The 56764-nt window shown below is 68.3% G+C and carries 52 protein-coding genes and 1 pseudogene (2 of these 53 only partly in view); 25 read left to right on the top strand and 28 right to left on the bottom strand.

Annotated features, from left to right (window positions below):
- On the top strand, positions 1–401 hold the 3' portion of the coding sequence (locus tag ABN028_RS21870; RefSeq protein WP_349697915.1) for an aminotransferase-like domain-containing protein. 931 nt of this gene lie to the left of the window's left edge; 401 of the gene's 1332 nt are visible here — the last part of the coding sequence; the start codon falls outside the window, past its left edge; its stop codon occupies positions 399–401.
- Between the two features lie 107 nt (positions 402–508).
- Here ABN028_RS21870 and ABN028_RS21865 read toward each other — a convergent pair whose 3' ends face one another.
- The 4 genes from ABN028_RS21865 to ABN028_RS21850 all read right to left on the bottom strand — a co-directional run bounded on the left by ABN028_RS21865 (position 509) and on the right by ABN028_RS21850 (position 4414).
- Positions 509–1018, bottom strand: coding sequence for a DinB family protein (locus ABN028_RS21865; protein WP_349330901.1), 510 nt, complete (start codon positions 1016–1018; stop codon positions 509–511).
- Between the two features lie 153 nt (positions 1019–1171).
- On the bottom strand, positions 1172–2785 hold the full coding sequence (locus ABN028_RS21860; RefSeq protein ID WP_349697914.1) for a glucoamylase family protein: 1614 nt from the start codon (positions 2783–2785) through the stop codon (positions 1172–1174).
- A gap of 24 nt (positions 2786–2809) precedes the next feature.
- Positions 2810–4033 carry a LacI family DNA-binding transcriptional regulator gene (locus ABN028_RS21855; protein ID WP_349330903.1) on the bottom strand — a complete coding sequence of 408 codons (1224 nt, stop codon included), beginning with the start codon at positions 4031–4033 and terminating at the stop codon, positions 2810–2812.
- A gap of 48 nt (positions 4034–4081) precedes the next feature.
- Positions 4082–4414, bottom strand: coding sequence for a zinc finger domain-containing protein (locus tag ABN028_RS21850; RefSeq protein WP_349330904.1), 333 nt, complete (start codon positions 4412–4414; stop codon positions 4082–4084).
- A 200-nt stretch (positions 4415–4614) separates the two neighbouring features.
- Here ABN028_RS21850 and ABN028_RS21845 point away from each other — a divergent pair, with 200 nt between their 5' ends.
- On the top strand, positions 4615–5838 hold the full coding sequence (locus tag ABN028_RS21845) for an NsdA family TPR-like regulatory protein (protein WP_349697913.1): 1224 nt from the start codon (positions 4615–4617) through the stop codon (positions 5836–5838).
- A 194-nt stretch (positions 5839–6032) separates the two neighbouring features.
- Here the strand turns inward: ABN028_RS21845 and ABN028_RS21840 are convergent, their stop codons facing one another.
- The 5 genes from ABN028_RS21840 to ABN028_RS21820 all read right to left on the bottom strand — a co-directional run bounded on the left by ABN028_RS21840 (position 6033) and on the right by ABN028_RS21820 (position 11466).
- Positions 6033–6923 carry an FAD binding domain-containing protein gene (locus ABN028_RS21840; protein WP_349697912.1) on the bottom strand — a complete coding sequence of 297 codons (891 nt, stop codon included), beginning with the start codon at positions 6921–6923 and terminating at the stop codon, positions 6033–6035.
- Positions 6901–9210 (bottom strand): xanthine dehydrogenase family protein molybdopterin-binding subunit, encoded by a 2310-nt coding sequence (locus ABN028_RS21835; RefSeq protein ID WP_349330907.1) that lies wholly within the window; start codon positions 9208–9210, stop codon positions 6901–6903. The genes ABN028_RS21840 and ABN028_RS21835 overlap by 23 nt, the downstream gene beginning before the upstream one ends.
- Positions 9198–9746, bottom strand: coding sequence for a (2Fe-2S)-binding protein (locus ABN028_RS21830; protein ID WP_349697911.1), 549 nt, complete (start codon positions 9744–9746; stop codon positions 9198–9200). Before ABN028_RS21830 ends, ABN028_RS21835 begins: the two co-directional genes overlap by 13 nt.
- Before the next feature lie 145 nt (positions 9747–9891).
- Entirely contained in the window at positions 9892–10650 is a 759-nt protein-coding gene (locus ABN028_RS21825; protein ID WP_349697910.1) for a hypothetical protein, read from the bottom strand.
- A gap of 513 nt (positions 10651–11163) precedes the next feature.
- Positions 11164–11466 carry a hypothetical protein gene (locus tag ABN028_RS21820; protein WP_349697909.1) on the bottom strand — a complete coding sequence of 101 codons (303 nt, stop codon included), beginning with the start codon at positions 11464–11466 and terminating at the stop codon, positions 11164–11166.
- A 538-nt stretch (positions 11467–12004) separates the two neighbouring features.
- On the opposite strand from ABN028_RS21820, the gene ABN028_RS21815 reads away from it, so the two are divergent.
- Complete coding sequence (locus ABN028_RS21815; RefSeq protein WP_349697908.1) at positions 12005–12847, top strand: DUF6454 family protein; 843 nt, start codon at positions 12005–12007, stop codon at positions 12845–12847.
- On the opposite strand, the gene ABN028_RS21810 is transcribed toward ABN028_RS21815, so the two are convergent.
- Complete coding sequence (locus ABN028_RS21810; protein WP_349697907.1) at positions 12826–13617, bottom strand: SDR family NAD(P)-dependent oxidoreductase; 792 nt, start codon at positions 13615–13617, stop codon at positions 12826–12828. The genes ABN028_RS21815 and ABN028_RS21810 overlap by 22 nt on opposite strands.
- A gap of 20 nt (positions 13618–13637) precedes the next feature.
- Entirely contained in the window at positions 13638–14336 is a 699-nt protein-coding gene (locus tag ABN028_RS21805; protein ID WP_349697906.1) for a DUF998 domain-containing protein, read from the bottom strand.
- Between the two features lie 201 nt (positions 14337–14537).
- Between ABN028_RS21805 and ABN028_RS21800 the strand changes: the two genes are divergently transcribed.
- A complete protein-coding gene (locus ABN028_RS21800; RefSeq protein ID WP_349697905.1) occupies positions 14538–16523 on the top strand; it encodes an ABC transporter substrate-binding protein in 1986 nt (661 codons plus the stop codon).
- Here the strand turns inward: ABN028_RS21800 and ABN028_RS21795 are convergent.
- The 3 genes from ABN028_RS21795 to ABN028_RS21785 all read right to left on the bottom strand — a co-directional run bounded on the left by ABN028_RS21795 (position 16513) and on the right by ABN028_RS21785 (position 19260).
- A complete protein-coding gene (locus tag ABN028_RS21795; protein ID WP_349697904.1) occupies positions 16513–16785 on the bottom strand; it encodes a hypothetical protein in 273 nt (90 codons plus the stop codon). The two genes, ABN028_RS21800 and ABN028_RS21795, sit on opposite strands and share 11 nt — an antisense overlap.
- Positions 16786–16790: 5 nt before the next feature.
- Entirely contained in the window at positions 16791–17873 is a 1083-nt protein-coding gene (locus ABN028_RS21790) for a hypothetical protein (protein WP_349697903.1), read from the bottom strand.
- Between the two features lie 148 nt (positions 17874–18021).
- Positions 18022–19260, bottom strand: a complete 1239-nt coding sequence (locus ABN028_RS21785; RefSeq protein WP_349697902.1) for a cytochrome P450 family protein — start codon at positions 19258–19260, stop codon at positions 18022–18024.
- A gap of 153 nt (positions 19261–19413) precedes the next feature.
- Between ABN028_RS21785 and ABN028_RS21780 the strand changes: the two genes are divergently transcribed.
- Positions 19414–20502 (top strand): TetR/AcrR family transcriptional regulator, encoded by a 1089-nt coding sequence (locus ABN028_RS21780; protein ID WP_349697901.1) that lies wholly within the window; start codon positions 19414–19416, stop codon positions 20500–20502.
- A 98-nt stretch (positions 20503–20600) separates the two neighbouring features.
- On the opposite strand, the gene ABN028_RS21775 is transcribed toward ABN028_RS21780, so the two are convergent.
- Positions 20601–21896: a DUF222 domain-containing protein gene (locus tag ABN028_RS21775; protein ID WP_349697900.1), complete on the bottom strand. Its 1296-nt coding sequence runs from the start codon at positions 21894–21896 to the stop codon at positions 20601–20603.
- Positions 21897–22185: 289 nt separating this feature from the next.
- Between ABN028_RS21775 and ABN028_RS21770 the strand changes: the two genes are divergently transcribed.
- Together ABN028_RS21770 and ABN028_RS21765 are read left to right on the top strand one after the other, a co-directional pair.
- Positions 22186–22779 carry a GNAT family N-acetyltransferase gene (locus tag ABN028_RS21770; RefSeq protein ID WP_349697899.1) on the top strand — a complete coding sequence of 198 codons (594 nt, stop codon included), beginning with the start codon at positions 22186–22188 and terminating at the stop codon, positions 22777–22779.
- Positions 22780–23314: 535 nt separating this feature from the next.
- Complete coding sequence (locus tag ABN028_RS21765) at positions 23315–24355, top strand: Gfo/Idh/MocA family protein (RefSeq protein WP_349697898.1); 1041 nt, start codon at positions 23315–23317, stop codon at positions 24353–24355.
- A 144-nt stretch (positions 24356–24499) separates the two neighbouring features.
- Here ABN028_RS21765 and ABN028_RS21760 read toward each other — a convergent pair whose 3' ends face one another.
- Positions 24500–25462, bottom strand: coding sequence for an aldo/keto reductase (locus ABN028_RS21760; protein WP_349330921.1), 963 nt, complete (start codon positions 25460–25462; stop codon positions 24500–24502).
- A 220-nt stretch (positions 25463–25682) separates the two neighbouring features.
- Between ABN028_RS21760 and ABN028_RS21755 the strand changes: the two genes are divergently transcribed.
- Together ABN028_RS21755 and ABN028_RS21750 are read left to right on the top strand one after the other, a co-directional pair.
- A complete protein-coding gene (locus ABN028_RS21755) occupies positions 25683–26645 on the top strand; it encodes a hypothetical protein (protein ID WP_349697897.1) in 963 nt (320 codons plus the stop codon).
- A complete protein-coding gene (locus tag ABN028_RS21750) occupies positions 26605–27000 on the top strand; it encodes a DUF3140 domain-containing protein (protein ID WP_349697896.1) in 396 nt (131 codons plus the stop codon). Before ABN028_RS21755 ends, ABN028_RS21750 begins: the two co-directional genes overlap by 41 nt.
- An 11-nt stretch (positions 27001–27011) precedes the next feature.
- Here the strand turns inward: ABN028_RS21750 and ABN028_RS21745 are convergent, their stop codons facing one another.
- Both ABN028_RS21745 and ABN028_RS21740 read right to left on the bottom strand, forming a co-directional pair.
- Positions 27012–27497 (bottom strand): hypothetical protein, encoded by a 486-nt coding sequence (locus ABN028_RS21745; protein WP_349697895.1) that lies wholly within the window; start codon positions 27495–27497, stop codon positions 27012–27014.
- Positions 27498–27588: 91 nt separating this feature from the next.
- Positions 27589–28521 (bottom strand): hypothetical protein, encoded by a 933-nt coding sequence (locus ABN028_RS21740; RefSeq protein WP_349697894.1) that lies wholly within the window; start codon positions 28519–28521, stop codon positions 27589–27591.
- A gap of 188 nt (positions 28522–28709) precedes the next feature.
- On the opposite strand from ABN028_RS21740, the gene ABN028_RS21735 reads away from it, so the two are divergent.
- Positions 28710–29177 (top strand): HIT family protein, encoded by a 468-nt coding sequence (locus ABN028_RS21735; RefSeq protein ID WP_349330926.1) that lies wholly within the window; start codon positions 28710–28712, stop codon positions 29175–29177.
- A 24-nt stretch (positions 29178–29201) separates the two neighbouring features.
- On the opposite strand, the gene ABN028_RS21730 is transcribed toward ABN028_RS21735, so the two are convergent.
- Positions 29202–29837 (bottom strand): LysE family translocator, encoded by a 636-nt coding sequence (locus ABN028_RS21730; protein WP_349697893.1) that lies wholly within the window; start codon positions 29835–29837, stop codon positions 29202–29204.
- Between the two features lie 254 nt (positions 29838–30091).
- Here ABN028_RS21730 and ABN028_RS21725 point away from each other — a divergent pair, with 254 nt between their 5' ends.
- From ABN028_RS21725 to ABN028_RS21715, 3 genes are all read left to right on the top strand, one after another.
- Positions 30092–30718, top strand: coding sequence for a DUF2461 family protein (locus ABN028_RS21725; protein WP_349330928.1), 627 nt, complete (start codon positions 30092–30094; stop codon positions 30716–30718).
- 2 nt (positions 30719–30720) lie between these two features.
- Positions 30721–31713, top strand: a complete 993-nt coding sequence (locus ABN028_RS21720; protein ID WP_349697892.1) for a transglutaminase domain-containing protein — start codon at positions 30721–30723, stop codon at positions 31711–31713.
- Between the two features lie 64 nt (positions 31714–31777).
- Complete coding sequence (locus tag ABN028_RS21715; protein WP_349697891.1) at positions 31778–32515, top strand: nucleotidyltransferase domain-containing protein; 738 nt, start codon at positions 31778–31780, stop codon at positions 32513–32515.
- 19 nt (positions 32516–32534) lie between these two features.
- On the opposite strand, the gene ABN028_RS21710 is transcribed toward ABN028_RS21715, so the two are convergent.
- The 4 genes and pseudogenes from ABN028_RS21710 to ABN028_RS21700 all read right to left on the bottom strand — a co-directional run bounded on the left by ABN028_RS21710 (position 32535) and on the right by ABN028_RS21700 (position 35947).
- The gene (locus ABN028_RS21710) at positions 32535–33101 is read right to left on the bottom strand and encodes a GNAT family N-acetyltransferase (protein WP_349330931.1); all 567 of its coding nucleotides are present in this window, start codon (positions 33099–33101) and stop codon (positions 32535–32537) included.
- A 105-nt stretch (positions 33102–33206) separates the two neighbouring features.
- A complete protein-coding gene (locus tag ABN028_RS21705; protein ID WP_349697890.1) occupies positions 33207–34088 on the bottom strand; it encodes a phosphotransferase in 882 nt (293 codons plus the stop codon).
- Positions 34089–34422: 334 nt separating this feature from the next.
- A pseudogene (locus tag ABN028_RS35435) lies at positions 34423–34881 on the bottom strand (HAD family hydrolase); the annotation flags it as partial.
- Positions 34882–34996: 115 nt separating this feature from the next.
- Positions 34997–35947 (bottom strand): phosphoribosylaminoimidazolesuccinocarboxamide synthase, encoded by a 951-nt coding sequence (locus ABN028_RS21700; protein WP_349697889.1) that lies wholly within the window; start codon positions 35945–35947, stop codon positions 34997–34999.
- Between the two features lie 270 nt (positions 35948–36217).
- On the opposite strand from ABN028_RS21700, the gene ABN028_RS21695 reads away from it, so the two are divergent.
- Positions 36218–36853, top strand: coding sequence for a hypothetical protein (locus ABN028_RS21695; RefSeq protein ID WP_349330935.1), 636 nt, complete (start codon positions 36218–36220; stop codon positions 36851–36853).
- A 64-nt stretch (positions 36854–36917) separates the two neighbouring features.
- Positions 36918–37547 carry a chloramphenicol phosphotransferase CPT family protein gene (locus ABN028_RS21690; RefSeq protein ID WP_349697888.1) on the top strand — a complete coding sequence of 210 codons (630 nt, stop codon included), beginning with the start codon at positions 36918–36920 and terminating at the stop codon, positions 37545–37547.
- A gap of 75 nt (positions 37548–37622) precedes the next feature.
- On the opposite strand, the gene ABN028_RS21685 is transcribed toward ABN028_RS21690, so the two are convergent.
- The gene (locus tag ABN028_RS21685; RefSeq protein WP_349697887.1) at positions 37623–38741 is read right to left on the bottom strand and encodes a 5-methyltetrahydropteroyltriglutamate--homocysteine S-methyltransferase; all 1119 of its coding nucleotides are present in this window, start codon (positions 38739–38741) and stop codon (positions 37623–37625) included.
- Between the two features lie 672 nt (positions 38742–39413).
- Between ABN028_RS21685 and ABN028_RS21680 the strand changes: the two genes are divergently transcribed.
- Positions 39414–40229, top strand: a complete 816-nt coding sequence (locus ABN028_RS21680) for an IclR family transcriptional regulator (RefSeq protein WP_349697886.1) — start codon at positions 39414–39416, stop codon at positions 40227–40229.
- A 326-nt stretch (positions 40230–40555) separates the two neighbouring features.
- Here the strand turns inward: ABN028_RS21680 and ABN028_RS21675 are convergent, their stop codons facing one another.
- Positions 40556–41761, bottom strand: coding sequence for a DNA glycosylase AlkZ-like family protein (locus ABN028_RS21675; protein ID WP_349697885.1), 1206 nt, complete (start codon positions 41759–41761; stop codon positions 40556–40558).
- Positions 41762–42071: 310 nt separating this feature from the next.
- Here ABN028_RS21675 and ABN028_RS21670 point away from each other — a divergent pair, with 310 nt between their 5' ends.
- From ABN028_RS21670 to ABN028_RS21655, 4 genes are all read left to right on the top strand, one after another.
- Positions 42072–42464 carry a TOBE domain-containing protein gene (locus ABN028_RS21670; RefSeq protein WP_349697884.1) on the top strand — a complete coding sequence of 131 codons (393 nt, stop codon included), beginning with the start codon at positions 42072–42074 and terminating at the stop codon, positions 42462–42464.
- A gap of 79 nt (positions 42465–42543) precedes the next feature.
- Positions 42544–43371 carry a molybdate ABC transporter substrate-binding protein gene (gene modA / locus ABN028_RS21665; protein WP_349697883.1) on the top strand — a complete coding sequence of 276 codons (828 nt, stop codon included), beginning with the start codon at positions 42544–42546 and terminating at the stop codon, positions 43369–43371.
- 6 nt (positions 43372–43377) lie between these two features.
- A complete protein-coding gene (locus ABN028_RS21660; protein ID WP_349697882.1) occupies positions 43378–44181 on the top strand; it encodes an ABC transporter permease in 804 nt (267 codons plus the stop codon).
- On the top strand, positions 44178–45314 hold the full coding sequence (locus ABN028_RS21655) for an ABC transporter ATP-binding protein (protein WP_349697881.1): 1137 nt from the start codon (positions 44178–44180) through the stop codon (positions 45312–45314). Before ABN028_RS21660 ends, ABN028_RS21655 begins: the two co-directional genes overlap by 4 nt.
- Before the next feature lie 55 nt (positions 45315–45369).
- Here the strand turns inward: ABN028_RS21655 and ABN028_RS21650 are convergent, their stop codons facing one another.
- Both ABN028_RS21650 and ABN028_RS21645 read right to left on the bottom strand, forming a co-directional pair.
- On the bottom strand, positions 45370–46053 hold the full coding sequence (locus ABN028_RS21650; RefSeq protein WP_349697880.1) for a class I SAM-dependent methyltransferase: 684 nt from the start codon (positions 46051–46053) through the stop codon (positions 45370–45372).
- Positions 46054–46245: 192 nt separating this feature from the next.
- Positions 46246–46893 carry a PadR family transcriptional regulator gene (locus ABN028_RS21645; RefSeq protein WP_349697879.1) on the bottom strand — a complete coding sequence of 216 codons (648 nt, stop codon included), beginning with the start codon at positions 46891–46893 and terminating at the stop codon, positions 46246–46248.
- 29 nt (positions 46894–46922) lie between these two features.
- Here ABN028_RS21645 and ABN028_RS21640 point away from each other — a divergent pair, with 29 nt between their 5' ends.
- The 3 genes from ABN028_RS21640 to ABN028_RS21630 all read left to right on the top strand — a co-directional run bounded on the left by ABN028_RS21640 (position 46923) and on the right by ABN028_RS21630 (position 50481).
- Positions 46923–47198, top strand: coding sequence for a phosphotransferase-like protein (locus tag ABN028_RS21640; protein WP_349697878.1), 276 nt, complete (start codon positions 46923–46925; stop codon positions 47196–47198).
- A 443-nt stretch (positions 47199–47641) separates the two neighbouring features.
- Positions 47642–49378 (top strand): hypothetical protein, encoded by a 1737-nt coding sequence (locus tag ABN028_RS21635; RefSeq protein WP_349697877.1) that lies wholly within the window; start codon positions 47642–47644, stop codon positions 49376–49378.
- Positions 49378–50481, top strand: a complete 1104-nt coding sequence (locus tag ABN028_RS21630) for a hypothetical protein (RefSeq protein WP_349697876.1) — start codon at positions 49378–49380, stop codon at positions 50479–50481. The genes ABN028_RS21635 and ABN028_RS21630 overlap by 1 nt, the downstream gene beginning before the upstream one ends.
- Positions 50482–50539: 58 nt before the next feature.
- On the opposite strand, the gene ABN028_RS21625 is transcribed toward ABN028_RS21630, so the two are convergent.
- Positions 50540–51232: a L,D-transpeptidase family protein gene (locus tag ABN028_RS21625; RefSeq protein WP_349697875.1), complete on the bottom strand. Its 693-nt coding sequence runs from the start codon at positions 51230–51232 to the stop codon at positions 50540–50542.
- Here ABN028_RS21625 and ABN028_RS21620 point away from each other — a divergent pair.
- Positions 51225–51410, top strand: coding sequence for a hypothetical protein (locus ABN028_RS21620; protein WP_349697874.1), 186 nt, complete (start codon positions 51225–51227; stop codon positions 51408–51410). The two genes, ABN028_RS21625 and ABN028_RS21620, sit on opposite strands and share 8 nt — an antisense overlap.
- Positions 51411–51761: 351 nt before the next feature.
- Positions 51762–56764, top strand: the 5' portion of a protein-coding gene (locus ABN028_RS21615) for an ATP-binding cassette domain-containing protein (protein ID WP_349697873.1). Its footprint extends 64 nt past the window's final position; 5003 of the gene's 5067 nt are visible here — the first part of the coding sequence; its start codon is at positions 51762–51764; its stop codon lies off the right edge, out of view.

The raw sequence follows: 56764 nt of genomic DNA, 5'->3' as shown, positions 1-56764 counted from the left end.
CGGGGACGTGGATGGCCACCCGGTTCGCCCTCGACGCCGCGACCTGCTGGATGAACGACGGAACCGTCGCCGTGATCTGCGAAGCCAAACGCGAGGACGCGGCCGCGCGGCAGCGGATCGCAGCTGACCGGCTTGGCGCGTTCCACCTTCGTACGGATCCGCATGCGTACCACTGCTGGTGGGAGCTTCCAGAACCCTGGCGGGCGGACACGTTCGTGGCGGCGGCCGCGCGCCGGGGGATCGCGGTGACGCCGGCGGGATCGTTCACGGTGTCGGCGGGGCATGTCCCCAACGCGGTGCGGCTCGCCCTTGCCTCGCCACCGAGGGACGTGTTGGCCACGGCCCTCGACACCCTCGCGCAGCTGGCGGGCCACGCACCGGAGGACTCGGGCCTGGAGTGACTGGCGGCATGGGCCCGGGCGGCTGCTTCGGGACCGGTCAGTCGGCGTCGCCCGGTTCGACGGCAGGTTCGGCGCCGGGTTCGACGGCAGGTTCGGGCGCCCGGGTTCTATGGCAGGTTCGACGAGAGGTGGCGGTTGGCGTCGAGGAGATGGTGGCGTACCTCGTGCAAGGTGTGGACCCCGACCCAACGCAGGCTGCGTACGGTGGGTTCGGGGTAGTTGTAGACCAGCGTCCGCTCCCAGTCGCCCCGGCCGAGCCGGCTCAGCACGTGGGCGAACAGCTGCGCCGCGTCGGTGAGTTGTCTGGCCACGTCGGCGGGGTCCTGGTCGGCATAACCGTCGTGCTCGACGCGTTCGTCGCGCCCCATCGGCTCCGGTGCCGGTTGCTGGGTACGGCGAGCGTGCAGCACGCGTTCCCGCTGGACGAGCAGGACGTCCCGGAGATGGCAGCCGTACTCGAGCGGGGACCAGACCGTGGGGGCCGGCCGGGTGGTCACCGCAGGGTCGGTACGCCGGAGGAGAGTCGCGTACTCCTCCGCTCCCGCGCGGATCGAAGGACCCGCCTCCGTGGCCCCGCCCAGGTCATAGGTGAACCCGCACTCGTTGCATTGGTCCATGCCCGCACCCTAGTCAGCTGTCATCCGCCGCCGAACCACAAATGACCACGCTGCCCATGCCCGCGGTCCGTGGACAGGTGCCGACACCTGTCCCGGCTTCCGCACGCATGGGCAGCGTGGTCATTTACGGCTCCCCGGTTGCCCGCCCGGGGTTCACTGTCCCGCGCTGAACCTCTCCATCTGCATGAGCGGCTTCAGCTCACTCTTCACCTGGTCAGAGACGAAGTAGCCACGGAGCGAGTCGTCGTCCATGAAGTTGCCGAGCGCGCCCATGATCATGCCCTGGTCGAGGGACAGGTACCGCGTGGCGACCGTTCCCGACCTCACCGCGACGGCGTCGTAGAAGCCGCCAGGCCCGTACGCGTCGAAGTCGGCCCTCAGGTTGGCGAGGTTCTCGAGCGATGCCTTCGGGTCGTACTCCAGAGCGAGGAACACCGCGTGCGGCGTCACCACACCGTCGCCGTAGGCCGTCGGCTCCGGCTCGGCCGCCCGACAGTCGAGGTACGCCGGCGTGACCGTCGTACGCTCTTGGTCCGAGGTGTACCCGCCCGCGGTGGACGAGCCGCCGTCGATGCCCAACTGGTCGACGCCGTACTCGCGGTAGCCGCCGGCCGGGTTGCTGGAGGGCGAGAAGCCCCAGTAGCCGTACTTCGCCTCGTCCATGCCGTGCTCGATCTGCGCCTGTACGTACAACGGGTGGTTCAGCCGCCAGGAGTGCGTACCCCAGTCGGACTCGGGCACGAACAGCCCAGGCATGAACGCCTCGAACATGTCGCCGCCCCACGACGGCACGATCCGCTTGCCGCGGTACTCGAAGGCGCCCTCGAAGACCTCTACGCCGAGATAGGTCCGCCACTCACCGACCGGCACCTGCTCGGTCCACGACCAGTCGCAGGTCGGCGGGAACGTCCGCCACGGTCCGAAGTAGTGCTCGCGCGGAATCTGCCCGGTGGCGATGCCGATGTAGGAGGCGATCCGCGGCTCGGAGTTGAACGCGCCGTAGTGGTGGCACGTGTACCAGACGTCCGGCCCGCGGTCGCGGTAGTTGCCCACGATCGAACACTCCGGCGTCGGGTCCGCGTCCCAGAACCCGCCCCGGATCAGGCCGGCTTTGACGTCCTCGCCCTTGGCCTTCGGGTCGTAGTAGAAGCCGAAGTCCATGGACTTGCGCAGCGTACGGGCTTTCGACGTCAGCTGCGGCTCCGCCCGCTCGACCACCATCAGCGCGGCCGCCAGCCAGCCGTTGTCGACGCTGGACAGAAACGGCTTGATCGGATCGCCGCTATCCGGCCACGACCGCAGCACGTCCAGCGTCTTCGGGTCGTACCAGTTGTAGAACATGCCGGAGTCGTCGTGCCGGTCCAGCCGCGCAACGGTGTCGAGGGTCGTAGCGAGCCGTTTCCGCGCGTCGGACCTGCCGACCATGCCGAGGTCGCGCGCGACGATGGTCGACCACATGTACGCACCGATGTTGGTGGGCGAGGTGTAGCCGCCGCGGCCCTGCGGGTCGAGATCGCCGGTGATGTTGTCGTCCGGGAGGCCGGTCTCCGGGTACACCATGGCGTCCATCGAAGCCCAGGTGTCCTCGGCATACGTTCTGAGCGTGGTGTGGTCCGCCGCCGTCAGTTTCTCGCCGGATCTCGAGGCTGTTGCCGAAGATCCGGACGAGGAGCCTGCCGGGGCAGCGGCCGCCGCCGAAAAGGCGGGTAACGCGAGGGCAAGCGCCCCCGCGGCCGCGGCCGCGACCACGCGTCGAGTGGTGGGCATGAACGTACCTCCTGGCGAAGTCGGTCAGCCGGTGCGGCCGACGTGGAGAGGAGCGGTGCCTTGGGTACTTCGGGTGCTGCCTGGTGCGCTTCGTGATGCGCTTCCTGATGTGTCGGTCCCCGCATGTGACCCACAGCTCGTACGGACGACAAGCTGAGTGGGAAGTACGTCGTGAAACGGTGCCGCGGCGGTGCCTTCGACGCGGGCGTGGAGCAGCCGCGCCGCCCGCTCACCGAGCTCGCGCATCGGCTGCCGCACCGTCGTCAGCGCGGGACGGGCGTGCCGGGCGGCCATGATGTCGTCCCAACCGGTGACGGCGATGTCGTCCGGTACGGCGAGACCACGCTCCTCTGCGGCCAGCAGCGCGCCCAGCGCGATCTCGTCGTTGGCGCAGACGAGGACATCCGGCAGCGTCCGGCCCTTGCGGTCGAGCACTCCGCCCGCCGCTTCGTAGCCGGCTTCCTCGTCGAGCGGGCAGCGCACCGGACGACTCGGCGGCCGGACTCCGACCTCGCGGAGCTTCTCCCGGAGTGCGACCCACCGCGCGTGCGTGTCGGGGGAGGACGCCTCGTCGCCGAGGAACGTGAACCGGCGATGGCCGTGGCTGACCAGGTGCTCGACGAGGGCGCGGGCGCCGCCGTCGTTGTCGGCCGTGATGGAGTCGATGCCGGCGACGGCAGGGCGGGCCAGGAGGACGAGCCGGCGACCAGTCGCGGCGATGTGGCGTACGGCGTCGTCGTCGACGGTCCGCCCGAGGACGACCATCCCGTCGACGCGCGAGGCGAGGTCGAGCACCATGTCGCGAGCGGCCGGCCGCTCGTGCGTGGCGAGGATGAGGACGGAGCGGCCGAGTTCGGCGGCCACCTCCTCGTAGCCAAGGACGACCTCCGCGAAGTACGGACCGGACAGGTCGGGGAAGACGATGCCGTGCGCAGCGTGCCGGCGTTCCGCGAGCGACCGGCCGAGTCGGCTGGGCGTGTACCGCAGGTCGTCCACGGCGTCGAGAACCCGGCGGCGGGTGGCGGGGGCGACGCTGGAACTTCCGCGGAGGACGCGCGAGACCGTCGCGATGGACACGTCCGCGCGGGCCGCGACCTCGTAGATCGTGACGCCGGTGCCAGCGTCCGCGTTGTCGTCGGTCGTCGCGGTGTCCCCGGCGTCCGTGGTGCTTGGAGCGCTCGCGCTGTCGTCGGACGGCTGGGCGCTGCGGTCGCCGCCATCCAGGATGCGCCGTGTAAGCGCTTTCATGGTCCGGAGTATGGCAGCACGCAAGCGGCAGCACACCTGCCGTACCGATCACGGCCAACGGCGGGGTTCACGACACCGGCTACTTAGCTCAGTAGTCCTCTGGATCAGGCCCCGCCGGGCGACGTGTTGCAGGTCGAGGTGGGCGAGGATGTTGCCGGCGGCGGTGTGGCACCACTCGCCGATGTCGGCGCTGCACGTCGGGCACACCAGGGACAGGACGCGGGCGGTCGTGTTGAGGTCCACGTCGGTGTAGCCCTGGTCCTTGAGCCGGCCCGACCAGATCCAGTCGAGCAGCCCAGAGTCGAGTGGGTCTACCGGGAAACAACCATCACCGACACGATCCCGAAAAGCATGCACACCAGGAACTTGGCGATCCGCCATCGCACCGCTACCACCTTTGCTCGTCGGGAAAGGAGGGTGCGGCGCGGCGACTGGGATGAGACCCGGGGGTGAGATGTGCAGGGAGGCCAGCCGACCTGCCGCCACGCCACGGTTTGACCTTGGTGTGACCACACGGAAGGGGGAAGGTGCCAGCTGGGTGACATGCCTCTGTCACCGATCATTCGTGCCACACTCGACGCATGGCCGTGAATCTTCCTGCATGGGCCGAACGGATCCGCCGGGAACGTGTGCTGCGTGGCTGGTCGCAGGCCGATGCGGTTCGGGCGCTGCTGACCCATGGAGGAGACTCGCTACCTGGCCGGGAGCATGTGCTGCGCCGCTGGAAGTCATGGGAAGCCGGTGAGCACAAGCCGGATGACCGGTACCAAGGGCTGATCGCCGCCACTTTTGGAACAGCCCGCCACGCCATGTTCCCCGTTGGCCGGCGCGACGCAAGTGGTGAGCTGGTCGCCGCTACCGGCATGGACACTCTGGAGGTTATCGCCAGGGTGCGTAGATCCGACCTCGACGGGACGACCCTCGATGCCTTGCGGCTCACGGTCGACCGGCTGTGTACCGAGTATGCGTACGTGCCGGCCGAGCAGCTGGTGGTCGACGGACGGGAGTGGCTGGGCCGGGTCGCGGACTTGCGGGACGGTCGGCTCACTCTCGCCCAGCACCGGGAGGTTCTGTCGCTGGCCGGCTGGCTGGCTCTGCTGGTTGGCTGCCTCGAGTTCGACGCCGGGCATGAACCGGCGGCCGAGGCAACGAGGCGGGCTGCACTGTCTCACGGTCAGGAGTCGGGCGACAGGGAGATCGAGGGCTGGGCACAGGAGATGCGGGCCTGGTTCGCGCTCACATCCGGCGACTACCGAGGTGTGGTAGCGGCTGCCCGTGCCGGTACGGAGGCCGCCAAGGACCACTCCGTATCTGTCCAACTCGCGGCGCAGAAGGCGAAGGCGTGGGCGCGGATTGGCGACCGCCGGCAGGTGGAGGTGGCGCTGGACCGTGGCCGGCAGATTCTGGACGCTCTCCCGTACCCCGACAACGTTGCACACCATTTCGTCGTCGACCCCAGCAAGTTCGACTTCTATGCCATGGACTGCTACCGCACTCTTGGCGACGACGCGATGGCGGAAAACCTCGCGGAGGAGGTACTCCGTACCACCGGCGACCGTTCACCGATGCGTCGCGCCGAGGCCAGGTTCACCTTGGGTGTCGTCGCGGCACGGACCGGGAACCTGGAAGGTGCCGTCGACTCTGGCCGGGCCGCTATCGCCAACGCGCGGACGTCCCTACCGCATTTCGTCATGCTCGGCCAGGAGCTGGCCAGGCATCTCCAGCGGCGGTACCCCGGAGAGAAGGACACCCACGCGTTCCTCGAACAGCTTCGGGCGTTGTCTCGCGCCCCGAAGGCGAGCTGACGCATTTCCTGGACGTGTGAGGGGGCCGTACCGACCATGACAACGACCCGAACGCACCGCGAGCGAACAGCGTCGTTCCCGCCGTTCGCGAAACCCGGGAGGAGACGGCTCAGCGGCTGCGTATGAGCCACGTGATCGCGTGGCGGCGCGGGGATCCCGCGTACGTCGGATAAGGGTTCGCGGTGGTAGCCCTTCTACGAGATCGGCACGATCGCGTCGCGGGCGCGCCGGACGAGCGCTTCGCCCAGCTCGATCTTGAACGCCGAACCCGGCAGCGGGGTCGCACCGCTGAGCCCGCCGTCGGGAGACCCCAGCAGCCAGGGGATCGGCGCGACGCCGGCGAGGGCGATGCGTACGTCGTCGCCTCGCCGTACCGCCGCCACACCCACGAGCGGGAACGCATACCGCGCCCGGTCCATCGCCTTGAGGTAGGTGCTGGCGTCCGGCCGGGGCACGTCGAGCTCGAGGATCAGTTCGCCCCGCCGGAGCGTGGTGTTGCTGCGGTTGTCGTCGGTCGGGAGCCGATACAGGTCGGCGAGAGGGAGTTCCCGTTGGGTGGTACGGACCGTCGCCCCCAGAGCGACCAGCGCGGCCGCCGGGTCGGACGGATGTGCCGACGAGCAGTGGCTGTTGCCGAACACGGCGTGCTCGTCGCCGCGGCCGGCGCGGGCGAGGCACCGGTCGCCGCCGGCCAGCCAGCAGCTCTGGCCGAGCCGCCAGTACCAGCAGCGGGTCGCCTGCAGCAGGTTGCCGGCGATCGACCCCATGCCGCGGATCTGCGGGGACGCGGACAGCCGGCAGGCCTCCCGCAGCGCATCCGGGACGCTTTCGGGGGCGTGTTCCAGCTCGGCGAGCGTGGTGCCCGCGCCGATCCGCACACCCCCGCCCTGCCCGTCTGCACCGTCGTACGACTCGATTCCGCGTGGCACGACCGCACGCACGTCGACGAGGGTGTCGGCCGAGAGCAGCCCGTCGCGGAGGAGCGGTACGACGTCGGTGCCGCCGGCGAGGGGCACCGAACCGTTGTCGAACCCGGCCCCGCCCAGCTCGGCCGCGTCGAGGCTAGACAGTCGCTGGAGCTTCATGGCGTTCCCTCGCTGCCTTGTTGTCGGCCCGGTCGGCCCGGTCGGCTCTGTTGGCTCGGTCGGCCGCGTCGCGGAGCGCCCGGAGCATCTCCTCGCGGTCGATCGGGAGCTCGTGGACGTCGGCTCCGGTCGCGTCCCGAATGGCGTTGGCGATGGCGGCGGCGGTCGGGATGATCGGCGGCTCGCCCAGTCCCTTCGCGCCGAGGCTGGTGAGGTTCGGATCGGGGACGTCGACGAGCTCGGTGATGATCTCGGGGACGTCGGCGATCGTCGGCATCCGGTAGCTGTCGAGCGTCTGGGTGAGGACGACACCGGTGGCGGGGTCGAGCAGCCGTTCCTCGGACAGGGTGTGCCCGATGCCCTGGATCACACCGCCCTCGAGCTGGCTCGACGCGCCCAGGGGGTTGATGACCCGGCCGACGTCGTGGATCGCGGCCAGCCGCTCCACCCGGATCTCGCCGGTCTCGATGTCGACCGCCACCTCGGCGACCTGCACCCCGAAGGTGTGGACACCCATGCCGGTGGGGTTGGGGCCACGCGCGCCGGTGCCGAGGATCTGCGCGTTGCCGAGCAGGCCGAGAAGCTCCTCGACCGGCCACGACTCGGCGCCGTCGGCCGTCTCGATCCGACCGGCCCGCAGGCTCAGCTCCTCCGGCGTGCGTTCGTACCGCTGGGCCGCGATGTCGAGGATCTGCCGCCGCGCGTCGCCGGCGGCAGCGCGCACCGCCGGGCCCATCGACGGGGTCGTCGACGAGCCGGCCGCGGCAACCGCGTACGGCCCCCGATCGGTGTTGCCGAGCACCAGGTCGACGCTCTCCAAGGGGAAACCGAGCTCCTCGGCCGCGATCTGCGACATGGCTGTGCGTGAGCCGGTGCCGATGTCCTGCATGGCCGTCACCACGGTGGCGCGGGCATCGGAACCGACCCGCACCCACGCATACGACGGGGGGCCGCCGCCGCCGTACCAGATCTGGCTCGCCAGACCGACGCCCCGCCGCCACGGTCCCTCGCTGCGGGCGCGTACGTCGTGTCGGCGGTCCCAGTGCTTGTCGGCGAGGTCGTAGCAGTCCAGCAGGTGGTTGGCGGAGTACGTCACACCGGACGCCGGGTCCGAGCTGGAGTAGTTGCGGCGGCGCACCTCCAGCGGGTCCATCTTCAGCTTCACCGCAAGCTCGTCGACCAAGCACTCCAGGCCGAACGTCCCCTCGACGAACCCGGGTGCGCGGAACGCCGCCATCGGTGGGGTGTTGAGCTTGGCGGCGTACTCGACGGTACGCACGTTCGGGCAGGCGTACAGCGTCTGCATCGGGCCGGCGGTCGAGGCCATCCAGCCGTTCCACCCGAGGGCCGCCACAAAGTCGCCGCCGAGCGCGACGATCGTGCCGTCGCGCTTGGCGCCGATCGTGAGGCGTTGGATGGTGGCGTTGCGGTTGCCGGCGGCGAGGTTCTCCTCCCGGCGGGTGAGCGCGCAACGAACGGGACGGCCGGTGCGTCTGGCGAGCTCGGCCGCGATGAACGTGTAGTGGCCGGCGTCGTTCTTGGCGCCGAAGCCGCCGCCCATGTACTCGCAGATCACCCGCACCTTGTCGGCGGGAACCTTCAGCGCGCGGGCGACGCCGCTGCGGACGCCCCAGATGTCCTGGGTGGACGTGTGGACGACGAGCGTGTCGCCCTCCCATGCACACACGGACTGGTGGGTCTCGAGCGAGTTGTGCAGCACGGTCTGGGTGCGGTACTCCGACTCGACCACGACGTCGGCCTCGGCGAGCGCGGTGTCGAAGTCGCCGCGGGCATAGTGGCGGGGGTCGGAGGTGAAGTGCTTTTGCCGTACGGCTTCGTCCGGGTCGAGGACCGGCTCCAGGACCTCCCAGTCGACCTCGACCAGGTCCAGCGCGGCCCGGGCCTGGGCGAAGCTGTCCGCGGCGAGGGCGGCGACGGGCGCGCCGTGGTAGCCGGCCAGCTCGTCGACCTCGGGCGCGTCGCCGGGCCCGATCGCGCCGCGGACGCCGGGTGCGTCGAGCGCGCGGGTGAGGTCGATCGCGCGTACCCGGGCATGGGCGTGGGGCGAACGCAGAACGGCCGCGTGCAGCATGCCGGGCAGGCGTACGTCGGCGGTGTAGATCGCCTCACCCCTGGCGCGGGCCGGCGCGGACTTGCGCAGCGCCGGGCGTCCGACGACGTCGCGCGGACCGGCCGGCCACTGGTCGAGCGAGTCCTCGTCGACCACCAGCCAGATCGTTTCGTACCGGCCTTCGACTTCCTTCTCGGTCTTGATCAGGCGCGCCACGAGAGGATCGCCTCCTCGATCTTGGGGTAGGCGCCGCACCGGCAGATGTTCCCGGCCATCGCGTGCCGGATCTCCTCCCGGGTCGGCTCGGGGTTGCCCTCCACGAGGGCGGCGGCGGACACGATCTGTCCGGGCGTACAGAATCCACACTGCAGGGCGTCACAGCGGACGAACGCGTCGACCATCGGGTGCTCACGGAGGCCCTCGATCGTGGTGATCTCGGCGCCATCGACGCTGTGGGCGAGGGTGAGGCACGACAAGGTAGGCCTGCCGTCGACGAGGACCGTGCAGGCGCCGCAGTGGCCTTCGCCGCAGGCGACCTTGGTGCCGGTGAAGCCGAGGTCCTCGCGGAGGACCTCCGCGAGGGTCTGGCCCACCGGCGCGTCGACGTCGTGGCGCTGGCCGTTGAGGCTGAACCTGGTAGTTCCAGGGCTGCCGGCGGCGCGGTTGGCGCCGTCGTCGGCGTGGCTGGCGGAACCGGTTACGGCGTCGGGAGGCGACGCGGCGTCGGGAGGCGACGCGGCGTCGGCCGTCACCGCATGCTCCGGCGACGCATCCGCGGGGAAAGCTGGCGGTCGGTGTCCATGGCGGCCCCTTTGTCGAACGTCTGACGCAGCCCCCCGCCTGCCCCATCGTCCCGGATGCGTCCTCAGGACACAACGCCCTAGACCTGGGGCCGTGTCAGTGACGTCCTCGCCCGCGGTGTTGCCTCGGCACGGTCCGACCCTCGTCCACCTCGTCGTAGTCGGCGTCGTAGGCGGTCTCGACCTGCGGCGAATCGTCAGCCGGCAGCGGGGTCTTCCCGGCGACGTCGCGGACGCCTTCCCCCGCGCTCCTGCCCGCGTCCCCGACACCCTGGCCGACCTCGCTGGCGCCCTTCCCGGCTCCTCGGCCGACCTCCCGCACGCCTTCGCCGGCGCCTCGGCCGACCTCGCCTACACCTTCGCCGGCGCCTCGGCCGACCTCCCGCACGCCTTCGCCCGCACCCTGGGCGACCTCCCGGACCCCTTCACCAGCGCCACGGCCGACCTCCCGGACCCCTTCACCAGCACCCTGGCCGACCTTCTCCACACCTCGGCCGATGGGTCTCGTCAGGGACGTCAGGATCTCGGGGTTGTTGTCGATGGTCCGCATCACCCGGTCGACGATCTGTGCCACCTTGTCGAGCTTCACCTTGAGCATGGCCTGGGCGCTGACGTTCTCGATGTTCAGCTCCACCTTGCCGAGGGTGGCGTCCGCGCCGACATGAATCTCCACGATGTCCAGCACTTTCGCGTGCAGGTCCACGTGTGCCTCGAGGTCTTCCACGTTGAGGGTGATCTTCTCGACTCCGAGGTCGGGAATGCTCAGGAAGACGTCGGGGTCCTGGTTGGAACCCAGCCAATCCTGCGCACTCGCATCCTCGAGACTGTGGGCGCGGTCGGCGTCGCTGTCAGTCACTCTGGAACCCCCATGACTTTCCCGGCCTAGGAGTACCTACCCTCCGCTCCTGCTGATGAACAGATGAGTAGGCCGGCAACGACGAGAAGGACGCCGGACGCAAGGAATCCACGGTCGTACGCAAACCCCACGTTGTCTGCGAGCAAAGGAATTCCGTGCCACGGGAGCACGAGATCAGTACCGCCTTTGCCGCCGGCCCGCACTCACCGGATCGTCGTCCGATCCCACAGGTGGCCGCAGGGCGAGGACCGCCATGGCGGGCGGCGACCGGCGGATGCAGCGTGCCCGGAACCGATGCCTGTTTCCAGGTGCGGCGATGAAGCGGATGCCGGGCTACACACCCTGGCGAGGGCGACGGCGTCATCGTCTGCGACACGGCAAGGCCTACATATTGTGTCTGCCGGTGTGCGAGATGTAACGAATGGCCCTGCCCACCGCGTTCACCGGCGAGCAGGGCTGTCGACGATGAGGGTTGATCTTTGCCATTTGTCGAACACGCATGGTTCAGCGCCATCAAGCAGGAGGACCTGCACAGTTGTGGCAGCGCCCCCGACGTTTGGAACAGTCGGCATGCTCGTCGGTCCTGTCGCCGCTTGAGCGTTCGTTGGCGCATTCGCCGTCGCCGCACGACCGTACCCGCATTTCGATCACGTACTCGTTGCCGCGTGCCAGCCCTTTGAAGATAAGTCGATCTGCTTGCCACTCGCTGGCTGTTCCGACGACCTGACCGGAGGCGGTGCGAAGGGCGGCTTCGGCGAAGAACTCGTCGGCGTGACTGCCAGTCGTTTGGTCGTTGGCCGCCGCCACTGCGAGCATAGAGTCACCGGATGGGATTGGCTTCTGGCTGTTGTCCGCTGCAACAGTCCGGTCCGCGGTCTCAGGGCGGCAGGTTGGCAATGCGGTGAGGGCGAGAAGTAGGAGAACTGCTGTGGCTCGGCTCCGCATACCCCTCTGACGCCTCAGTGGCGTCGGCCGGTTGCCTGGCCGACGCCCCTATTTGCGCCGCGCATCCGTCACCTTCTTGGGCGGTGGCTCTAGCTGGTGGCCCAGTACAGGAACCCGAACGCGTTCCAGTCTCCCAGGGCCAACGTGCGCATCTTCTCGGAACAGTAGGAGCCGACTCCGTACATCGTCAGATTCGCGTGTTTCTCGTAATAAGTAGAATCCGGAGCCTCTGGAAAGACATCGTCCAGTCCATATACAGGCCCAGCCTCATGTGTCGCAATCGACGTCAGGTCCACCCCGCCGGAGCAGGGATCGGGCGTCGGTAGGTTGTACCAGGACCAGGCGTTGGTATCCAGTGGAGAGCGACGTGGCCTCAGACAATGCGCAGGCTGTACCCGCGGATGATCCGGTGACGGTGGCTTTTGCCAGAACAACCGCTGCGACCCGCTGGCGGCTCAACCGCAGCATCCCCCTGCGGTTCCCGACCCATCATCCGCAGGGTCTCGCCCTGATCGGCGACACGATTGCGCTGTCCACGGTCGAGGTGGTCGAGTGGCCAGTGCGGCGCCCGCAGCTCGCCGACGGCCACGATCGTACGCCTGGCAAGGGAATCGGCCATCTCCTCCTCATGGATCGCGACGGAAATCTGCGAGCCGACATCGAGATCGGAGACGGCACGGTCTACCACCCGGGTGGCATCGACTTCGACGGTGAGTCGGTGTGGGTGCCGGTCGCGGAGTATCGCCCGGACAGCAGGGCCATCATCTATCGGTTCGATCCGTCGACGGCGCAGGTCTCGCCGGCATTCGAGATCGATGACCACATCAGTGCGGTGGTGCGCGACCGGATCACCGGAAACCTGCACGGGATGAGCTGGGACGCCCGCGCGATGTACCAGTGGACGCCCAACGGCACAACTCTTGCACGCCAGGCGAACGAGGATCACCTGGTCGCCGTGCAGGACGCCAACTATGTCGGCTGGCGCAAGCAGATCTGCACCGGTGTGGCATCCCTACCGACCTCTGACGGCGGCCGCTACGAACTGGGCTCCGTCGTGCTGCGCGACCTGCGGGACAACCGGATCCTCCACCAGATCCCGTTCCCGTACTTCTCGAGCGCCGGCCACGTGATGACGCGCAACCCCGTGGCACTCGAGGTTGTCAATGAGACCTTGCGCCTGTTGGCCGCTCCCGATGACGGGGATGAAGGATCAGGAACCGAGCTGTTCGTCTACGAGGCACTCATGTCATAAGCGGTCCGCGGCCGCTGGGTGGCGAGCTTGCCGCCGCTCACGTCGATGAGCGTGCCGGTGATGTACTCCGCCTGGTCGGACGCGAGGAAACACACCAGGTGGGCGATGTCCTCAGGCGAGCCCCATCGGCGGATGGTCAGCAGATCCAGAAGCCGGTCCTGGACCTCGTCGGGGCGTTCGGCGAAGTGGTTCATGTCGGTGGGGATCATTCCGGGGGCGTAGGCGTTCGCGGTGATGTTCCACGGGCCGAGCTCACCGGCGATGGCGCGCGTGAAGTGTGCGACGGCGGCCTTGGCGGATGCGTACGCCGCGCCTCCCACGCTGGGGACGATCGCGGCGAACGACGACGCGTTGATGATCCGCCCCGAGCGCTGCTTCTTCATCACCGGGATGACCGCCTTGCACATGTGGAACGTGCCGGTCAGGTTGACGTCGTGGCAGGAGTGCCACCGCTCCACCGGGAGGGTGTCGACCGGACCTCCCGCGGCGACGCCGGCATTGTTGACGAGGATGTCGATTCGCCCGTGGCGGCGTACGACCTCGTCGACCACCTCCTGAATGCGGTCGAGGTCGGTGACGTCGCCGACGAACTGGCTGGAGGGTACGCCGATGTCGGCGAGTTCGGCACCGAGAGCGTCGAGATCTTCCTGGTTGACGTCGATGGCGACCGTGGTGACGCCTTCGTTCGCCAACCGCAGCACGAGCGCGCGTCCGATACCGCGTCCGCCACCGGTCACGATGGCGACGCGTCCTCCGAGATCGATGTGCATGCACGCCCTTCCTTTCGTGATCAGGATCGCAACGAACGGTCCCTCGGCAGGAGAACGGCCAACAGCAGCAGCCACGTCCACCCGACGGTGATGGTGAGGCGCTGGAGCAGTCCACCGATCTCGAGCAGACCGGCAACCTGGCCAAAAGCCAGACTGGCAAGAACGAACCCGATTGTGAAGACGACGCCGGTCAGTGCCGAGTAGATCGCCCACCCGCGCTCTCCCCACCGGTTGAATCGGCGTACGAACACGAAACAGGCGATCGGCAGACCCACGAACACCGGGATCGAGAACAGATCATGAAGGAGGGCAGGCACGCTGGTGTACTCGACGAGCTGGTCAGGGGTGCCGGGTGGATAGCCGCTCACGGGATCGGTGGGGAAGATTCCCGCGCCCATCAGGCCGATGCCGTACGCACCTATCAGCACAGGTCCCCACGTCGAACCGCCCCAAGGTCGCAGTGCGCGCCACAGTCCGACCGCAAAGGCCACCGACAGGATGCCGGCGACGAGAAAGTTGGCGACCTGCGTCCATCCGTACGCTCCGAGTGCCAGGGAACTGACCGGATGGCGCACCGGGTTGTAGTCGGCCCGGGTGGCACCCTCGACGACCCACGCCAACGTGAACAGTGGGCCCGCGATCACGCCGCAAACGAGCAGCGCTCGGGTGATCGCCGGGGGGCGAGCGGGCCGGGTGGCCGTCGGTCCCGAAGTCGACATGATGACATCGAGCATAGGACGTCCCGTGTCTCCCGCGGGTGTCGTGGCGGACTGGCCCGAACCGGCCAGGACGCGTGGCCAGATTGGTGCAGCTCGATTGACGTCGGATCGCAGGATCATCAGACTTCGGGACTCCAACGTTGTAAACAGCGTGGCGTACTACCACGCGACGTGAACGGGTGGAACCTGGAGGGGGACCGGATGTCGATCGGAGACCTGGGGGCGCACAGACCGACCCGGCGGGATGTTCTCCGCTCCGCAGGCGGCGCCGTGCTCGCCACGACGTCCTTGGTCGGATGCGACCTGTTGAGCACGGATCCGGCGAGCGACAGGAACGGGGGCCCGCGCGGCAAGAAGGGCAAGGAGGCGCCCGAACTCGCCGCCCAGGTGAAGGCCGGCGCACTGCCACCGGTCAAGAACCGTCTGCCGGAGGAGCCGCTCGTGGTCGAGCCAGCGCAGGAGGTCGGCGTCTACGGCGGGACGTGGAACACCTTCATCCAGGGCATCGACGGTGCGTCGGTCTACGAGAACATCGGCTACGACGGCCTCGTGCGCTGGGCACCCGACTTCACCGGCATCATCCCGAACGTGGTGTCCTGGGATGTGGCGGCCGAGGGCAAGGAATACACGCTCCACCTGCGCAAGGGAATGAAATGGTCGGACGGCAAGCCGTTCACCACCGACGACATCGCATTCGCATACGTTGACGTCTTCAGCAACAAGGAACTCTCGCCAGTCTTTCCCCAGTGGCTCGCCCCCGGAGGCACGCCGGCGAAGTTCGAGAAGGTGGATGACGTCACGTGCAGGTTCACCTTCGCCGAGCCGCACGCGTTCTTTCTGGAGCACCTGGCAAGTCCGGAGGGCAACCTTCTCGCGGCGACGCCCAAGCACTACCTGCGACAGTTCCACAAGACCTACACGCCCGATGTCGACGCGCTCGTGAAGGAGGCGAAGCTCACCAAGTGGAGCGAGCTCTACTTCGGCAAGGGGGGAGACGGCACCTCTGGTCTTGCGATCTGGCAGAACCCCGACCTGCCCGTCCTTCTCCCATGGGTCGTCTCCACCGCGCTGACGAAGAATCGCCTGGTGGCCAAGCGAAACCCGTACTACTGGAAGACCGACCCCGACGGTAGCCAGCTGCCATATCTCGATCAGGTGGTCATCGAGGTGGTGACGAGTCCCGAAACCGCGACCCTGCGGGCGAGCAACGGGGAGTTCAGCCTTCCCTCGACCGACGTCCTGACGCCGGCCAACAAGCCGGTCTTCGCACAGAACGCCGAGAAGGGCGGCTACCACCTCATCGACCAGTTGACCTCGGACATCAACGGAGGTGTGATCTGCCTCAACCTCACCCACCAGAACCGGCAGCTGCGCGAGGTGTTTCAGAACAAGGACTTTCGGATCGGGCTTTCCTACGCCATCAACCGATCCGAACTCATCAAGGCCGTGCACCAGCGTCAGGGCGAGCCCTATCAGTCGGCGCCCCGACCGGAGTCGGACTTCTACGACGAGCAGTTGGCCAGGCAGTACACCGAGTACGACGTGGCGAAAGCCAATGACCATCTCGACCGAGCCGGCTACACGGAGCGGGACGACAGCGGATTCCGGCTGCGTCCGGACGGCGAGCGGATCACTTTCACTGTCGAACTTCCGACCGGTTTCGACCCGAGCTACCCGTCCACAGCCGAGCTGATCCAGGGATACTGGAAGGCTGTCGGCGTCGAGATGAAGGTGAAGTCGCAGGGTGGGCCGCTGTACTGGGAACGACTTTTCGCCAATCAGCACGATGCCGTCATCTACAGCGCCGAGAACGGGCTGCGGGACGCGATTCTTGATCCTGGTTGGTTCTTCCCGGTGGGTGGCCGCTGCTACTACGCCCGGCAATGGGCGGACTGGTACGCCACCGATGGTGAGGCGGGCGAGAAGCCACCGGCCGCACCGCTCGAACAGATGGAGTTGTACGACACGATCAAGACGACCGCCGACGATGCCGAGCGGCGTCGGCTCTTTGGCGAGATCCTGCGCATTTCCGCCGACGAGTTCTACACCATCGGAACGGTACTGATCGCAGGTCGCTATTCGATCGTGCAGGACACGTTTCGCAACGTCCCCGAGCCGATTCCGGAAGGTTCGCTCTATCCTGACCCCGCGCCCGTGGGACCCGAGCAGTTCTACGTCAGGGACTGAGTTCCGGGTCACCGGCAGTGGTGTCCTCGGCGGGTGGGCGGAGCGAGTCTGTTGTCTCCATCGCGTCTTGGAAGATCTCATTGTAGGCCGAGTTGGACAGCATCTCGACCGAGGACTGGCGACCCGATGCGAGCTCGTCGGCCATTTCGCGTACTCGTGGGTCGCTCGACGTCAGCGCGGCCTCGATCGCTTCCTGGCGGGCGGCTCGGGCTCGACTTGTCAGTTCGTGGGCCTTCACCCGGATCGCATCGAGCTCTGACATCGTGGTCACCACTTCTTCTCTGGATGGTCGTAGACGACGATCGACTCCATGCGGCAGGGCGGCTCCTCCTTGAAGAGTGGCCTGGCCCGCTCTTCAAGGCCCTCTTTCGCCCACCCCAGTGTCTGGGCAATGAGGTTCAAGGCGTGCTCGATCAGTTCGAGAGCCTCGCCGCCCTTGATGAACAACCGGGTCAGACCGGCCCAGCCAAGGGGAATCGCGAGGTCGAGGATGATATTGATGCACTGGCTCACGATCTGGTGTACCTCGAAGAGATGCTCGGCGATGCTCCGATAGCCGTCGAACAGATACGACTTGTAGTAGTCGATTTCCGCTTCAGTGGCGGCGGCGAAGCTCGCGAAGTGGTCTTCCGCGGCTCCTTGCGCACGTCCCCGCCAGTAGTCGGCGAGATGAGTGTATTCCCTGGCTTGGAACGCCCACATGTGATGGACGGCAGTGCCGCATCGGCGCCATGCCTTGGCAGCGTCTCGCCAGGCCTCCCAGTTGCCGACGTAGAACTCCATCACCTCTTCGACCGGATCGATGCCGTAGCCGGCCTTGAGGATCTTCCGGACCCAGTGACTCGGACTCAGGAGGTTCGACCAGAAGTCCAGTTCCTTCTGAACGGAGTTGAGGTCTATCCCGAGATCGTCGTCGGCGTCCTTGCGCTCGGCTTCGGTGACAAGATCGACGACGCCGTCTTCGTCGACTTCGAAGACCACGTGTGGATCCTTGGCGCTGCCATCCGGGACACCGTAGTGATTGACGGTATCCGGATAATATTGCTCGAGCTTCTCGGCCGACTCGCGATCTGTGTAGACGTAGAAGTGGCCTGCGCTGTTCAATGCTTCCGCACTACCGTTGGCGACTCTCCTCATGTGGCCGAGGCGGACGTCTGCGCGAACGAGGAGGTAGGCGTGGAGCGTGCCGACGAGGTTTGCGGCGTAGGAGTTCGGCACATGAACGGCCAGCTGCCAGGCGCCGAGGTCGCCGCTGGTCAGATATCGCTGCAGGTACTCGGCGTCCTTCGCGTACTGGCCAAGAAGCGCGCTGTAGCCATACAACCCGTCGGGGTCGACGTAGAACGCCACCAGTCCTCCGTCTCGAAGACGCTTTGAAAGGACGAGCGTTCCAGACCCGCACTTACAGCGGACTTACATCGGACCGGCCGACACACGGGCGACGTCTCAGTCGGCGCCGAGCCGCTGGCGGTCGTGGGGTGCCGGCGGCAGGCCTGTATCAGAGGGTGACCGGCAGTGACGCCAGCCGCCAGGTGCCCGGGTCTGGGACGTGGTCCACGTCCTCCGGCGGTACGGCCAACGCGAGATCCGGAAAGCGCCGCAGCAGCCCGGCGAGTGCGACCTCGGTCTCCACGCGAGCCACGGCCGACCCGAGGCAGAAGTGCGGACCGTGACCGAGGCCCAGGTGCCCCGGTGGTGTGACGGTCCGGCGGATGTCCAGCTGGTCCGGCTGGGCCCCGGTGCCGGCGAACGCCCGCGGATCCCGGTTGGCGGCGGCGACGGAAGTTGTGACCGGTGCGCCTTTGGCGACGAGGACCCCGCCGAGCTCGACATCCTCGCGTGCGTACCGGGGAATCGTCAGGAGAGTCGGACCGCACCAGCGGATCAGCTCCTCCACAGCGCGAGGGATGAGAGCCGAATCCGCACGTAGCGCGGTGAGCTGGTCGGGGTGGGCGAGGAGTGCGCGTACGGAATTGGCGATGAGGTTCGTCGGCGTCTGTCCCGCGAGGACGAGGTGCCAGACCAGGGTGACCAGCTCGGTGTCGCTGAGGCGGTCGCCGTCCTCGGCCTGCGCTCGGATGAGGTCGGAGAGCAGGTCGTCCGCGATCTCGTCGCGTCGGCGGGCGATCGCGGCTTTGGCGCCGTTGATGATTCCTGGGACTGCCTCGGCGAACCCCTGACCTACGCCTGCCGCGACCAGGGCGCCGTAGTCCCGCCACCGCGGACGGTCGGGCTCGGCGATGCCGACCAGCTCGCAGATCACCTCGACCGGCAGCGGCCGGGCGAAATGCCGCAGCAGGTCAACCGAGCCATCGCCGGCTGCCTCGCCGTTGCCGGGCAGGCCGTCGAGCAGGATTTCGACGATCCGCTCGATCCGTGGACGGAACTCCGCGGCCCGGCGTACGGAGAATGCCGGCGCGACCAGCCTCCGCAGCCGCATGTGCTCGGGCCCGTTCATCTCGGCCATGGTCCGCATGTACGGCAGACATTCGGCGGGGATGCCGGGCGGCGGTGTGAAGCTGTCGGCGTTGATCTCGAACCGCGGATCGCTCAGCATCGCCTTCGCGTCTGCATGCCGGGTGACGACCCAGACCGGGCCGATGCCGGGGATCTGGATCCGCGCCATCGGCGACCGCTCGCGCGCCGCGCCGTAGGCGGTGAACGGATCGCGCAGGACCTCGATGTCGGTCAGATCAATCTCCGGCACGCCGTCCACAGCTAGCTCGAGATCGGTCATGTGCACTCCTTGCGATCTGTCAGATGGTCATGGCAGATGTTCACATCATTTCAATGGTGACGGTATCTTGGCTCGAGCCGCATGGCAACGACCGGAAAGTCGACGTTTGCACCGGGGCCCCGGACCGGCCACCGCAGGAAGCAGGGGAACTCAATGGCCCGGCTCACCAGGGCGGAGATGCAGGGGCGCAACCGCGCGAAGGTGCTGGCCGCTGCTCGCGACGAGTTCATCGAGCGCGGATTTCGCGCGGCCAAGGTCGACAGCATCGCCGAGCGCGCGGAGCTCACCCGCGGTGCTGTCTACTCCAACTTTCCTGGCAAGCGGGCGCTCTACTTCGCGGTCCTTGCCGAGGACGCCGAACGTGTGCCCGAGGAGGCACTCCCGCCCGCCGGCGAGACCGTCCAGGAGGCGCTCGAGGCGTTCAGCCGTGCGTGGCTCGCCCGTCTTCCCCTCGCCACGGACACCCAGCGCAGCGCTGGCCTGCTCGGCATGGACCTGATGCCTGAGGTCGCGGCCGACGAGCGGACGCGCCATCCGTACGCACAACTGATGAGGCTCGACGCACTCGTGCTCGGGCTCGCGCTGGAGCGGCTACGCCCACCGTCCCGTGGCGCCGGCCGCCTGGTCGGGGTCGCCGAAGCCGTCCTCACGACGTTGCAGGGCGCCAGCCAGCTGGCCGCCACGGCACCCGGGTTCGTCGAGCCGTTCAACGTCATCCGGGCCTGCGGACAGCTGGCCGCTCTCGAACTCGACGAGCGGTGGCAGCCCACGCACCTTCCCTACGTTCCTCCTGCGCGAGCGGCCGATGACGGCTGGTCGCCGCTGCCCGCGACCGATGCGATCCACGGAGAGCCTGCGCGCCTCCGCGGCGACGGCGTGGTCGCGGTCCTCGGCCTGCACCGGCTCGCGGCCATCGAGGAAGCCGTGCGCGCCGCACCGTCCGGTGCCGACGTCACGGCGGTCCTCGTCTCCAGCGCGCCGCGCGAACTGATTCCCCTTGCCCGCTTGACCATCGCCGACTTCCGCGTCTGCCTCCGCCAGGCGTTCCCGCCGTCGACGTGGCCACGGTTGCAGATCGTGTACGACGAAACCGGTGCCCTTGCCGCCGCTGCCGGTGTCCCTGCGGTCAGCGACGCCACCGAAGCGGCCGTACGCATCGAGGCGGGCAGGATCGTCGCCCGCGCGGAAGGCTACGGTGCCTGCCACGCCGCTGCGACTGCGGGCGGCCGCGCCAGCCCGTGATGATGAAGGGGAAGGCGCCTATGCGGCGCAGAACCTCACGACACGATCACGTGTCTATGTGCGGAGTCTGTTGTTGCGTAACGGGTCGCGGTTCTTGTCTATCCAGTCGGGCGGAATGAACTCCGGCATGCCGTCGTCGGCGATACGAACCTGCCAGGCTCCTTGGTGGATGAGCCGGTGGTGGTATCCGCACAACAAGACGCCGTTTCCGACGGTGGTCGGTCCGCCATGGAGCCAGGCTGTGACATGGTGTCCGTCGCACCACGACGGCGGTCGGTCGCAACCGGGGAATGCGCAGCCGCCGTCTCGTAGCTCCAACAGTCGACGGGTCTTGCCGGTGAAGAGGCGGGTGCCGTCGGTGAGGACCGGTTCGCTGTTGATGGTGCCCCAGAGGCTGATCTTGGCATCGCACGCCACGCGTTGGGCGGTACGAGCGGAGATCGGGGTGCCGGTGTGGAGCAGGGATGCGTAGCCGGTGCGTTGATCAGGTTGGCGTCGGTGACCGTGATGACGAGGTGTGGCTTCTCTCCGGCGTGAGTGGGTGACTGTCGTGAGCCAAGGTAGCGACGGAGCAGTTCGTGGAACCCGTCGCCCATCCGTTGCGCGCTGGTCCGCATGTCGGGTCCGTCTGCGGTCGTCGGTCGGGGCTTGGCAAGTGGTTCGAGGGCGACGCGAAGGAGCTCGGTGGTCTCGGCGTCGAGCTTGCCGCGGAGGAAACTGCTCGTGCTGTAGGGATCGTCACTGATGGACAGTTCCCGCCGGCGGAGTTCTCTGGCTTCATGATCAGCGAGTTTCTTGGCCAACACCCGGTCGGCCAGCTCTGGGTCGACGATCTCGAGGATGGTGGCGCCGATCTTCGCGAGATCCTTGGGGTGGAAGACCCGCGCGTGGTCCAGCATGGCTTGTTCGACCTCGTACCGCACGTCCGGGCCCGCCTCGGATGGTAGGTCGCGGAGGGTCTGGGCGATGACATCGGCATGCTCGACACTGATCTCGCCGGTGTTCACCATCGACTGCGTGAGGATCAGGGTGGTGTCGAGGTCGCGGGCGAGTTTCACCTTCCGGCTGGCGTGGCCGGGTCGGATCCTCAGCAGTCCGGAGACCCAGCTCGCGGTGGAGGTGGCGCCAGCGGTCCTGCCCAGGTCGCGGCGGTCAGCTTCGCGGACTGCGGCGAGCAGAGCTGCGTCGACCTGAGCAGCAAGCCCCTGCAGGTCGACGAGAAGTTTAGCCACGTCGTCGTCGGACATCGACCACAGCACCGGCGGCAACTCCGCACCGAACCGGGCACGCACCCGCTCCACCAGGACCGGCAGCGGGTGTCGAGACGCTTCGCCGACGCCGGCGTCACGGGCTCCCGTGCCGGGGTGCGAAGCGGTCGTCGTCGCCGTTTCCATGATCTCAAACATAGACCCGACCACCGACAACCGAACGCCCGAAAGCCCTGCAAAACAAGGGCTGATCCATGATCAGGAAAGAAAAAGTCGGCTATCCGCCGCCGAACTTTCATGATCACGATCATGATCACTGGTAGGGGAGTGCGCACACGCTCTTGCCGACCTGGCGACCGCTCGTGCAGGATCTGGGGGATGCGCTCGAAGTGAGTCTGGCCGTCGTGACCTTCGGCCCCGCTGCGATCCGTCGCGTGGGACCCGACTCGTTCTCGCTTCCCTCTGGAGTTCTTCCGTGTGCGCTTCGTACGTCATTCGTGAGTATCAGGACCGAGATGCCGACAGCTGGCTTCGCTGTCGGCTGCAGAGCTTCTTCCACACCAACTACTACGACGATGTCGTGACCGAACGTCCGGCATATGCCCACCCGACCGTCCGCCACGTGGCGGCGGCCGACAAGTCGGTCGTGGGCATCCTGGACGCCCAGGTCGATGGGGCAAACGCGACGATCGAGGTGCTCGCCGTGCATCCGGATCATGCGCGACGCGGCATCGCGACCGCGCTTCTGCGTAAGACGGAAGCCGCACTGGCACGCTACGCGGTGAGCACGCTCGACGCGTGGACCCGGGAGGACGTGCCCGCGAACCGGTGGTACCAGCGTGCCGGATTCGTCGAAAGCTTCTCGTATCTCCATGTCCACAAGGTCGACGCTGACGACGCGACCGGCTTCGAAACCCCAACAGGGTTGAGCAGGCCGCTGACGGCGTTCATGCACGCGTCTCGAGATCACGAAGCGTCGCTGCGGCAGCAGTTCCGGCGGGTCTACGTCTGCCGGCGGTACGTCAAGACATTGAATGCTCCTCCCGACTCGATGAGTGACGGGGCGTAGCCGATGCACGTCACCTTGAACTCCGGGGCGCGTCCGCGCGGACGGACTGCCGTACGACCCATGGCTGCGTACGCATGTACGCGCCGGTGGCCAACTCGTCGGAGTCGCGCCGACGTCCTGGGTAATCGCGGCCTCGCTCAGCCGGTGGCGAGGGTGGACCGGCCTGCCCGTCGACGAGGACGGTCCGGTCGATGTCCCGCACGCGTTGGTGCCGGTGCAGTGCGACACGCAAGCCGGGCACGCGGTCTACGTCGAACCCAACGTCTGGGTGCGCCACGCCGTCGGCGACCTGTCGCCCAGGCCCGGGATCTGGACGGCGGCGGCTACCGGTGGCCGATGGCCTGGAGCTCGTCCAGATCGGGACAAGATCGGGACGAGCTCCAGACCTGGGACAAGTCACCCGCCACGTGTCGGGTGCCGCCGCCGTTGATCGTTTCTCCCGGTCCGCTGGCCGTGACTGGTCGGTCCGCTTGGCCCGGAACCAACCAAGCCGGCAGGCTGGCAAGCGACGAACCTCGACCGAAAGGACCACGCGATGCCCGACGCACCGCTCCGGGTCGGCATTCTCGGCCTCGGCAGAAGTGGATGGAACATCCACGCCGACGCCATCGCCGAGCACGACGGCTTCGACGTGACGGCCGTGGCCGATCCGGTCGAGGACCGGCGGGGGGAGGCGCGGGAACGCTTCGGCTGCGCGACGTACACCGAGCCCGAAGAGCTGCTCGCGAACGCCGACGTCGATGTCGTCGTGGTGGCCTCCCCGTCGCACACCCATGTTCCGTTGACGATCACCGCCCTCGAGGCGGGGCGCCACGTCGTCGTCGAGAAGCCGTTCGCCGGGACCGCCGCCGAGGTCGACCAGATGATCGCCGCAGCCAAGGCCGCCGACCGGGTGCTGACCTGCTACCAGCCGCGCCGGCTCGACGCCGACTTCGAGTACGTCCAGGAGGTCCTCGCGTCCGGGCGCCTGGGCGATCTCGTGATGGTCCGTCGTACGTCCCATCGGTTCCAACGGCGCGCGGACTGGCAGATGCTGCGGAAGTACGGCGGCGGCGAACTCTCCAACACGGTGCCGCACCTGATGGACCAGGTGCTCCTGCTTCTCGGCGACGGACCGATCGAGGTGTACGCCGACCTGCGGCACACGGTCGGTCTCGGCGACGCCGAGGATCACGTCAAGCTCTGCTTGCGCGGCGGGAGTGGCCCGTTGGCCGACATCGAGTCGAGCTTCTGCGTGGCGCTGCCGCAACCCGCGTGGCAGCTCTCCGGCACGACCGGAGCGCTCGTCGGCGACGGTACGACGTTCACGCTGCGGTGGTTCGATCCGGACTCGCTGGGCGCGCTGGAACTCAACGAGGGTCCGGCAGCGGGACGGCGGTACGGCACGGGTGAGCAGATCAGCTGGGAGGAGGAGGTCCGCACGCTCGGCCGCAGGACCCGCTCCGCGGCGCTGCGGTACTACGACAAGCTCGAGTCGACGCTTCGCGAGGGGGCCGAGGTGTTCGTGACGGCTGCGAGCGTACGGCGCCAGATCCAGATCATCGAGGACGCCCGCCGGCAGACCGGGTTCGCGTAGGCGGGCCACGGTGGGCGAGGGAGCCGCCCCTCGCGTTCAGCGACGGTACCGGTCGGCGGCACGTGGTGTGTCGCCGACCCGCTGGCGTGGTCGGTTGGTCGCGCCGTTCTGCCGTACGACGCGACCAACCCCTTCGTACGGGTCCTACCAGGCGTAGTCCTCCGGCGCGGTCTTGTGACCGGGGAAGATCTCGTCCAGGCGACCCAGTGCCTTGTCGTCCAGCTTGATCTCGAGTGCGCGCTCCGCGGCGTCGAGTTGGTCCATGGTGCGGGGCCCGATGATCGGCGCCGTGACCGCGGGCTGCGCGAGGATCCAGGCGAGTGCGACGTCGCCGGGCTGGTGACCGAGCTCGGCGGCGAGGCTCTCGAACTGCTCGAGCTGCGGCCGGTGGCGTTCGATCGCCTCGGCCTGCTGCCGGCGCTTTCCTTCGACCTTGCCGAGGACGCCCCCGAGCAGTCCGCCGGCGAGCGGCGACCACGGAATGATGCCGAGGCCGTAGTGCTCCGCGGCGGGGATGACCTCGAGCTCGATGGCACGGGTGAGGAGGCTGTACTTCGACTGCTCGCTGACCAGGCCGAGGTAGTTGCGCTTCTCCGCCGCGGCCTGCGCCTGGGCGATGTGCCAGCCGGCGAAGTTGCTGCTGCCGACGTAGAGGACCTTGCCCTGGGTGACGGCGACCTCGAGGGCCTGCCAGATCTCGTCCCACGGCGTGTACCGGTCGATGTGGTGGAACTGGTACAGGTCTACGTAGTCGGTCTGCAGCCGCTTGAGGCTCGCGTCGAGGTTCCGGCGGATGCTCAGGGCGGAGAGGCGCCCGGAGTTCGGCCAGTTGTTGGCCATGTCGCCGTAGACCTTGGTGGCGAGGACGGTCTTCTCCCGCCGCCCGCCGCCCTGGGCGAACCACCGGCCGATGATCTCCTCGGTGCGGCCACGATGACCCTCGCCCCCGTAGCCGTTGGCGGTGTCGTAGAAGTTGATGCCCTTGTCGTGGCCCGCGTCCATGATCGCGTGCGCGTCGGCTTCGGAGGTGTGCGGTCCGAAGTTCATGGTGCCGAGGCAGAGGCGGCTGACCTTGAGGCCGGTGCGACCGAGTTGAGTGAAGTCCATGGTGCCCATCTTGCGCGCCTTCCCGGTGAGACGTCCAACAGAAGAATCCGCTCGGTTTCAGCAGTCCCACTGCTCAGTCACCCGACGGATGGTCACAAGCCACCACGTCCGGGTCATAACCTCCCAATCGCCGCTGAACGCCCAGCAGCGTGGCCGCACGTGGACGTGCCGGCAGGGAAGCGCACCGGCACGCCGGGCTCGCCGTGAGATTCTGGCGGGCATGACTGTCCGCGACATGTTGGCGGGCGTGCTTGTGCTGGTGGGGAGCCTGGCTGTTCTCGCCGCCGTCCCCGTGATCTGGGCGGGCCAGGAGCTGCGCACCGAGGGGTACGCCGAGACCGCCGGACCGCTGATCAAGGATCCTGAGATCCAGGCGGCCATCGCGACCCGGGTGACCGACGACATCCGACGACAGGCCGACCTGCCGAAGATCGTCGACGGCACCGTCGATGCCCTTGCCGGCCTGGGGATTCCGCGCTCTCTGGTCCGCCGGCACCTGGGCAGCGTCCTCGATCCGACCGAGGCGGCACTTGCGGCGCTCATCGAGAAGGACGTCCGCGAGACGCTCGACAGTCCGGTCGCGACGCAGGTCTGGACGACCGCGCTGAGGGACGCCCGGGACGCCATCGCCACCGGCTCACCGCGCAACACCCCGATCATCGTCGAGCTGACTCCGCTGGTGGAGGAGGCGAAGCGGCGACTGGTCGACGACGGGTTCGACGCCGTCCGGGACGTACGCTCGCCGTCTCTTCGGTTCGTGGTCGTCGAGTCCGCGCCTCTCGCCGAGGCTCAGAGGTGGTACGACGTGGTGGCGATTCTCGGGGTGATCCTTCCCGTGATCGGGGCCGGAAGTTTCCTGGTGGCGCTTGCCGCGTCGCCAAGCCGGCGTACGCTCCTGGCGGTCTTGGCCGGGACCACGGTCGCGATGGCCGTCCTCGTCCTCGGAATCGCCATGGCCCGCGAGCCGACCCTGACCTCGCTCGCCCCCGACCAGCGGGTGCTCGGCGAGGCGGCCTACGACGCTTTCGCGGCGTCGCTGCGCGCTCTTGTCTGGTGGGTGTTCGGGATCGCTCTCGGCCTCGCGTTCATCGTCCGGTCCCTGCCCGACCGCCGAGACAGCAGGAGCGGCGTGCGGCCGGCTGGTGGACGAGTCGCATCCACGACCGCGTTTAGCCGCCGCTGATAGCGGAAGACCTGACATGGTGAAGTCCTCGTCTGTCGATGCCATCTGGAACGACTGGAAGGCAGCCGTCAACATGACGGCAAAGGAACTCGAGCGGTGGCTCGCCACCGAGAAGTCCCAGTCGGTCGGCCAGCGCCGCGACGGCGGCGAATCGACGGGCCACGAGTCCGGCCGAAAAATCGTCACGCTGCTGGGCAAGAACAAGAACGAACTGACTGATGAGGACGTCGACCACATGCGCAAAGTCGTCGGCTACGTGAAGCGTCATCTCGCGCAGCGTCCGGCCAAGGACGTGACGGAGAGCCGGTGGCGGTACTCGTTGATGAACTGGGGCCACGACCCGCTGAAGCACTGACCAGGAGGGCCCTACAGCCGCGTTCTCGCCACGCGCCAGAGAGCCTGCACGCTTGCGTACCATCCGAGGACGTACGCTCCTCGAAGCTCGGGTGGTTGCCGCCGAAGATCGTTGGACTGGAAGGCCTCGGGCAGTTCGTCCTCCCAGCCTTCCAGGTCTTCCGGGTCGAAGTCCGCGACGCGAACCTGGTCGAGTTCGGACCAACTCTCCTCGAACGCCCGCAGGTCCTGGAGCGTTGCCGTTTCCTGCGCCCAGGTTTCGCCGTCTCTGCGTCCGCGCTGGTACCAGCGATCCTTCCAGCCCTGTTGTGCCTGCAGCCGCTCGACGAGCCGCGCGACCTTCGCCTCGTCCACGTCCGGGGCCAGCGTCTGGCCTTCGATCATGCCCAGCTCCTTTTCCAGCGCGATGGCGCACACCTTTGACGCGTTCACCCGATCGCGAAGGCGCTCCAGGCGCTCGTTCAGTTCGTCGGGAATGCTGATGTTGCGTCGAGCCATGACCCCTCATCCACTCGCGAGCGACCCCCAGGCTAACTGTAGTGTGTATGATGCGCAACTGGCCACCTGATACACACTCACCAGGCGTGAGCTACGGGGCTGCTCGCGGCTCATCGGCCGGGACCGCATGGTCTGGCGCGGTGATGCGGCGATCGGCGGCGCGCAGTGCCTCGTGGTCGGCGGGCGTTCGTTCGACCTCGGCCGTGCAGCCGAGCCGATCGCACTCACAGGCGAACGGCAACAGCAGCGGGTCCGGTGGACCGGTTGGTCCGATGTCGGCGAGCCATGCCCTGACATTGGTGATCATGGAGTCGTTCTCCGACCGTCGGAGAGCCCGACGCTGCCGCCCAGTTCGCGCCCGCGGAGCGTTCGCGAGCGGGTGTGCCAGGAGGTCCGCCGCATGGTCGATCATGGTCGGCAGGTCTCGTGCGCCGTCGACCTCCACGACGCGTAGGCCGTGGGCGGTCGCCTCCGAACGGACCCGAGCGTCGAGAAGATCGTTGCGGGCCAGCAGCTTCTCCTGGACGCGCTCGGCGTCGGACGTGGAGCGCGAGGCATTCCAGCGCGATGCCAGCGCGGCGCGCCGAAACTCCGGGGTCGGCAGAAGCCAGAGCCCCCAACCCGGGTCCGGCAAATATGGTGCAACGAGCTCGGGGAACAACTGTGGCCCTTCGACGATCACCGCAATGTCGGTCGGCATGGCGCGCAGGTCCTCGAGGATCAGCGGAAAGCCATGCACAGAGCCCTCCGCGAACCTGTCCACGAGATTCTCTACGCTTGGTGTGAGCCAGCGTTGGTCATGGGTCTCCGCCGCGGCATCGGCATGGAGCTTGCCTTTGGCGATGAGGCGGTCGCGGTGTGCGTACCCCCATGCGTCGATGCGATACCACGCCAGGTCAAAGCGGTAGGCGAGGGCCCGGGAGACGGTCGACTTGCCTGCACCGCTGCCACCGCCGATCCAGATCACGGGCGGAAGGTCGCGGAATTCCGGTGCTGGCCTATCCGTCGTCTGCTGGAACACCATGCCGGCAACTGTGGCTCCTCCTCCGGAAAATGTGAAGTCTTGTTATCCGCGGGTCGTTCATGGTGTATTTGAGGAGAGGGACCACCGCGCTCGTAGTGGTCGGCGAATTCCGTCGCTCATCCGGCGGCCCCGGTGGGCTAGCTCTCGCAGGGGTCCGGTGAAACCCCGGACCGATATGGTCCCCGATCATGCGTCGCCATGAACCGAACGACTACGTCTGCCCGTTCTGCCGGCTGCTGTGTGGCGAGGACACCGACATCAGTACGCCCGGCGGGATCGTGCATCAGGATGAGCACGTCGGCGTGATTGTCAATCCAGCAAGCTGGAACGGCCGGCCGGGCCATCTCATGGTCGTCCCCGCACGGCACGTCGAGAACCTCTACGTGCTCCCGGACGACCTTGGCGCACACCTGCTACCGGCCGCGCGGCGAGCCGCGTCCGCGTTGCTGACGGTCGACCGATGCGACGGCATTGCCGTACGCCAACACAATGAACCCGCGGGCGGTCAGGACGTGTGGCACCTGCACATCCACGTGATCTCCTGCTGGGATGGCGAGGAGTTCGGCGCGGCCGGGGCGACGAGGCGCACCGCGAGCCTGGTTGAGCAACACGAGCGGGCCGCCGCGCTCCGGCCTGCTTACGCCGCTGCGACGTAGCGACGCAGACCGCTCATGCGTACGTCATCTGGTGTCGACGGCGAGCCGAATGCCCAACGCAACAAGGACTCCACCGGTCACGCGTTCCATCCACTGGTGGACGCGCGGCCGGAGCAGGATCCGCATCCGGTGTACGGCGTAGATGAGTGTCGAATACCAGAACATGTCCAGCGTCACGATGACGAGCGCCATTGCCAACGCGGCGGGAAGGACTGCGGTCCCTGGCTCCAGGAACTGTGGGAAGAGCGCCACGAAGAACACCGCCAGCTTTGGATTGCACACGCTCGTGACGAGACCGATCCGACCGCCCGCCAAGGCCGCCCGTATCCGGCCCACCGGCTGGCGGGTACGCGGGTCGACACCGATCGGCTCGCCCTCCCGCCTGCGGGCGAGCAGCGACCGGAGGCCCAGGACGACGAGGACAACGGCTCCGGTGATCCGCAGCACGTCGTATGCGATCTGTGAGGCGAGGATCAGGGCTGAGACGCCGACGGCCGACAGTCCACCCCACAGAAGGACACCAATGCTGTTGCCGGCCACAGTGCCCTGCGCCGCTGCCCGACCGTCCTTCGCGGCCGTACGCACGATGGCCGCAGTGGCGGGTCCCGGCGTGACGGTGAGGAGGATCGCGACGAGCAGGAACTCAGGAATCGACCGCATCGGGGCAGGCTACCCGCGGCCGCTCACTCGCCGCACCGCGATAACGGCCGTCGGCAACCGCGCGCGTTACCGACCGACTCAGGCCCTTGTGCGCGGGTTGCCGCCCATCCCGCTTGCTCGAGAATGATCCGCGCGACCTCGGAAACCTCGCGCGCGACCGGATGCAGGTTCTGACTGATTGATACGAGGTGAGCAGGTCACGGGCCTCGGAGCCTGACAGCGCCTGTCGGTGGTGGGCACCACAATGGCGCGGCATGGGTAGACGATTCACGGGATGGCCCGAGGAGGCCTTCGACGTCCTGCTCCGGCTCGAAGGTGACCCGGCGGTGGTCGTCCGCGAGAGGCATCGCAAGGACCGCGACCGCCTGGTGCGGGAGCCGATGATCGCGTTGCTCCAGGACCTCGCCGACATCGAGCCGGTGTACGACGACTTCTCGGTCTGGGGTTACGGTTCGCATCCTTGGCCCTGGCAGCACCAAAGTGGCGTGATCCGGCTGGAGGGGCGCATGGAGTTGGGCATGCGCTTCGACCTCGACGGCCTGGGGATCCACGGCGGCTGGGTGATGGCGAGGCCAGGTCAGGCCGAGCTGTTTCGCGCCGCGGTCGCCGACGACGCCAGTGGCAAGGAGCTCACCGACATCGTGGAAGTCCTTCGGGAGCAGGGATTCGAGGTGTCCGGCGATGTCATGAAACGGACCCCGCGCGGCTATCCCGCCGATCATCCGCGAGCCGGGTTGCTGCGACATCGCACGCTGGTTGCGGCGCGCGAGCTGGGCTGCGACGAGTGGCTGCACACTCCTGAGGTGCTCGAGCGGGTCCGGGAGGTCTACGACGGGATGCGCCCGCTGACGGCCTGGCTCGCCACCCACGTCGGCAGGTAACGGTGGGTGAGCGCTGGCGGGAACTCTTCCAGTTGACCGGTGGCGTGCCCCCGCCGCCGGTGGAGTTGCTGGAGTGGCCAGATCCCGAGCCCGTCCTGGCCGTGACGCTTTACCGACTTCCGCCCGAGCGCGAACGTCTGCTGTCCCCGCTGCTCCCTGCGCCGGGCGCGACCGGGTGGGAGACGGCACGCGCGCTGACGGAGTGGGTGAGCGGGCGGTGGCAGCACGCCAACGACCACGTGGAGCGGTACGACGCCGTCGAGATCCTCGCACGCGTCGACGCGGGGGCGCGGTTCGCCTGCGACGAATACTCCGTCGTGCTGTGCCATGCACTCAACGCGTACCGGATTCCGGCCCGCTGGTTGGGGCTTTTCCGCCGCAATCACCACGCCGGCGTGGCGGCGGCGCATTCAGTGGCGGAAGCGTGGATCGACGAACCGTGCCGGTGGGTCGTTCTCGACGGTCAGAACGGCGCCCACTGGGTCGACGACGCGGGCGAACCCCTTGGCGTGATCGAGTTGCAGGAGGCATTCCATCGCGGCGGCGCGCGACCACGGTTCCTCAACGCGGCGGGGTCGGTTGACGACGCCGACTTCTGGTGGCAGTACTTCGCCAGTGCGCAGACGACCGGGCTGACGTCACCGCCGTCGTCCGATCTGTCCTGGGCAAGCGACTCGTACTCCCCGATCTTCCAACAGCACTTCCTGCTGGGCACCGAGCGACTGCTCAGGAGTGCGCGGCCCGCCTACCCCGACCTGTCGTCGGTCTGGATCGGTGTCGCCGGATCTGCGGAGCGGCCGGCGCTGACGTTCGGGACCGATCACCCTTACCCACGGGGGTTCGCGGTGGCCGACGGCCGCGGTCTTGCCGACCTGCCGGCTCGGGAGCCGATGTGGCCACTCGACATGAGTCCCGGCGACCATGTAGCTGAGGTCAGCCTGCTCAGCCCGTACGCCCGGATGCCGGCTGGTCCCGTGCGCTACCGGGTCGGATGACGCCCCTTCGCTCGCAGGGTCAATTGGTTTGCGCCGAGTCACGAAAGCTTGCCACGCTGGCGAGATGAGCCACGATGGCCGAGACGGCCGAGGTGATCCGATCGTCGACGCGCGGGATGTTGTCGTCGAGACCTTTCCCCATGCGCGTTGGGCGCTCCTGTCCGGCAGTGTCATCACGACGCCCCGCACGGCCGGTTCCGACCTCGACATCGTGGTGTTGCTGCCCGATGGCGACCCGGAGGCACCGCACCGTGCCTCTCGGCACTTTCGTGGCTGGCCGGTCGAGTTGTTCGTCCACGACGAGGAGACGCTTGCCCACTACCTGACCAAGGAACTGCCAGATCGGCGCCCGGCCCTGAACCGGATGGTCGCCACCGGTGTGCACCTGGTCGGCGATCGCACACATTCCGGTGAGATCCAGACTCTGTGTACGAACGTCCTCGCGGGCGGTCCGGCTCCGTTGACCGATACCGAACGCAACCGAATCCGTTACCAGCTCACCGATCTGCTCGATGATCTGACCCACGCCACCGATCCGGCGGAACGAACGGTGGTCGCCGCCGCGGCCTGGGCCGCTGCTGGCGAACGGGTCCTCGCCCTCAACGGGCGCTGGACCGGTACCGGGAAGTGGCTGCTGCGCGAGCTCATTGCCTACGATCCCGAGCTTGCCGAACGCTGGCTCGCGGCTCACGCCGACCCCACCGCGATCGCCCGCTTCCTCACCGGTGTACTCGACCGGTCCGGCGGGCCGCTGTTCGCGGGTTACAAGGAGCCGGGCGAACGCCCCTCGCTGCGGCCCTGAAACGGTGGGGTGCCTCGCCTTATCGAGGGATGTCGCGGAGGTGGTGCCGGAACGACACCTGGTGACCGTTGTCACGCGTACCGCCATCGGGCGTCCAGCCGGCCGAAAGGTAGAAGCGCTGCCCGCGGTCATAGTCGGCGAGAGTCCACAGGATCGCCTCGCGGTAGCCGTCGTCGCGAAGTGCGTCGAGGGCGGTACGCATGAGCACGGTGCCGACGCCGCTGCGCCAAAGGGCCGGATCGACCGCGATGGTGTCGACCTCGCCGAGGTCGGGGTCCACCGGGTCGCGGCTGGGCCCGATGCCGACGAAGCCGGCGACCACACCGGACCGAGCGGCGACCCACCATCGGGGTGCACGCGGGGTCGTCGCGATGCACGGTCCTGTCTGGGCTCGGACCGACGTGGCGGCAGGCTGCGGATCCACGGAAGCCGCCGTGGTGAGGGTCGCGGTCCAGCGGTCGATCCGGTCGTCGTCGAGCGCCTGAGGCGGCATCAGGTCACCGAATCCTGCGTTCCACGAGTCGACGTAGATCTGCGCCACGCGCGCGGCGTCGGCGCCCGTCGCGGTTCGGATCGCGATGTTCACAGCGGACAAGTCTGCCCGAGGCAGGAGTCTCGGGGCACCTCTGCGGAGAGGGGTTCCCTCGCCGTCGCCGCGTTGCGCAACCACCACCTCCGCCAAACCCGACGGTCACAGGAGGCGGCTCTCACCCAACCGGAGGTGGAGATCGATGACACTTCGGATGCCGGAGCGGATCACCCAGTGGAGCTTGTACAGAGTCCAGTACGCCCAGTACATGCGTAGCAGCTGCGGGGTCATCGTGGTCTCGAGGGCCTCATCCACCCGGTCGATGGCCTTTCGTTCAACACCGTTGTATCCGCCATCCGGAGCCGCCGCGGCCCAGGTGAGGTCGAAGCGGAGCCCGACGAGTGCGAAGTGGCGGTCCCCACGTGCCACGCCGAAGTTCCAGTCGACGACGCCGGTGACCTGGCCGGAGTCGTCGAAAAGGACGTTCGGAACCGTGAAATCGGTGTGGACGAGATCATCGCCGGCCATCTCGTGCCGCTCGGCGTTGCCGACTTCGCGGATCAACCGGAGCAACCGTCGGCTGCGGTCACTGTAGCCCGCCAGTGTCTCGTGCCGGGGGAACACCGGACCACTCTTCCGCAGGTACAGGGGCGGGATCACGACGTCGGGCCGATCGGCCAACAGGCGGGCGAAGCGTTCGTTGATCGCCAGCATCGCCTCGATCGCATGGACGTCCGTACGCCTCGGCGGTGACCCAGGCAGGCGTTCCTGCACAACTGCCGCGGTGCCGTCCGCGAGTTCCAGAACGAGGTCGTGACGGGGAACCGGCAGACCCGCGGCGCGGACCGTGGCGAGGACCTCGGCGGTCTGCCGCGCCTGCCGCGGCGGAATGGGCGCGTGGGTGACCACGCCGTCGCGGCCGTCTGGCCAGCGTACGAAGGCCGCGCCTCCGCTCTCGCCCTGTGCCGCGACCTCGACGAAGGACAGGCCACTGCCCGTCCGGTGGTTGATCTCCGCGATCCACTCTCGTGGGCCGTCGCCCATGTACCCGCCTCCAGCTTCGTCGTGTCCTGTCACGTCGCGCGACCCGCCGGTCCGCTCGATCAGCCGATCGCTGACCGGCTGGCCAAACCTCGGCAGAACCTGGCTCAGCGGGTCGGGCAGTCGAGGCCGATGTGTGGGCGGACGCGTGGACGGAGTCGACCCTGCCAGAGCGCTCCTGACACCTGGTGTCAGGAGTGCGTGGCGTTCGAAGGAACGACAGTCGGACACGTGGGGACCATGAGGCACGCTCCGAGCGTGCCGGAGCCGCGCTTAACCCGGCGGGGCGAGCCGTGATGATGGAAGCAGCCTCGACGAGGTCTTTTGCCCGGCGTTGTGCTTGGGGGTGTTCGCTTCGGACGAGGATCGCCGGGATGCCGGCGTGCTCGGCGCCGACGACATCCGCCTGAAAGTTGTCACCGACCATCCACCGCGTGCGGGGATGGCCGGCGGCGCGGAGAGCGCACCGGTATGCCTCAGGGTGCGGCTTCTCGTAGCCGATTGCCGCTGAGCACACGACAACCTCGACGACCTGGTTCAGTCCGAGCAGACCGAGGTTGGTCTCGAGCTGCGGGACGTTGTTCGAGAACACGGCATGCCGCCAGCCGTCGTCCCGCAGCTGTTGGAGAACGGGAATGGTGTCCTCGAAGAGACCCCACCGCGAGCCATCGGCGTAGAACCTGCCCGCCGAGTGCGCCAGCTCGGCGGCCGTCTCGACGTATCCAACACCTTTGAACGCCTCGGCAAATACCGCTTCCAACTCGGCCCACCACTCGGCGGCCGACACCCGGCCCATGCGGGCCGTAGCCTAGCGTTCCGTCGAAGTCCCAGAAGATGACGCCAGCGCAGGTCACAACCGCCATCCCGAGTTGTCGCGCAGCAGCCACAGGCAGCGCACGGAAGGCGGGTCCCTAATCGGCGAGGACAGAGTTCACGCGGTCGACGGCAGTGTCAGGCGTTGGTTCGAACGGCCGCTGAGTGATCTCCTCGGCAAGAGCGATGTACCTGGCAGCTGTTGCCACCCGCACATCGTCTGGAAGCGCCGGTGGCGTGCCATCGCCATCGAACCCACGCTCCACGAACCACTCTCTCAGGGGCTCTTTGTCGAGCGAGCGTTGGTCCTTGCCGTCCTCGAACAAGGACTCGTACGTGTCGGCATACCAGTAGCGCGAGCTGTCCGGCGTGTGCACCTCGTCGATGAGGAAGACGTCCCCGCCGAGGACACCGAATTCGTACTTGGTGTCAACGAGGATGAGCCCCCGTTGGGAGGCCACATCGGTTCCCCGAGCGAACAGGGCGAAGCTGAGATCGGCAATGCGGTCGAACAGGGAGGCAGTGATCAGTCCCTCGCCGATGGCATCCGCCCGACTGATATTGCGGTCGTGCTCGTCGAGCTTGGTCGCGGGCGTAAGGATCGGCTGTTGCAGCCGTTCGTTCCTGCGCAACCCCTCCGGCAAGCGATTGCCGGCAACCTCGCGCTGACCGGAGTCGTAGTTGAACCACAACGACGTCCTCGTCACTCCGGTGATGTACGCCCGGACGACGAACTCGAGCGTGACGAGCTCGCACTCACGAACGCGGATGACATTGGGATCAGACACCTCGAGCAGGTGGTTCGGAACGATGTCCGCCGTGGCGTCGAACCAGAAGTTTGCGATCGCGTTCAGTGTCTGGCCCTTGAAGGGGATGGTGCCCAAGATCCGGTCGAACGCGGACTGCCGATCGGTCGTGACGATCGTGCGAACTCCGCCGCTGACGTAGCTGTCGCGAACCTTGCCCGCATGGGCGACACCCAGGTGTGTGAAGGACGTCCGCTCAAGTGTCCCAGACAGCTCCTTGGCCATCCGCTCGTCAGATACCACTCTCTCCCCTTGTGGGCCGCGCTCGGTCGGAGCGTAGTTACGCGCTACTCCGGACGCCTGAACATAACAGAGCCGCCGAGTCCGGTGGCTTCTACCGTCGTTGGTGCTCGACCCGGCCCGCCTCGACCAGCTGTTCGGCCCGGTGGAACCCCGGGCAGCTTCCCCCTACCTCTTCAATCAATCATCGTCGACGGCCGAATACAAGACTTGAATTCTGCCGACGTACGGACGGAACATCGACGTGCCTGTTTCCCGAGAATGGAGGACCATGTGCGGGTCACCGCCGATGATCTGGACGCCGTGATCACCTGCGTGGACGACAGTCTTCGCCCGGCAGTGGACAGGAACTGGACGGTTCGTGCGGGGACGCTGGACTGGACGTGCTGGTCGACCGCTGAGCACCTCGGTCAGTGTCTCGCGCACTACGCGTCCCAGTTGGCGATCCGGGCTCGTACGCGATACGTGCGGTGGGCCGCCGGGGCGATGAACGACGCGCCTCCTGATGGCGTCCTTGACTTCGTGACGGCGACCGGGCGGATTCTCGCAATGGTGGTTCGCGCCTCGCCGCCGCAGGTACGCACCTACCATCCGTACGGAATGGCGGATCCGGCAGCATCCGCAGGCGGGGGATGCGTGGAAGCGCTCGTTCATGCACACGACATCGCCACCGGGCTCGGCGTGGACTTCGCACCACCTCCTGATGTGTGCGGACGTGTCGTCGCCCGGATGTTTCCCCATCACGAATCGAGGCTGGCCCAGGCCGACGTGGACCCATGGACGGCGCTGCGGTGGTTGACGGGGCGGGTTGATGCACCCGGTCTGCCCGAACTCAGCGTCTGGAGGTGGCGATCCACTCCACTGAACGAGCCGTGGATCATCGCACCGCCTGCGCCTCGCGCCTTCTGACCTCGCGTGTGCGTACGCGGCGTTCTTGCCTCGTGTGACAAAGGCCAACGGCACAAGGAGATACATGTCCAGAGGAGACGCGCCCGGCACCATTGTCATCCTGAACGGAACCCCACGCTCGGGTAAGAGCAGCATTGCTGCGGCGATCCAGGAGCGGTTCGCGGGCGTGTGGATGAACCTCGGAGTCGACACGTTCAAGCGAATGACCCCAGCGCGCTTCCAGCCCGGATTAGGGCAGCGGCCGGGTGGCGAACGACCCGATCTCGAGTCACTCGTGGTGACGCTGTATCGCGGCATGTACGAAGCAATTGCCACGCACAGCCGGCTGGGCGTCAACGTGGTGGTCGATGCGGCGCACCACGACGCGTACTCCGTCCCGCGCGGCATTCTCCGCACGAGTGCGCAACAGTTGAAGGGTCTGCCTGCGTTGTTCGTCGGCGTACGGTGTCCGATCGAGGTGGTCCTGGAACGCCGGCGCGCCACGTGGGGTGGCGTCGGCTACGCGCAGGGCACCGTCCGCGACCCGGTGAAGCTGTGGGAACAGGCAGTGCACGAACCCGGGGTGTACGACCTCGAGGTCGACACGTCGGTACTCAGCCCCGAGGGATCAGCCGACCAGATTCGCCAGCGCCTGGACAACGGCCCACCGCCGTCGGCGCTCGATCGCCTCAGGGCGCAGGCGAGCTCCATGTGAGAGCAGGGAACACGTCCATGACCATGAAGGGAAAGTCGCGTATACGCCGCAAGACTTTCATGATCACGATCATGATCACCCCCAGACCTCGCGGGCGGTCTCGACGGTGAGCCGCAGCTTCGCGACCTCCTCGTCATAGGTCAGCACGTTGCCTTCCACCGTCGAAGAGAACCCACACTGCGGCGACAGGCACAACTGGTCGAGCGGCACGTAACGGGCGGCCTCGTCGATCCGACGCTTGAGCGTGTCCTTGTCCTCCAGCGCGCCCTTCTTGGTGGTGACGAGGCCGAGCACGACCTGCTTGCCGGGCGGTACGAACCGTAGCGGCGCGAAGCCGCCCGAGCGGTCGTCGTCGTACTCCAGGAAGAATCCGTCGACGTCCAGTTCGGAGAACAACGCCTCGGCGACGAAGTCGTACCCACCCTCGGCCGCCCACGACGAGCGGAAGTTGCCGCGGCACATGTGCGTGGTCACCCGCAGGCCGTCGGGCCGGTTGGCCAGCGCGGCGTTGATGGTGCGGATGTACTGCTCGTGCTGGTGCTCGGCGTCCCCGCCCATGCTGGCGATCAGTTCCCGCTGCTTCGGGTCGTTCAGGTAGGCCAGGCTGGTGTCGTCGAGTTGGAGGTACGTACATCCGAGGTCGGCGACGCGCCGCACCTGCTCGGCGTACGCGCTCGTCAGGTCCGCCCAGAAACCGTCGAGCTCCGGATAGACGCATCGGTCGATGGCGGCCCGCCCGCCGCGATAGTGGACCATGCTGGGCGACGGGATCGTCAGCTTCGGCGTCTGGGCGGAGCTGGCGTTGTCGCGCAGGAAAGTGAACGCGTCGGCGAAGATCGTGTCGGCCAGCGTGATCCGGTCGTGGACCTTCAGCGCTGCGGACTCGAAGTCCAGCTCGCCCTGCTCGTTGCGGAAGTGCACCATGAGCTTCTCGTCGGTGGGGTCGATCCCGCCGAGCTGGTAGATGAAGTCCATGTGCCACGACGTACGCCGGAACTCCCCGTCGGTCACGGTCTGCAGGCCGACTTCTTCCTGCATGCGTACGACATCGCGGATCGCGGTGTCCTCGGCGGCGCGCAGGGTGTCGCCGTCGATCTCGCCGGCCTTGTGCCGTCGGCGCGCATCGAGGAGCGCGGCGGGCCGCAGCAGGCTGCCCACGTGGTCGGCGCGGAAGGGCGGCGAGATACGAGTCATCGTGGTGACCTCCGGGCTCGAACGTACAGACGGGCGCCGCGCCGGTCGGCGCGACGAGCGACCCCGATCAACTGGCCCGATCAACTGGCCCGATCAACTGGGCCGATCAGCTGGGCCGATCAGCTGGGCCGATCAGCTGGCCCGATCAGCTGGGCCGGCCGACTTGCCCCGCCGACTGACCTGGCCGACCGACCTGGCCGACCGACCTGACCGTCCTGGTCGACTGCCTGACAGGTGACGCGGCAGGCTGGGACCACGAACGCCGCGCGGACTGACGCGGCCGCCAGCTTAGGACGGGCTCGCGCCGCCGACAGTGGCCCTTCCGTCTGACGGAAGCCGGCCTGGCGCCTTCGCGTCCGACAACGACGGCGGCGAACGCGCGGAGGCGACGGGCGCGCAACTGACCCGGCTCGCCAATCGCCCGGGGGCCTGGCTGTCCATCTCCGCCTGCCGCGGCGTGCGGGCCGCCCCGGGTCCTGGAAGTCTGAGCGAATGATCGCCAAGCCCACAGTGGAACCTGCACAGCCTGCGGGTGGATCCGCCACGCCTGCGGGTGGATCCGCCACGCCTGCGGGTGGATCCGCCACGCCTGCGGGTGGATCGGCCATGGCTGCTGGCGGAGCAGGTGTGCCGTCGGAGAGACCAGCCGCGAGGATTGGTGGCCAGGGAGGCGTGCCGGCCCGCCGGCACGCCGCACCTACGGCGGCCGGCAAGGTGCTCGGTGTGATCGGAGCATTCACCACGGACGCCGACGCGCTCACCCTTTCCGCGATCGCGCGCAAGGCCGGGCTGGCCCTGAGCACGGCCCACCGGGTCGTCGCCGAGGCGGTCGCCTGGGGCGCGCTCGAACGAGGGAGCGACGGCCGGTACCGGATCGGCCTCCGGCTCTACGAGGTCGGCGCCCTGGCACCCCGCGGCGTTGCGTTGCGCGACGCCGCGATGCCGTTCATGGAAGACCTGTACGAAGTCACTCACGAGGTGGTTCAGCTGGCGGTCCGCGAGGGCACGGAGCTGGTCTTCATCGAACGGCTCGCCGGCCGTACCTCTGTAGGCGTCCACACCCGGGTGGGCATGCGGTTTCCCTTGCCGGCCAGCGGTGCGGGACTCGTGCTGTTGGCGTTCGCGCCGAACGACGTGCAGGAGACCGTCCTCGCCGGCCCGTTCGAGCGGTTCACGGACAAGACCCTCACCGATCCGGTACGCCTGCGCGCGATCCTGGCAGAGGCCCGCCGCCAGGAGATCGCCGTCAGCGACGGACAGGTGACCCTCGACAGCCTGTCCGTCGGCGCTCCAGTACGTGACGCGTCCGGGACGGTGGTCGCCGCCGTGTCCGTGGTGGTACACGCCGGCTCGGTGGATCCGGCGTTCCTCGCGCCGTTGGTCCGAACGGCCGCGCGCGGCATCTCCCGCTCTCTCGCCGGGCCCTCGGCTCTGCGCGAGGCGACCGCGTACCAGACCTCGTCACGGGCGCGCCGCGAGTCCAGCTGACCTCAGCCCGCCGTCCGCGCTGATCGGACCCGCCTGGCCCGCGTGTCGAGCCGCCGCGCCAGACCTCGCCCCACCGGCCCGACGGCGAATGACCACGCTGAGCAGGCCTGTGGAACCCAGCAAGGTGTCGAGACATGTGCGGCACTCCACAGGCCTGCTCAGCGTGGTCATTTGGGCTCTCCTGACACATGTGTCAGGGGAGCCTCATTTGCCGGCGAGGACGTGGCGCCGTCGCCGCGGTACGACGCTCGGCCAGCTCGGGCCGCACCCGCAGGACCAGCTGTGCTGGGCGGCCGAGCAGGGTTTCGCCGCACGCGTACGACTGCTCACCTCCGGCGGGTGGTGGCGGCGTCGATGGTGGAGCACCAGGCGCGGAACCGCTCGAACTCGGTCGCCTCGTCCGTGTCGAGGTCCCTCCAGGGGGTCAGCGTGACGGTGCCCGCGCCGACGGTCCACTTCCACTGGGCGCACACCTCTCCGGCGGAGACCAGCGAGCCGGTCATGTGGCCTACGGGTCCGACCAGTCGCTTCTTGGCGGAGACAAGCGGCGACTCCGACCCCTTGCGGCAGAAGTACACGTTGTCGTACTCGGGCAGGACGTAACACCGCCGCGGTTCCTCGTCGATGTGCTGGGTGGCGTCGTACCAGGTCCCCCGCGCAGGACCCGTACTCTCGGCTGGGCGCCCGACCGATGGCGTCCCGACCGACGTCAGGACTGGTGCCAGCCGGGAGACCCCTGACCAGTAGCTGGCATCCGCGTTCGATGCGGGACCGAACGCCCGGAGGAAGCTTCGCACCAAGTCGGGCAGGCCCTGCGGCGCGGGAAGCAGTTCACCGGACTGTCCCGGGGTTTCTGGTTCATGATCAAGAGGCGAAAAACGGGCATTTGCGGGCCTCACTTCCCCGTTTTCTGCCTCTTGATCATGAACGGCGGCGCCGGACGTGGTCGACCCACTCGCCCGGGCCGGCGACTCCGGGCGCGAGCCGGCTACGTCGTCGAACGCCTGCTCCGCGAGGATGTAGCGGCTCCGCGCGGGTCGCCAGGACACGTCGTCAGCGACCTGCACGACCGGAAGCAGCATGCGTACGGCGAAGCCCAACTGCCGCGGCTCGGACAGGGGAAACTCCTGGCCCAGCTCCGCGCTGATCTCGGCGCGTGTGAGGCCGTCGTGCTCCCGGAGAAGCCGCGCGCCACGTCGGAGCAGCTTGTCGTGGTCGACGGTGCGCCACAGGCCAGGACAGAACCCGTTGACCGTACGTTCGAGCATCGGTTGCAGGCTGAGCCGCCAGGTGACGTACTGCCGGCGGGTCACCATGTGCACGGTGCCACGCATGAGGTTGGCCTTCACCAGCAGGTAGCTCCTGAGCGCGCGGTCGAGGTCGTCCTGGTCGAAGCTGGCCAGCCTCGTCCACAGACCGGCCGACGGCGCCCGCGGTGTCTGGGCGTTGAGGCCGGCGACGGCCTCCACCACCTCGACTGGCGTGCCGGTGAACGTCTGCCCCAGGAGCTGCCTGCGCAAGTACGCCGCCATCGCTTGACCTCCGACGCTCGCGAAGGCCTGACGTTACCGAGGCCGGCCCTCGGCCTGCGCACCACGGCGTCGGGGTCACGAGTCGGGGTCACGAGTCGGGGTCAGGAGGTCGGGGTCAGGAGGTCGGGTCAGGACGTGGGGTCACGAGGTCGGGTCAGGAGGTGGGGTCACGAGGTCGGGGTCGAAGGTGCCGGCGAGGTTCCGGACCACAGCGCGCTGCCGCAAGTGCGATGCTCGCAGAGGTCTACGGCAGAGTTTGCCATGGATATCGGCTGTACGGGCCCGCAGATGCGGCGCTAGGATCGCCCGCGTGACAGCGTTCCGGATCAGCGAGGCAGCCGAGCTGCTGGGCGTCAGCGCCGACACCGTACGCCGGTGGGTCGACGCTGGTCGGCTCGCCGCGGTTCGCGACGGGTACGGGCACCGGGTGATCGAAGGTGTCGACCTCGCCGGCTTCGCACGATCCCAGGCCGGCGAGCAGGAGGAACGCTCGGAGCACTCCTCCGCCCGCAACCGGCTTCGCGGCATCGTCACCGCCGTGGCCAAGGACACGGTGATGGCGCAGGTCGACATCCAGGCAGGGCCGTTCCGGATGGTGTCGCTGATGAGTCGCGAAGCGGTCGACGAGCTGGATCTCCAGGTCGGCTCGATCGCTGTCGCGGTGATCAAGTCGACGACGGTCGTAGTGGAGAAGCCCCGATGACGGCCGGGCGCCGACGGGCGGCCGGCGGGGTGCCGACCGGTGACTTCGCCGCCGGGGGCAGCAGACGGAGGTCCCGCCCGTGAGATCCGGTGGGATACGTACGACGGTGGTCGGGCTCGCGGCGGTGACCGCGCTGGCATTGGTGGGGCTGCCCGGGTGTGGCGGGGATCGACCCGACGCCGCCAGCACGACCAGTCCGGAACCCGAGAGCGGAGCCTCGACGCTCACCGGCACGGTCACGGTGTTCGCGGCGGCGTCGCTGACGGAGGCGTTCACGACGATCGGCAAGGACTTCGAGGCTGCCCATCCCGGGGTGACGGTGACGTTCAACTTCGCCGGCAGTTCGGCGCTGGCGACGCAGATCAACCAGGGCGCGCCGGCCGACGTGTTCGCCTCGGCCGCGCCGGCCTCGATGGAGGCGGTCGCCGACGCGGGCAACGGCACCGGCGAGCCGGCCGTGTTCGTCAGGAACCAGCTCGTCATCGCTGTTCCCCAGGGCAACCCGGGCGGCATCAAGCGGCTTGCCGACCTGGCGAAACCCGCCGTGAAGGTCGCGCTGTGCGCCGAGCAGGTGCCGTGTGGCGCCGCCGCCTTGACGGCGCTCGACGCCGGCGAGGTCGACCTCACTCCGGTGACCCTCGAGCAGGACGTCAAGGGCGCACTGTCCAAGCTGACCCTCGGCGAGGTCGACGCCGCGCTGGTCTACCGCACGGACGTGAACGCGGCCGCGGGCGAGGTGGACGGAGTCGCCTTCGAGGAGGCTGCAAGCGCGATCAACGACTACCCGATCGTCGTACTGAAGGACGCACCCAACGCCGTCGCGGCCATGGCGTTCGTCTCGTACGTACGTTCCGGCGAGGGTGCGGCCGTGCTCGGCGAGGCCGGCTTCCAGTCGCCGGACGAGTAGCCGCCCATGACCACCGGAGCACCTCGGCGGGCCGCCCGGGTTCCTCTCGCCCTGCTGGTCCCGGCCGGGCTGGGCCTGCTCTTCCTGGTGCTGCCGTTGGTCGGTCTCGTCGTGCGTACGCCCTGGACCACGCTCCCGCAGCGGCTCGCCGGGCCAGGAGTCCTCACCGCGCTCCGGCTGTCCCTGCAGTCCGCCACCCTGGCGACTCTGCTCTGCCTCGTACTCGGCGTACCCCTCGCGTGGCTGCTCGCCCGCGCGCCGTTTCCCGGCCGGCGGCTGGTGCGGGCCCTGGTCACGGTGCCGCTCGTCCTTCCGCCGGTGGTGGGCGGGGTGGCGCTGCTGCTCGTGTTCGGCCGTCAGGGCCTGGTCGGCACGTGGCTCGACGCCGCGTTCGGTCTCACGCTGCCGTTCACCATGGCGGGTGTGGTGCTCGCGGAGGCGTTCGTCGCGATGCCGTTCCTCGTCATCGCCGTGGAGGGCGCATTGCGCGGCGCGGACGCCCGCTACGAGGAAGCGGCGGCGACGCTCGGAGCCGGGCGGTGGACCACGTTCACGCACGTGACGTTGCCGCTCGTCGCTCCCGGCGTCGCCGCCGGTGCGGTGCTGTGCTGGGCGCGAGCGCTCGGTGAGTTCGGCGCGACGATCACGTTCGCCGGCAACTTCCCAGGCCGTACGCAGACCATGCCGCTCGCGGTCTATCTCGCACTGGAGACCGACCTGGAGGCGGCGATCGTCCTCAGCCTGGTGCTGCTTCTCGTGTCCGTCGCGATCCTCGTCAGCCTCCGTGACCGCTGGATGACCACCCCATGACCGGCACGGATCGCGACCGTACGTACGAACGACGGCAGGGGCGCGGGCAGCCAGCGACCGGGGAGCCGTTGCTGGACGCTCATGTCGTGGTGGAGCGGGAGACGTTCCGGCTCGACCTGGAGCTGCGGATCGACGCCGGCGAGGTCGTCGCGCTGCTCGGGCCCAATGGCGCCGGCAAGACGACCGCCCTTCGCGCGCTCGCCGGTCTGCACCCGCTGACGGCCGGGCACGTCACCCTCGGCGGGCACGACCTCGACCGGCCAGCCGGCCGCGTGTGGACGCCGCCGGAGCTCCGCTCGATCGGCGTCGTCTTCCAGGACTACCTGCTGTTTCCGCACCTGAGCGCCCTTGACAACATCGCGTTCGGACCTCGCCGGCACGGGGTAGAGCGGCGGCAGGCCCGCGCGCAGGCTGCGGGTTGGCTCGACCGGATCGGTCTTTCGGAGTACGCACGGCGCAAGCCGCGGCAGCTCTCCGGCGGACAGGCGCAGCGAGTGGCGCTGGCGAGGGCGCTCGCGGTCGACCCGAGCCTGTTGTTGCTCGACGAGCCGCTCGCGGCCCTCGACGCCCGGACCCGGCTCGACACGCGTGCGGACCTGCACCGCCACCTCCGCGCGCACAACGGCGCCACCCTGCTCGTCACCCACGACCCGCTCGACGCATTGGTCCTCGCGGACCGGCTGGTCATCCTCGAGGACGGCCGGGTCGTGCAGGTCGGTGACGCCGCCACGGTGACCGCCCAGCCGCGGACGGACTATGTGGCCCGCCTCGTCGGCCTCAACCTCTACCGCGGCCGTGCCGAAGGGCTGACCGTCGTCGTCGGCTCGGACCTTGCGCTCGCGGTGGCGGACCGCGTCGACGGCGATGCGTTCGTCGCCTTCCCGCCGTCCGCCGTCGCGTTGCACCGGTCCCGCCCGGACGGCAGCCCGCGCAACACCTGGCCGGCCACCGTCACCGGTGTCCAGCGGCACGGGGACAACCTGCGGATCGGGCTGGACGGGCCGATCGTCGTGGCCGCCGATGTCACGCCGGCCGGTGCGGCCGCCCTCGATCTCGTAATCGGCCAGCGGGTCTGGGCCGCCGTCAAGGCCGCCGAGACCCGCGCCTATCCCGCCACTCCCGACACGGTGTGACGAGCCCGCCGGACTCGCCGAACTCGCCGGACCCGCCGCCGGATGGGCCGGCGCCTCACTGCTTCCGTAGCCGGATCGCCATCCCGATCCCTTCCGTCGTGACGGTGCACTCCTTGAAGGCGGACTGCTCCGCGAGGCGGTGGAACTGGTCCGGTGCGTACGCCCGTCTCCGCAGCATCCCCAACGTCCGCCTGACCATGAAGGCGTTCACTCGGCTGAGCCGCATCCTCGCGACCTCCTGGTCGATCTCGGCCGCCGAGGCGTTGCTGCGCAGGTCCTGGATCACGGCTGTCCCTCCACCGCGCAGCACCCGGTGCATCTCGTCGAGCGCGTCGATGGGGCGGGCGAAGTTCTTGAACGCCGCCTGACAGACCACCAGGTCGAACGACTCCGCCGCGAACGGCATGTCCGCGACATCGCCATGGCGGAAGTCGACGGTCACACCCTCCTGCCGAGCGCGGTCGCTCGCGAGGTCCACGAACGTGTGACTGACGTCCAGGCCGGTCACGCGGAGATGGCCCGTTCGGGCCAGTTCGATCGAGTGAAACCCAGGGCCCGGCGCCACCTCGAGCACGGCGGTGCCGTCGGGGAACTCGCCGGCGAGCTTGGCGGCACCCGTGCGGTAAGACTCCAGCTGGTCACCCGAACTGCGTTGCCGGGCGTACCACCGGGCCGTCATTCCCTCCATCTCCGGCACCAGCTTGAACCGCTTCTGCCGGACGTTCGTCGTGTCGTTCATGGTCTGCTCCTTCGGGTGTCGTGACGATGCGTGTCGTACGAACCGTTCAGGGAGCGAAGGCCCAGCTACTGTTGCGGTTGCCACCTTGTGGCCGGGTTCCGTTCCGCGGGTCCGGTTCGAGGTCGAGGACCCCGGCGTGGTGTTCCCGCACCCGCCGGGGTCCGTTCTGTCGTGGATCCGTTCTCTTGTGGGTCAGTCGTTGGTGCTGCCCCTCTCGGCGAGTGCTTCGAACTCGGGCGGCATCCGGCCGGTCTCGTGCCAGTCCCGCCATTCCGCGAGGCCGGGCAGCGATCCGGTCGTGAACTCGTCCAGCAGCGACCGGATCCAGCTGGCTTCCGCCTCGCGAATCGCCAGGTCGTACTCCGACTCGACGAGGAACAGCCGTGGAACCTCGCGACCCGCTTCGGCCAGGGCGTCGCGTTGGGCGGCGATCTGCTGCTCCAGCCTGGTGAGCCGGTCGCGGAGCAGCTGGGTCGCCTCGTCCGGGTGCAGAACGCCGATCACGGAGAGGCCGGCCTCGAACCTCGGCTGCTCGCGTTCGGGGACGGCGACCAGCTCGCGAACCCAGTCCTCGAGCTCTTCGCGTCCTGCATCGGTGATCCGGTAGAGGGTGCGCTCGGGGCGTCCGCCCCGGCGCTGGCTCCCGGTCGCCTCGAGCAGGCCGTGCTTCTCGAGATTCTGGACGACGGTGTAGAGGGAGCCCCACTTGATCTTCATGTCCTGGTCCTTGCCGCGGGCGCGAAGGACCGAGGCCATTTCGTACGGGTGCATCGGCCTGGACATCACCACCGAGAGGACGGCGAGGGCGAGCAGGTTTCCGACCTTGCGTCGCTTGGCCACGGTGCTCGCCCCTCCTCGACGGGATCCTCGTGCGCGATTACTCGTCCGCGAGCATACGGCTGCGAGTAGAGGCTGGCAACCCCTCACTCTGGCTGGTCGCGGTGCGTTGCGCTGTGGGGATGCTCAACGAGCTTGAGGTGCGACGCCCCGAGGCTCGCCCCGCCGGTTGGGCAGCCACGCAGGCGGTCGACATCCATGACGGGCTGAGGTTCGCTGCCGAGGTCGACACGTCCACGCGGTCGCCGGACGCCTGCGCTGACGACGTGATCGCCCAGCTCGACCTCGACGTTGCTCGCCCGTCCTGAGGCTCGGGGAAAGCCGCCACCGGCTCGTTTCGACTGAGGTCGAAAGATCTTGGCACACCACAGCCTGCCCGTGATCATGGTTGCCGTTGTCCGCGTCCAGCGAGCGTGCGACACCGGATCTCACGGGGGTGACGTTCGTGTCCGATCGGGAGACTGTCCGAAGGCGTCCGAGCTTCGAATATGCGAGAACCAGGCCAGCTGGGCGTACTCGCGTCGGTGTTCCGGACGGGAGAACCCCAACACGTTGTCGTAGCCGTACGGCAGCGCGGGTGCTGGTGGCCCTCCTGTGCCTGTGCACCTGCCTACTTGTGGCACCACCGTCGCAGGCTCGAGGCGCCGCGGACGAGGTTCCAGCACCCACCGGGCCACCCCCGCCGGGAGTCGATCCAAAACACTGGGAACGGCTGAAAGCAGTATGGGGTAAGAACAAAGCGATCGATCAGGTGTACCAGCAGCGCTATTACCTCACCCACCCCGAACGCTTCGGCGACCTGGTACTTCACCATGCCATCCCACAAAAGTACTGGAAACCAACGAACCCGTGCCACGGTGTCCTACCGCCGGGCCTTCTTCATTCGCTGGACAACTTGCGCGGCGTCATCAAGGGCGGCGCGAGAGGCGCGCCGCGAAGAAACTGGGTCATCAACAACAGATTCCATCTGTCCCTGATCGAGATGATGTGGAACGCATTCGATGCGGAGTTCATCGTCGGGGGCAGGTGTCGCGCCACGCCGGAAGACTTCTACCGTCAGCGAAACCTCATTGATCAGGCCTGGAGCTGGTTCTTCATCGAGACCTCCTACAAGCTTCCTCCCGAAGAGCGCGAGGTGCGGTTCCAGTCACTGAAGACGATTGGCGAGGGTGCATTCGGACAACCTCACCAGGTTCCCGGCGAGAGAGCGACAGCAGTAGCGGCCAATCACGCAAAGGCGTTCTTTGACAGCGCCAAGGCCGGTGGAATCGACTTCTCGACACTCGAGCTCCGTTACCTCGCTTTAGATCAGAAGAGCGGTGACGTCGGTATCGACTACGCCTTCCGGGTGAGCCCGGGTCGCGGCAGCGCGGGTCTTGCGGACGGGCTCGAGAACGCGGCGGAGGCGTCGGACGCCTTCTTCGTGTGGTTGGCGTTGCCGCGCACGGCGTTCTGGGTGAACCTCAAGCCGAACGAGCCGGACAAGATCATGGACGCCCAGCTCGCACGCACGAAGGTCGGTCAGGTGATGCTCGAGGCTGACCTCACTCTCAAGCAGCAGGCATCCTGGGCTCTCCATCCGAAGCGGAAGCTCGGTGCGCGGTTCTGGCGCGAGGCCGGTCGAGACTGCGTCCCGGGAACGCGCTTGTGGATCACGCCGGACATCGCGCAGGTCTACGAGAAGGGCAACGAGCTCTACATCCTGGAGGCACCTCTCGACGTGAAGGTCGAACAGTGGAACTACCAGCCCACCGCAGGTGATCCACAGATCCCTGGAGGCGGCACGTCGTGTCCAGGCATGTCGGAGGCGGAAAAGAAGACAGTGTTCGACGTCTACGGGCAAGTGGTTCTGCCGCACCTGAAGAAGGAGGTGAACACTGCTCCGGAGTTCGCGGCTCTCCGTCGGATCTACCTGAGCCGGATCGCGGCCGAGTGGTATCGCGAACGTGCCGCAGATGGCGACACGTCATTTGCAGGGTTGGTGGAGAGTGGCAACATCGACCGCTGGGCCGATGCGGGTCGGTGGCGTCCAGAGCAGACGTTCAAGCGCTACGTCAAGTCGTTTACCAAGGGCGAGTTCCGCGCCACCGAGTCATGGACCGAGGGCAACGTCGAGAAGACGTGGACGATCCAGGCGGGCGGCGTCGACTTCGCACTGGTGCCGACCAAGTCCGTCGGGAGCCGAGCATTCGAGGATCGTTGGCCCGGGCTGGATGCACTGGCCAGGCAGGGAGTCGCGGGCAGTGCGGTGGACAAGAGCACCGGGAACCGGTGGCTGGGTGGCCACTCCGCGGTCGATCGGGCCGCGTTGGCGCGCGAGTTTCCGCTCGACGACGAGCCCGCGGCCCGCCCTGAGAACCAGACACTCAGCGACAGAGCAAGATCCGCAGCGCCATACCTGGTTGCGGTTCTGGTACTGGCCAGCCTGAGCCTCGTGGCACTGGCAGTCCTTCACGCCCGTCGTTCGCGACAGGGGGGTACGCACTGATGACCGAGGAACTGCCGCCAGAGCCCCGGGAGCCGCGACGGCGTGCCACGACGTGGCTGGTCATCGCCGCTGTGATGTTGCTCGTGGCAGGAGTCGGGATCGGACTGTGGGCGCTCTACGGCGGCGGCAACGGGCCTGACTACGCCGCGGACTGCCGGATGATCGAGAACGAGGCCCCCGAGTTTGGTCAGGACATGATGGCTCTGCAGCAGATGGGCGCCGACAAGGTGGCGCGGCGGGAGTGGCTCACCAGGCAGGCGAAGCACCTGCGTGAGCTGGCCGACAAGCTGACGGATCGCGAGTTTGCCCGTGACATCTACGCAGGTGTGGACGCTGTCGAGGCGATGCAGGAGGACCTCGAGAACGGCGACATGGCCTCTCTCAACAAGGGTATGCAGTCGCTGAAGACGCTGTTCGAGAGCGCGGTGACGTTCCTCGACACCCACTGCGAGCGGTGGCTCGGGCCTGGCCAGTGGGGTACTCCAGGCACCAAGCCCACGGGGCCGACGGACTTTCCGACGGCAGATCTGCCGACGGATTTCCCAACGGACCTGCCGAGCGACCTCCCGACGGATTTCCCAACGGACCTGCGGAGCGTGCCGCCGCTGCCGTCTCTCTCGCCGACGGAGGACCGTGCGGGCGTCCCGTTGCCCAACCCCTCCTCACCTCGGGTAGGTCAACCCTTCACCGCAGTCGTGGCCAAGAACGAGCGCGTATGGATTCCTGTTCGGGTCACGCTGCTGGCCGTCGACGTACGTCGGTCCGGATTGTCCGCAGAATTCGACGGCATGACGGTGACACTGCTGCGGTACAAGGCGACCCATATCGGTGACCGCACAGTCACGTTCCCCGAGGACCCACTCCAGTTCAGCTTCTCGGTCAACGCCGGTGTCGTACCTGCGGGCCCGATGCGGTTCGCACACAATGCACCGAACGCACCGGCACACTGCACGGCGAACGTCGAACCATTCGCATGGGCACCGGGAAGGACAGTGAAGGGTTGCACAGTCGCCATGCTTGACGACTCCCTCACACCTGACGAGGTCAGCTTCTCCAGTGGGCTTCCTGACCGGTGGGATTTCGTCGATTTTCAGTACCCCTGACCGGTGAGGGCAACGCGTCGCCGAATCCCCCGAATGGTCGCGACGGCAGTTTTGCAGCTCAGGACCAGTAGACGATGACCTTGTCGCCGACGCGGGCTTCGTTGAACAGCTGCGAGAGCGTGTCCCAGCTGCGGACGTTCACACAGCCGTGGGAGCAACCGTTGTAGCCGCGGGCCGCGAAGTCGTCGGAGTAGTGGACCGCCTGGTGGCCGCTGAAGAACAGCGAGAACGGCATCCGGGTGTCGTAGAAGTTGGAGTACCCGTCGAGGACCTTCGCGCGGACCGTGAACGCGCCCTCCCTGGTAGGGCTGGACGGGCAGCCGAACCGGACGTCCATACTCAGGCGTACGGAGCCGTCGACCACCCAGCGGAGAGTACGCGTCGACTTGTCGACACAGATCGCGCGACCGGTGGTGCAGCGCGAGTCGAGGGCCGACGCGTTCGGCGCCGGCGTGGGCTTCGGCGGGTACAGCTCGGCGCGCGTCGGCGTGCGGGTCATGGCCACGAGCCGGTCCCAGGTGGCGGCGTCGACGTATCCCAGCCGCGGCATCCCACGACGGGCCTGGAAGCCGTTGACGCCCTCGCGGGTGGTGGTGCCGTAGTAGCCGTCGACCCACTCGGCGGCGAGCCAGTCGAGCTGGTGCAGCCGCGCCTCGAGCTCACGTACGTCGTCGCTGCGGTCCTCGAGTTCCATCAGCGCCTGCGGCTTCGGCTTCGGCGTGGGAGTGGAGGTCGCCGTCGGCGTGGCCATCGGAGTGGACGTCGGCGTGGGAGTCGCCGCGGCGGTCGGCGAGGTGCTGGGCGAGGCCGTCGGAGTGGGCCGCGCCGACGTCGACTTCGACGGCGTCGGGCTGGGCGTGCGTACCTGCGAAGGCACGTTCTCCCCGGCGGCTCCCCGGTCGGCGAACGACGCGAAACCGGTCCCGTAGGCCACTCCGCCAAGGGCAGCAACGGCAAGAACTGAAGAGGCGATCACGATGGTGAGCGGACGGCGGCGCATGGGCTCCCCCTGAAGTGGTGCGACATCAACAAGATGCCGGGGACCGGTGAAATGTTGCTCGTGACGATCACCAAATTGGTCACGATCTGGCCAACGCCTGGCAGTGAAGGGACGGATCGTTCCCGTGACGATGAAGGGGGCCGTACGCCGGACGGTCAGAAGCGCGTTCTACAGCAGGTCGGCCAACCAGCTGGTGCCGTCCGCGTGGCGTTCAGGTGCTGGGCGCGGCAACGGGATTGACCTGAAGGGCTGTCGGTGGTGGCGGCCTACCATGGCCGCCATGCCGGGCCGGGCGGTGGACATTCGCGGGGCGACGGAGAACACGCTCCGCGACGTGGACGTGTCGTTCGGCGCTGGCATCACCGCCGTCGTCGGGGTCTCGGGATCGGGCAAGTCCTCGCTGATCTCCGACACGCTGTTCCACGAGGCGCGGCGGCGGTTCCTGGAGACGCTGACCCTGGGTTCGCCGTGGGCGCAGCTTCGGCCGGCAAGGGTGCGCTCGATCGACGGGCTCGGACCGGCGGTCGCGGTCGCGCAGAACGTCGTCAACCGCAACCCGAACTCCACCGTCGCCACGGCGACCGGGATCCATCCGGTGCTTCGAGTCCTGTACGCGGGTTTCGCCACGCGGACCTGCTCCCGTTGCGGCAGCGATCCCGGCTTCGTCGCCACCAGTCACGAACAGCAACTCGCGTGGGTCCGCGACGCCGTCGACGGCCTGACAGCCGGCGACGAGGACCGCGACGCCACCGTTGGGCAGAGGCAGGGGCAGGGGCAGGGGCTTCACGTCGGGGGTGCTGGTGAGCAGGTGCCCGATGTCGAGGGCTCTGGTGAGCGGCGGCTCGAGGTGGTCGTTCCGCTGGTACGCGGGACAGAAGGAACCCATCGCCGGCTGCTCGACTTCCTGGCCGAACAGTTCGGGTCGGATGCACTCGACGTGGACGGCAAGGCGCTGACGACCCAGCCGGACCGCGGCCTGTCCGCCCGCCAGCCGCACGACATCGACCTCCGCCTGAAGCCGCTCCGGACCGGCGCCACCACCGACGAACTGCGGGCGATCCTCGCCTCTGTCCGAGGGCTCGGCGCCACCCAGCTGATCCTTCGTACGCCGGAGGGCGCCGCCCGGTCGATGTGCTGCGCGCCGGTGTGCCCGACCTGCGGGGAGCTCCTGCCTTCATTGCGGGCGCCCGACTTCGCCCACAGCGGCGGCGGGATGGTGCAGGCCTACCGGCTGGGCGCCCGGACCCTCGAGGACTATCTCGCTCTGTCGGTGTCCGAGGCGGCGGCCGCGCTCGGCGACTTCGGCCTGCCGCCCACGGCGTCCCGGGCGCTCGACCAGGTCCGCGTCCGCCTGGAGGCCCTTGCCGCGATGGAGCTGGGCTATCTGCCTCTCGACCGTCCGTCGCCGTCGCTCTCGCGGGGGGAGGCGCAGCGGCTTCGGCTGGCTGTCATCCTCGCGACACAGGTGGAGGACCTGCTGCACGTCCTCGACGAGCCGACGGTCGGGCTCGACGCCGAGCAGGTCGTACGCCTGATCAGGCAGCTGGCGAAGCTGCGCGGCCCGGTACTGATGGTGGAGCACGACCGCTGGGCCGTCGCGGACGCCGACGACGTCGTCGAGCTAGGACCGGGTGGCGGCGCGGAGGGGGGCCGCGTCACGTTCCAGGGGCCACCCGCGCAGTTGTGGCGTGCGGGCACCGTCACCGGCCGTTGGTTCTCCGGCCGCGAGGTCGCGCCCGTGCGTGCTCGGTCCCTTCGCGAGCCGGCAATGACCACGCTGCCCATGCGTTCGACACCCGGAAGAGGTGTCGATGCCCCTTCCACGTACTACAGGCATACCCAGCGTGGTCATTTGCCGCCGGATTCGCCGCCGTCACCGCCACCACCGTCGGCTGCGTTGGCGGCGTTGGCAGTGTTCGGGGCGTACGCACACAATCTGCAGGCGTTCGACTGCGAGATCCCGGTCGGCCGGCTCACGGTGATCACCGGTCCGTCCGGGGCGGGCAAGTCGACCCTCGCCCGCGACGTGATCGTCGCCTCGATCGACGCGGGCGAGGCGCGCGGCTGCGAGCGCTTCGAAGGTCCGCGGCTGCGGGCCATCACCGTCGACCAGAGCCCGATCGGACGTAACCCGCGGTCCAACCCGGCGACCTACACCGGGCTGGCGGGCCACCTCCGCGACCGGTTCGCCGCCGGGACCGGGCTGCCTGCCTCGGCGTTCTCGTTCAACCGTCCCGACGGCGCCTGCACGACCTGCTCGGGCATGGGTGCTGTCGAACTCACGCTGCTGCACCTGCCCTCGGAATGGCTGGTCTGCGAGGACTGCGGCGGCCAGCGGTTCGGGCGGGACGTCCTCGACGCGCGCGTCGAGCTTGCCGACGGACGCCGCTACACGATCGCCGAGGTCTACGACCTGACCATCGACCAGGCGGCACCGCTGCTCGCCGACGATCGGAAGAGTCAGCCGGTCCTGTCGGCGCTGCGCGACATCGGTCTCGGATACCTCCGGCTCGGCCAGCCCTCACCCACGCTCTCCGGTGGGGAGGCGCAGCGGGTCAAGGTGACCAAGGCGCTGACCCGCGCCCGCGCCGGCTCCCTCGTCCTCCTCGACGAACCCACGACCGGGCTCCACCCCGCCGATCTCTCCCGCCTCACCGGCATCCTCGACCGCCTGGTCGGGCAGGGGTGCACGGTGGTGGTTGTCGAGCACCACCCCGACATCGTCGCTGCCGCCGACTGGGTCGTACGCCTGGGACCCGGCGGCGGCCCGGACGGCGGCCGGCTGCTCGGCGCTGGCGCGGCGGACCCGGCGGAGCGTCCTCCCCGGGAGCCGCGACCGAGGGCCCGCGCGCGCCGCCAGCCGCGCGGATCTCCGGCGATCACGGTGACCCGCGCCCACGCCAACAACCTGCGCGACGTGAGCGTGACGTTCCCAAAGAACGCCATCACCGCGATCGTCGGCGTCTCCGGCTCGGGCAAGTCGTCTCTGCTCACCGACGTCCTCGCGGCCGAGGCGGATCGGCGCCTCCTCGAATGCCTGTCGATGTACGAACGCCAGTCGGTCAAGGAAGGTCCTGCCGCAGACGTCGAAGCGGTCGAGGGACTCGGGCCGACGGTGACGATCGGACCTGACCGGGACCTGTGGAACCCCCGGCGTACGGTCGGCACCGCGACCGAACTGAGCTTCCACCTCGGCGTGCTGCTCGCCTACGCCGGCTCCGGTGGCGCAGGTGCAGGTGGCGCCAGTGGAGCGGATGGTGCCAGTGCTGCGGATGGTGCCAGTGCTGCGGATGGTGCCAGTGCTGCGGATGGTGCCGGTGCTGCGGATGGTGCCGGTGCTGCAGGTGGTGCCAGTGGTGCGGGTGGGAGAGCGGGCGGAGCTGGCAGGGGTCGGTTGACGCCGGCGCACTTCTCGCCGGGTTCGTACGAAGCGGCCTGCCTCACCTGCCACGGCCTGGGCACGGTGCCGGAGCCCCGCCCGGAGCGGCTGATCATCCGGCCGGACGCCCCGTTGTGCAAGGGCGCGATGTACTCGCCCGGCTTCTTTCCGCAGTCGTACCTCTCCAAGCCCGCGAACCAGGGCTACTGGATGATCCAGGGACTGGCGAAGCGCTACGACTTCGATCCGTTCGAGACGCCGTGGAACCAAATGACCGACGCCGCCCGCGAGGCGTTCCTCTTCGGCGAACCTGGCGCGAAGGGCCCGCATCTGAACCGGGAGTCCTGGGTCGGCTTCTTCCCGGTCGTCGCGGGTTGGGACCAGGGCGGGCGCTACGTCGACCACGTGCCATGCCCGTCGTGCGCGGGTGGTCGGCTGCGTCCGGAGTTTCTCGCCGTACGACTGGGCGGCGCCAACCGGCAGGACCTGCACGAGCGATCGCTCAGCGCGGTGGCGGACGTGGTGGAGGGCGTACCCGTACCACCAGACGCGCCGGGGTGGGTCGCGACCTCGCGCTCGGTCGCGCTCCGCAGGTTGCGGTTCCTCGAAGGCGTCGGACTCGGCTACGTCCACCTCGACCGGAAGTCGGCTTCCCTGTCCGCCGGTGAGGCCCAACGGGTCAAGCTCGCCGGGCTTCTCGGCGCCGAGCTGACCGGCATGACCGTCCTGCTCGACGAGCCGACCCGTGGCCTGCACCCGCGCGAGGTCGACGCGTTGAGCGAGGCGCTGTGCCGCCTCCGGGATGCCGGCAACACGGTCGTCCTCGTCGACCACGATCCGGACCTGGTGGCGCATGCCGACCGGGTGATCGTCCTCGGCCCGGGCGCGGGTCGTGAGGGCGGGCGCCTTCTCCCGGAACGCTCCGCCGAGGCACGTACCCTCCTGCCCGCGCATCAGGTTGCCGACGTGCGGTCACCACGCCGAACCCCGACCGGGTGGATGCACGTCGTGGGCGCGCGGGAGAACAACCTGTCGGGCGCCGACATCGACCTTCCTCTCGGCGTACTCGCCGGCATCTGTGGGGTCTCCGGTTCGGGCAAGTCGACGCTCGGCATCGACACCCTCGCCCTGGCCCTCGACCCGCCCCGGTCCTCGACGTCCGTGGCGTACGAGAACGCCGATCCCGGCGCCCATGACGCGATCGTCGGCGCACCGCCCCGCACCGTGTGGTCGGACCAGAGTCGGTCCGGTATCCACTCGCCCGGCCAGCATCTCGGCGTGCTGCGCGCGCTGCGGCAGGCGTACGCGGAGTCCGACGCCGCCGCGGCGCTCGACCTGACCGAGAAGGACTTCGCGCCTTCGTGCGACGCGTGTCACGGGCGGGGTTTCGTCAAGCAGGACATGGGATTCCTGCCGTCGATCGAGAGCCCGTGCGATGCGTGCGACGCGACGGGGTACGCCGAGGAGGCCCGCCGGATCGTCGTCCGTGGACACAGCCTGCCGGCACTCACCCACCTGACCCTCGCCGAGGTGAGCGAGGTGTGGCAGGACCGTCCGGGTGTCGCGCGCCCGCTGGAGCAGGCCCGCGCACTGGGGCTCGGATACCTGCGCCTCGGGCAACCCAGCCACGGCCTGTCCGGCGGCGAAGCGCAACGCCTCAAGCTCGCCCGCGAACTCGGCAGAAAGACGCGGAAACCGACGCTGTTCCTCCTCGACGAGCCGACCATCGGCCTGCACCCGCGCGACGTGGCCCGGTTGCGTGTCGCACTCGACGCGTTGGTCGACGCGGGTCACAGTGTGCTGGTCGTGGAGCACGACCCGGGCCTGCTCACCGGCTGCGACTGGCTCCTCGAGCTGGGTCCCGGCGCCGGACCCGACGGCGGGCGCGTGATCGCGACCGGTAC

The organism is Actinopolymorpha sp. B17G11, assembly GCF_040196095.1.
In the GTDB taxonomy this organism is placed as follows: Bacteria; Actinomycetota; Actinomycetes; order Propionibacteriales; family Actinopolymorphaceae; genus Thermasporomyces.
The sequence above is the reverse complement of the archived record's forward strand: the minus strand, read 5'-3'. Positions and strand labels throughout refer to the sequence as shown.

What these genes read in the sequence shown, in the direction of transcription:
- ABN028_RS21865 (WP_349330901.1), bottom strand. Translation starts at nt 1,018, where the DNA reads ATGGACCAATGCAACGAGTGCGGGTTCACCTATGACCTGGGCGGGGCC.
- ABN028_RS21860 (WP_349697914.1), bottom strand. Translation starts at nt 2,785, where the DNA reads ATGCCCACCACTCGACGCGTGGTCGCGGCCGCGGCCGCGGGGGCGCTT.
- ABN028_RS21855 (WP_349330903.1), bottom strand. Translation starts at nt 4,033, where the DNA reads ATGAAAGCGCTTACACGGCGCATCCTGGATGGCGGCGACCGCAGCGCC.
- ABN028_RS21850 (WP_349330904.1), bottom strand. Translation starts at nt 4,414, where the DNA reads ATGGCGGATCGCCAAGTTCCTGGTGTGCATGCTTTTCGGGATCGTGTC.
- ABN028_RS21845 (WP_349697913.1), top strand. Translation starts at nt 4,615, where the DNA reads ATGGCCGTGAATCTTCCTGCATGGGCCGAACGGATCCGCCGGGAACGT.
- ABN028_RS21840 (WP_349697912.1), bottom strand. Translation starts at nt 6,923, where the DNA reads ATGAAGCTCCAGCGACTGTCTAGCCTCGACGCGGCCGAGCTGGGCGGG.
- ABN028_RS21820 (WP_349697909.1), bottom strand. Translation starts at nt 11,466, where the DNA reads ATGCTCGCAGTGGCGGCGGCCAACGACCAAACGACTGGCAGTCACGCC.
- ABN028_RS21810 (WP_349697907.1), bottom strand. Translation starts at nt 13,617, where the DNA reads ATGCACATCGATCTCGGAGGACGCGTCGCCATCGTGACCGGTGGCGGA.
- ABN028_RS21805 (WP_349697906.1), bottom strand. Translation starts at nt 14,336, where the DNA reads ATGTCGACTTCGGGACCGACGGCCACCCGGCCCGCTCGCCCCCCGGCG.
- ABN028_RS21800 (WP_349697905.1), top strand. Translation starts at nt 14,538, where the DNA reads ATGTCGATCGGAGACCTGGGGGCGCACAGACCGACCCGGCGGGATGTT.
- ABN028_RS21795 (WP_349697904.1), bottom strand. Translation starts at nt 16,785, where the DNA reads ATGTCAGAGCTCGATGCGATCCGGGTGAAGGCCCACGAACTGACAAGT.
- ABN028_RS21785 (WP_349697902.1), bottom strand. Translation starts at nt 19,260, where the DNA reads ATGACCGATCTCGAGCTAGCTGTGGACGGCGTGCCGGAGATTGATCTG.
- ABN028_RS21780 (WP_349697901.1), top strand. Translation starts at nt 19,414, where the DNA reads ATGGCCCGGCTCACCAGGGCGGAGATGCAGGGGCGCAACCGCGCGAAG.
- ABN028_RS21775 (WP_349697900.1), bottom strand. Translation starts at nt 21,896, where the DNA reads ATGGAAACGGCGACGACGACCGCTTCGCACCCCGGCACGGGAGCCCGT.
- ABN028_RS21765 (WP_349697898.1), top strand. Translation starts at nt 23,315, where the DNA reads ATGCCCGACGCACCGCTCCGGGTCGGCATTCTCGGCCTCGGCAGAAGT.
- ABN028_RS21760 (WP_349330921.1), bottom strand. Translation starts at nt 25,462, where the DNA reads ATGGACTTCACTCAACTCGGTCGCACCGGCCTCAAGGTCAGCCGCCTC.
- ABN028_RS21755 (WP_349697897.1), top strand. Translation starts at nt 25,683, where the DNA reads ATGACTGTCCGCGACATGTTGGCGGGCGTGCTTGTGCTGGTGGGGAGC.
- ABN028_RS21745 (WP_349697895.1), bottom strand. Translation starts at nt 27,497, where the DNA reads ATGGCTCGACGCAACATCAGCATTCCCGACGAACTGAACGAGCGCCTG.
- ABN028_RS21740 (WP_349697894.1), bottom strand. Translation starts at nt 28,521, where the DNA reads ATGGTGTTCCAGCAGACGACGGATAGGCCAGCACCGGAATTCCGCGAC.
- ABN028_RS21735 (WP_349330926.1), top strand. Translation starts at nt 28,710, where the DNA reads ATGCGTCGCCATGAACCGAACGACTACGTCTGCCCGTTCTGCCGGCTG.
- ABN028_RS21730 (WP_349697893.1), bottom strand. Translation starts at nt 29,837, where the DNA reads ATGCGGTCGATTCCTGAGTTCCTGCTCGTCGCGATCCTCCTCACCGTC.
- ABN028_RS21725 (WP_349330928.1), top strand. Translation starts at nt 30,092, where the DNA reads ATGGGTAGACGATTCACGGGATGGCCCGAGGAGGCCTTCGACGTCCTG.
- ABN028_RS21715 (WP_349697891.1), top strand. Translation starts at nt 31,778, where the DNA reads ATGAGCCACGATGGCCGAGACGGCCGAGGTGATCCGATCGTCGACGCG.
- ABN028_RS21705 (WP_349697890.1), bottom strand. Translation starts at nt 34,088, where the DNA reads ATGGGCGACGGCCCACGAGAGTGGATCGCGGAGATCAACCACCGGACG.
- ABN028_RS21690 (WP_349697888.1), top strand. Translation starts at nt 36,918, where the DNA reads ATGTCCAGAGGAGACGCGCCCGGCACCATTGTCATCCTGAACGGAACC.
- ABN028_RS21685 (WP_349697887.1), bottom strand. Translation starts at nt 38,741, where the DNA reads ATGACTCGTATCTCGCCGCCCTTCCGCGCCGACCACGTGGGCAGCCTG.
- ABN028_RS21675 (WP_349697885.1), bottom strand. Translation starts at nt 41,761, where the DNA reads ATGGCGGCGTACTTGCGCAGGCAGCTCCTGGGGCAGACGTTCACCGGC.
- ABN028_RS21660 (WP_349697882.1), top strand. Translation starts at nt 43,378, where the DNA reads ATGACCACCGGAGCACCTCGGCGGGCCGCCCGGGTTCCTCTCGCCCTG.
- ABN028_RS21655 (WP_349697881.1), top strand. Translation starts at nt 44,178, where the DNA reads ATGACCGGCACGGATCGCGACCGTACGTACGAACGACGGCAGGGGCGC.
- ABN028_RS21650 (WP_349697880.1), bottom strand. Translation starts at nt 46,053, where the DNA reads ATGAACGACACGACGAACGTCCGGCAGAAGCGGTTCAAGCTGGTGCCG.
- ABN028_RS21630 (WP_349697876.1), top strand. Translation starts at nt 49,378, where the DNA reads ATGACCGAGGAACTGCCGCCAGAGCCCCGGGAGCCGCGACGGCGTGCC.
- ABN028_RS21625 (WP_349697875.1), bottom strand. Translation starts at nt 51,232, where the DNA reads ATGGCCACGCCGACGGCGACCTCCACTCCCACGCCGAAGCCGAAGCCG.